Annotated in this window: 55 protein-coding genes and 1 pseudogene (1 of these 56 only partly in view); 24 read left to right on the forward strand and 32 right to left on the reverse strand. The window is 67.8% G+C overall.

The window, feature by feature from the left end; all coding sequences use genetic code 11:
- Positions 1 to 104: pseudogene (locus QAR72_RS07910) on the forward strand (IS5/IS1182 family transposase); the annotation flags it as partial.
- A gap of 19 nt (positions 105 to 123) precedes the next feature.
- Here QAR72_RS07910 and QAR72_RS07915 read toward each other — a convergent pair.
- Complete coding sequence (locus QAR72_RS07915; protein WP_304616826.1) at positions 124 to 1,230, reverse strand: patatin-like phospholipase family protein; 1,107 nt, start codon at positions 1,228 to 1,230, stop codon at positions 124 to 126.
- A 78-nt stretch (positions 1,231 to 1,308) separates the two neighbouring features.
- Complete coding sequence (prfB, locus tag QAR72_RS07920; protein WP_304616827.1) at positions 1,309 to 2,436, reverse strand: peptide chain release factor 2; 1,128 nt, start codon at positions 2,434 to 2,436, stop codon at positions 1,309 to 1,311.
- A gap of 136 nt (positions 2,437 to 2,572) precedes the next feature.
- Here prfB and QAR72_RS07925 point away from each other — a divergent pair, with 136 nt between their 5' ends.
- Positions 2,573 to 3,160 (forward strand): MgtC/SapB family protein, encoded by a 588-nt coding sequence (locus QAR72_RS07925; protein ID WP_304616828.1) that lies wholly within the window; start codon positions 2,573 to 2,575, stop codon positions 3,158 to 3,160.
- 8 nt (positions 3,161 to 3,168) lie between these two features.
- Here QAR72_RS07925 and QAR72_RS07930 read toward each other — a convergent pair whose 3' ends face one another.
- From QAR72_RS07930 to QAR72_RS07940, 3 genes are all read right to left on the reverse strand, one after another.
- Positions 3,169 to 5,721 carry a penicillin-binding protein 1A gene (locus tag QAR72_RS07930; RefSeq protein ID WP_304616829.1) on the reverse strand — a complete coding sequence of 851 codons (2,553 nt, stop codon included), beginning with the start codon at positions 5,719 to 5,721 and terminating at the stop codon, positions 3,169 to 3,171.
- Between the two features lie 86 nt (positions 5,722 to 5,807).
- Positions 5,808 to 7,049 carry an N-acetylmuramoyl-L-alanine amidase gene (locus QAR72_RS07935; protein WP_304616830.1) on the reverse strand — a complete coding sequence of 414 codons (1,242 nt, stop codon included), beginning with the start codon at positions 7,047 to 7,049 and terminating at the stop codon, positions 5,808 to 5,810.
- Positions 7,046 to 8,179 carry a pyridoxal phosphate-dependent aminotransferase gene (locus QAR72_RS07940; protein WP_304616831.1) on the reverse strand — a complete coding sequence of 378 codons (1,134 nt, stop codon included), beginning with the start codon at positions 8,177 to 8,179 and terminating at the stop codon, positions 7,046 to 7,048. Before QAR72_RS07940 ends, QAR72_RS07935 begins: the two co-directional genes overlap by 4 nt.
- Before the next feature lie 137 nt (positions 8,180 to 8,316).
- Between QAR72_RS07940 and QAR72_RS07945 the strand changes: the two genes are divergently transcribed.
- The gene (locus tag QAR72_RS07945; RefSeq protein WP_304616832.1) at positions 8,317 to 9,054 is read left to right on the forward strand and encodes a DsbA family protein; all 738 of its coding nucleotides are present in this window, start codon (positions 8,317 to 8,319) and stop codon (positions 9,052 to 9,054) included.
- A 39-nt stretch (positions 9,055 to 9,093) separates the two neighbouring features.
- Here QAR72_RS07945 and betA read toward each other — a convergent pair whose 3' ends face one another.
- The 3 genes from betA to betI are packed head-to-tail and all read right to left on the reverse strand — an operon-like array spanning position 9,094 to position 12,759.
- Complete coding sequence (betA, locus tag QAR72_RS07950; RefSeq protein ID WP_304616833.1) at positions 9,094 to 10,761, reverse strand: choline dehydrogenase; 1,668 nt, start codon at positions 10,759 to 10,761, stop codon at positions 9,094 to 9,096.
- Positions 10,748 to 12,196 (reverse strand): betaine-aldehyde dehydrogenase, encoded by a 1,449-nt coding sequence (betB, locus tag QAR72_RS07955; protein WP_304616834.1) that lies wholly within the window; start codon positions 12,194 to 12,196, stop codon positions 10,748 to 10,750. Before betB ends, betA begins: the two co-directional genes overlap by 14 nt.
- Positions 12,193 to 12,759, reverse strand: coding sequence for a choline-binding transcriptional repressor BetI (gene betI / locus QAR72_RS07960; RefSeq protein WP_304616835.1), 567 nt, complete (start codon positions 12,757 to 12,759; stop codon positions 12,193 to 12,195). Before betI ends, betB begins: the two co-directional genes overlap by 4 nt.
- A gap of 84 nt (positions 12,760 to 12,843) precedes the next feature.
- Between betI and choX the strand changes: the two genes are divergently transcribed.
- Genes choX through choV form a run of 3 tightly spaced genes read left to right on the forward strand, consistent with a single transcriptional unit; the run spans position 12,844 to position 15,708 of the window.
- Positions 12,844 to 13,785, forward strand: coding sequence for a choline ABC transporter substrate-binding protein (gene choX, locus QAR72_RS07965; RefSeq protein WP_304616836.1), 942 nt, complete (start codon positions 12,844 to 12,846; stop codon positions 13,783 to 13,785).
- A gap of 58 nt (positions 13,786 to 13,843) precedes the next feature.
- Complete coding sequence (gene choW / locus QAR72_RS07970; RefSeq protein ID WP_304616837.1) at positions 13,844 to 14,701, forward strand: choline ABC transporter permease subunit; 858 nt, start codon at positions 13,844 to 13,846, stop codon at positions 14,699 to 14,701.
- Positions 14,698 to 15,708, forward strand: coding sequence for a choline ABC transporter ATP-binding protein (choV, locus tag QAR72_RS07975; protein ID WP_304616838.1), 1,011 nt, complete (start codon positions 14,698 to 14,700; stop codon positions 15,706 to 15,708). The genes choW and choV overlap by 4 nt, the downstream gene beginning before the upstream one ends.
- Positions 15,709 to 15,715: 7 nt before the next feature.
- Here the strand turns inward: choV and QAR72_RS07980 are convergent, their stop codons facing one another.
- Positions 15,716 to 16,591, reverse strand: coding sequence for an ABC transporter permease (locus tag QAR72_RS07980; RefSeq protein WP_304616839.1), 876 nt, complete (start codon positions 16,589 to 16,591; stop codon positions 15,716 to 15,718).
- 130 nt (positions 16,592 to 16,721) lie between these two features.
- Here QAR72_RS07980 and QAR72_RS07985 point away from each other — a divergent pair, with 130 nt between their 5' ends.
- Together QAR72_RS07985 and QAR72_RS07990 are read left to right on the forward strand one after the other, a co-directional pair.
- Entirely contained in the window at positions 16,722 to 17,996 is a 1,275-nt protein-coding gene (locus QAR72_RS07985) for a sugar transporter (RefSeq protein WP_304616840.1), read from the forward strand.
- Positions 17,993 to 18,661 (forward strand): ABC transporter ATP-binding protein, encoded by a 669-nt coding sequence (locus tag QAR72_RS07990; protein ID WP_304616841.1) that lies wholly within the window; start codon positions 17,993 to 17,995, stop codon positions 18,659 to 18,661. Before QAR72_RS07985 ends, QAR72_RS07990 begins: the two co-directional genes overlap by 4 nt.
- Before the next feature lie 3 nt (positions 18,662 to 18,664).
- Here the strand turns inward: QAR72_RS07990 and QAR72_RS07995 are convergent, their stop codons facing one another.
- Positions 18,665 to 19,048 carry a DUF2147 domain-containing protein gene (locus QAR72_RS07995; protein ID WP_304616842.1) on the reverse strand — a complete coding sequence of 128 codons (384 nt, stop codon included), beginning with the start codon at positions 19,046 to 19,048 and terminating at the stop codon, positions 18,665 to 18,667.
- Between the two features lie 142 nt (positions 19,049 to 19,190).
- Here QAR72_RS07995 and hisA point away from each other — a divergent pair, with 142 nt between their 5' ends.
- The 6 genes from hisA to aat all read left to right on the forward strand — a co-directional run bounded on the left by hisA (position 19,191) and on the right by aat (position 23,750).
- The gene (hisA, locus tag QAR72_RS08000) at positions 19,191 to 19,907 is read left to right on the forward strand and encodes a 1-(5-phosphoribosyl)-5-[(5-phosphoribosylamino)methylideneamino]imidazole-4-carboxamide isomerase (protein ID WP_304616883.1); all 717 of its coding nucleotides are present in this window, start codon (positions 19,191 to 19,193) and stop codon (positions 19,905 to 19,907) included.
- A 136-nt stretch (positions 19,908 to 20,043) separates the two neighbouring features.
- On the forward strand, positions 20,044 to 20,805 hold the full coding sequence (gene hisF / locus QAR72_RS08005) for an imidazole glycerol phosphate synthase subunit HisF (protein ID WP_304616843.1): 762 nt from the start codon (positions 20,044 to 20,046) through the stop codon (positions 20,803 to 20,805).
- Positions 20,802 to 21,116 carry a phosphoribosyl-ATP diphosphatase gene (locus tag QAR72_RS08010; RefSeq protein WP_304616844.1) on the forward strand — a complete coding sequence of 105 codons (315 nt, stop codon included), beginning with the start codon at positions 20,802 to 20,804 and terminating at the stop codon, positions 21,114 to 21,116. The genes hisF and QAR72_RS08010 overlap by 4 nt, the downstream gene beginning before the upstream one ends.
- A 129-nt stretch (positions 21,117 to 21,245) precedes the next feature.
- Positions 21,246 to 21,764, forward strand: a complete 519-nt coding sequence (gene accB, locus QAR72_RS08015; protein WP_304616845.1) for an acetyl-CoA carboxylase biotin carboxyl carrier protein — start codon at positions 21,246 to 21,248, stop codon at positions 21,762 to 21,764.
- A gap of 5 nt (positions 21,765 to 21,769) precedes the next feature.
- Positions 21,770 to 23,116, forward strand: a complete 1,347-nt coding sequence (gene accC, locus QAR72_RS08020; RefSeq protein ID WP_304616846.1) for an acetyl-CoA carboxylase biotin carboxylase subunit — start codon at positions 21,770 to 21,772, stop codon at positions 23,114 to 23,116.
- 4 nt (positions 23,117 to 23,120) lie between these two features.
- A complete protein-coding gene (aat, locus tag QAR72_RS08025) occupies positions 23,121 to 23,750 on the forward strand; it encodes a leucyl/phenylalanyl-tRNA--protein transferase (RefSeq protein ID WP_304616847.1) in 630 nt (209 codons plus the stop codon).
- Here the strand turns inward: aat and QAR72_RS08030 are convergent.
- From QAR72_RS08030 to QAR72_RS08050, 5 genes are all read right to left on the reverse strand, one after another.
- Positions 23,717 to 24,079 carry a DUF2155 domain-containing protein gene (locus QAR72_RS08030; RefSeq protein ID WP_304616848.1) on the reverse strand — a complete coding sequence of 121 codons (363 nt, stop codon included), beginning with the start codon at positions 24,077 to 24,079 and terminating at the stop codon, positions 23,717 to 23,719. The genes aat and QAR72_RS08030 overlap by 34 nt on opposite strands.
- Positions 24,076 to 24,540, reverse strand: coding sequence for an outer membrane lipid asymmetry maintenance protein MlaD (gene mlaD, locus QAR72_RS08035; RefSeq protein WP_304616849.1), 465 nt, complete (start codon positions 24,538 to 24,540; stop codon positions 24,076 to 24,078). The genes QAR72_RS08030 and mlaD overlap by 4 nt, the downstream gene beginning before the upstream one ends.
- Positions 24,541 to 24,915 carry an NADH:ubiquinone oxidoreductase subunit NDUFA12 gene (locus QAR72_RS08040; protein WP_304616850.1) on the reverse strand — a complete coding sequence of 125 codons (375 nt, stop codon included), beginning with the start codon at positions 24,913 to 24,915 and terminating at the stop codon, positions 24,541 to 24,543.
- Between the two features lie 89 nt (positions 24,916 to 25,004).
- Complete coding sequence (gene clpX / locus QAR72_RS08045; protein WP_304616851.1) at positions 25,005 to 26,270, reverse strand: ATP-dependent Clp protease ATP-binding subunit ClpX; 1,266 nt, start codon at positions 26,268 to 26,270, stop codon at positions 25,005 to 25,007.
- Between the two features lie 159 nt (positions 26,271 to 26,429).
- Positions 26,430 to 27,062 (reverse strand): ATP-dependent Clp protease proteolytic subunit, encoded by a 633-nt coding sequence (locus QAR72_RS08050; RefSeq protein WP_304616852.1) that lies wholly within the window; start codon positions 27,060 to 27,062, stop codon positions 26,430 to 26,432.
- A 165-nt stretch (positions 27,063 to 27,227) separates the two neighbouring features.
- On the opposite strand from QAR72_RS08050, the gene pth reads away from it, so the two are divergent.
- The gene (pth, locus tag QAR72_RS08055) at positions 27,228 to 27,947 is read left to right on the forward strand and encodes an aminoacyl-tRNA hydrolase (protein WP_304616853.1); all 720 of its coding nucleotides are present in this window, start codon (positions 27,228 to 27,230) and stop codon (positions 27,945 to 27,947) included.
- Between the two features lie 12 nt (positions 27,948 to 27,959).
- On the opposite strand, the gene QAR72_RS08060 is transcribed toward pth, so the two are convergent.
- On the reverse strand, positions 27,960 to 28,703 hold the full coding sequence (locus QAR72_RS08060; protein WP_304616854.1) for a YebC/PmpR family DNA-binding transcriptional regulator: 744 nt from the start codon (positions 28,701 to 28,703) through the stop codon (positions 27,960 to 27,962).
- Positions 28,704 to 28,841: 138 nt separating this feature from the next.
- Between QAR72_RS08060 and QAR72_RS08065 the strand changes: the two genes are divergently transcribed.
- Positions 28,842 to 30,620, forward strand: a complete 1,779-nt coding sequence (locus tag QAR72_RS08065) for an SLC13 family permease (protein WP_304616855.1) — start codon at positions 28,842 to 28,844, stop codon at positions 30,618 to 30,620.
- A gap of 64 nt (positions 30,621 to 30,684) precedes the next feature.
- Here the strand turns inward: QAR72_RS08065 and QAR72_RS08070 are convergent, their stop codons facing one another.
- The 4 genes from QAR72_RS08070 to QAR72_RS08085 form a co-directional block, all read right to left on the reverse strand.
- A complete protein-coding gene (locus QAR72_RS08070; RefSeq protein WP_304616856.1) occupies positions 30,685 to 30,909 on the reverse strand; it encodes a DUF1127 domain-containing protein in 225 nt (74 codons plus the stop codon).
- Between the two features lie 117 nt (positions 30,910 to 31,026).
- Positions 31,027 to 32,811, reverse strand: a complete 1,785-nt coding sequence (locus QAR72_RS08075) for an SLC13 family permease (protein WP_304616857.1) — start codon at positions 32,809 to 32,811, stop codon at positions 31,027 to 31,029.
- 105 nt (positions 32,812 to 32,916) lie between these two features.
- On the reverse strand, positions 32,917 to 33,732 hold the full coding sequence (locus QAR72_RS08080) for a TIGR00282 family metallophosphoesterase (protein WP_304616858.1): 816 nt from the start codon (positions 33,730 to 33,732) through the stop codon (positions 32,917 to 32,919).
- Between the two features lie 43 nt (positions 33,733 to 33,775).
- The gene (locus QAR72_RS08085) at positions 33,776 to 34,066 is read right to left on the reverse strand and encodes a DUF3572 family protein (protein WP_304616859.1); all 291 of its coding nucleotides are present in this window, start codon (positions 34,064 to 34,066) and stop codon (positions 33,776 to 33,778) included.
- A gap of 112 nt (positions 34,067 to 34,178) precedes the next feature.
- Here QAR72_RS08085 and QAR72_RS08090 point away from each other — a divergent pair, with 112 nt between their 5' ends.
- The 3 genes from QAR72_RS08090 (at position 34,179) to QAR72_RS08100 (ending at position 36,764) form a co-directional block, all read left to right on the forward strand.
- Positions 34,179 to 35,570: a diguanylate cyclase gene (locus tag QAR72_RS08090; protein ID WP_304616860.1), complete on the forward strand. Its 1,392-nt coding sequence runs from the start codon at positions 34,179 to 34,181 to the stop codon at positions 35,568 to 35,570.
- Positions 35,571 to 35,649: 79 nt separating this feature from the next.
- Positions 35,650 to 36,084, forward strand: coding sequence for a DUF983 domain-containing protein (locus tag QAR72_RS08095; RefSeq protein ID WP_304616861.1), 435 nt, complete (start codon positions 35,650 to 35,652; stop codon positions 36,082 to 36,084).
- Positions 36,081 to 36,764 (forward strand): NUDIX domain-containing protein, encoded by a 684-nt coding sequence (locus QAR72_RS08100; RefSeq protein ID WP_304616862.1) that lies wholly within the window; start codon positions 36,081 to 36,083, stop codon positions 36,762 to 36,764. The genes QAR72_RS08095 and QAR72_RS08100 overlap by 4 nt, the downstream gene beginning before the upstream one ends.
- On the opposite strand, the gene QAR72_RS08105 is transcribed toward QAR72_RS08100, so the two are convergent.
- The 8 genes from QAR72_RS08105 to QAR72_RS08140 form a co-directional block, all read right to left on the reverse strand.
- Positions 36,765 to 37,535, reverse strand: a complete 771-nt coding sequence (locus tag QAR72_RS08105; RefSeq protein WP_304616863.1) for an enoyl-CoA hydratase-related protein — start codon at positions 37,533 to 37,535, stop codon at positions 36,765 to 36,767. It lies immediately after the preceding gene.
- 68 nt (positions 37,536 to 37,603) lie between these two features.
- Positions 37,604 to 38,083 carry a cytochrome c-type biogenesis protein gene (locus tag QAR72_RS08110; RefSeq protein WP_304616864.1) on the reverse strand — a complete coding sequence of 160 codons (480 nt, stop codon included), beginning with the start codon at positions 38,081 to 38,083 and terminating at the stop codon, positions 37,604 to 37,606.
- Positions 38,080 to 40,047 (reverse strand): heme lyase CcmF/NrfE family subunit, encoded by a 1,968-nt coding sequence (locus QAR72_RS08115; protein ID WP_304616865.1) that lies wholly within the window; start codon positions 40,045 to 40,047, stop codon positions 38,080 to 38,082. Before QAR72_RS08115 ends, QAR72_RS08110 begins: the two co-directional genes overlap by 4 nt.
- A 103-nt stretch (positions 40,048 to 40,150) precedes the next feature.
- On the reverse strand, positions 40,151 to 40,690 hold the full coding sequence (locus QAR72_RS08120) for a holin family protein (RefSeq protein WP_304616866.1): 540 nt from the start codon (positions 40,688 to 40,690) through the stop codon (positions 40,151 to 40,153).
- Complete coding sequence (locus QAR72_RS08125) at positions 40,681 to 41,292, reverse strand: holin-associated N-acetylmuramidase (RefSeq protein WP_304616867.1); 612 nt, start codon at positions 41,290 to 41,292, stop codon at positions 40,681 to 40,683. Before QAR72_RS08125 ends, QAR72_RS08120 begins: the two co-directional genes overlap by 10 nt.
- A 93-nt stretch (positions 41,293 to 41,385) precedes the next feature.
- Complete coding sequence (gene ccmE / locus QAR72_RS08130) at positions 41,386 to 41,835, reverse strand: cytochrome c maturation protein CcmE (protein WP_304616884.1); 450 nt, start codon at positions 41,833 to 41,835, stop codon at positions 41,386 to 41,388.
- Positions 41,836 to 41,860: 25 nt separating this feature from the next.
- Positions 41,861 to 42,673: a glutamate racemase gene (locus tag QAR72_RS08135; protein WP_304616868.1), complete on the reverse strand. Its 813-nt coding sequence runs from the start codon at positions 42,671 to 42,673 to the stop codon at positions 41,861 to 41,863.
- Between the two features lie 67 nt (positions 42,674 to 42,740).
- Positions 42,741 to 46,133: an indolepyruvate ferredoxin oxidoreductase family protein gene (locus QAR72_RS08140; protein ID WP_304616869.1), complete on the reverse strand. Its 3,393-nt coding sequence runs from the start codon at positions 46,131 to 46,133 to the stop codon at positions 42,741 to 42,743.
- Between the two features lie 161 nt (positions 46,134 to 46,294).
- On the opposite strand from QAR72_RS08140, the gene QAR72_RS08145 reads away from it, so the two are divergent.
- The 5 genes from QAR72_RS08145 to QAR72_RS08165 all read left to right on the forward strand — a co-directional run bounded on the left by QAR72_RS08145 (position 46,295) and on the right by QAR72_RS08165 (position 51,775).
- Complete coding sequence (locus tag QAR72_RS08145) at positions 46,295 to 47,200, forward strand: LysR family transcriptional regulator (protein ID WP_304616870.1); 906 nt, start codon at positions 46,295 to 46,297, stop codon at positions 47,198 to 47,200.
- 291 nt (positions 47,201 to 47,491) lie between these two features.
- Entirely contained in the window at positions 47,492 to 49,672 is a 2,181-nt protein-coding gene (gene purL / locus QAR72_RS08150) for a phosphoribosylformylglycinamidine synthase subunit PurL (protein WP_304616871.1), read from the forward strand.
- On the forward strand, positions 49,669 to 50,811 hold the full coding sequence (locus QAR72_RS08155) for a bifunctional 2-C-methyl-D-erythritol 4-phosphate cytidylyltransferase/2-C-methyl-D-erythritol 2,4-cyclodiphosphate synthase (protein WP_304616872.1): 1,143 nt from the start codon (positions 49,669 to 49,671) through the stop codon (positions 50,809 to 50,811). The genes purL and QAR72_RS08155 overlap by 4 nt, the downstream gene beginning before the upstream one ends.
- Complete coding sequence (locus QAR72_RS08160; protein ID WP_304616873.1) at positions 50,808 to 51,308, forward strand: phosphatidylglycerophosphatase A family protein; 501 nt, start codon at positions 50,808 to 50,810, stop codon at positions 51,306 to 51,308. The genes QAR72_RS08155 and QAR72_RS08160 overlap by 4 nt, the downstream gene beginning before the upstream one ends.
- Complete coding sequence (locus QAR72_RS08165; RefSeq protein ID WP_304616874.1) at positions 51,305 to 51,775, forward strand: CinA family protein; 471 nt, start codon at positions 51,305 to 51,307, stop codon at positions 51,773 to 51,775. Before QAR72_RS08160 ends, QAR72_RS08165 begins: the two co-directional genes overlap by 4 nt.
- Positions 51,776 to 51,850: 75 nt before the next feature.
- On the opposite strand, the gene QAR72_RS08170 is transcribed toward QAR72_RS08165, so the two are convergent.
- The 4 genes from QAR72_RS08170 to QAR72_RS08185 form a co-directional block, all read right to left on the reverse strand.
- Complete coding sequence (locus tag QAR72_RS08170) at positions 51,851 to 52,891, reverse strand: threonine aldolase family protein (protein ID WP_304616875.1); 1,041 nt, start codon at positions 52,889 to 52,891, stop codon at positions 51,851 to 51,853.
- Entirely contained in the window at positions 52,888 to 53,328 is a 441-nt protein-coding gene (locus tag QAR72_RS08175; RefSeq protein WP_304616876.1) for a YcgN family cysteine cluster protein, read from the reverse strand. The genes QAR72_RS08170 and QAR72_RS08175 overlap by 4 nt, the downstream gene beginning before the upstream one ends.
- Complete coding sequence (locus tag QAR72_RS08180) at positions 53,328 to 54,257, reverse strand: bifunctional riboflavin kinase/FAD synthetase (RefSeq protein ID WP_304616885.1); 930 nt, start codon at positions 54,255 to 54,257, stop codon at positions 53,328 to 53,330. The genes QAR72_RS08175 and QAR72_RS08180 overlap by 1 nt, the downstream gene beginning before the upstream one ends.
- Before the next feature lie 95 nt (positions 54,258 to 54,352).
- Positions 54,353 to 54,576, reverse strand: the 3' end of a protein-coding gene (locus tag QAR72_RS08185; RefSeq protein ID WP_304616877.1) for a TIGR01459 family HAD-type hydrolase. 646 nt of this gene lie beyond the right edge of the window; the window shows 224 of its 870 coding nt (coding positions 647–870); the start codon falls outside the window, past its right edge; its stop codon occupies positions 54,353 to 54,355.

The raw sequence follows: 54,576 nt of genomic DNA on the forward strand, positions 1-54,576 counted from the left end.
GCAGGCTGAAGGACTGGCGCCGCGTCGCGACCCGCTACGACAGATGTGCGAAAACCTTCCTCTCCGCCGTCGCCCTCGCCGCAACCGTCATCTTCTGGCTTTGACGATCAATGAGTCTGGAGCCTAACGCGCGATCATCCCGGCAAAAAGCTGCGACAGGTCGAAACTGTCGGTCTCGTTCAGCTTGTCGGCATGCTCGGTCAGGAAGGCATCGGCGGCGGCCTGTCCCGCCGCCTTCATCCGGTCCAGCATGCCGGGGCGCGGCATCAGCTTGGACCGGGCCGTCAGGTCGGTCATCAGCGCGTCGTCGATGATCATGTGGACCAGGACGTTCTTCATCGCCTTGTCGGTCAGGCGGTTCTCGGCGAACAATTCCTTGACGAAATTGATCGCGCGCAGCTGCGACAGAAGCGAGGCGTTGAAGCTGATCTCGTTCACGCGGTCCGAGATCTCGACCGGCGTGCGCGGCAGCGCGCAGCGAACCAGCGGATTGATCGCCACGATCACGATGTCGCGCGGAAAGCGCGCCTTGTAGAGCGGATAAAGCGCCGGGTTGCCCGCAAATCCGCCATCCCAATAGGCGTCGACCTGCCCGGTGACCGGGTCCGCGATCTCGATCGCCTGAAACAGGGTCGGCAGGCAGGCCGAGGCCAGGACGGCATCGACGCTGGCCTGTTCCCCGGTGAAGACACGGATCGCGCCCGTCCGGACATTCGTGGCCGAGACAAACAGTTCCGGCCCCTCGGTCGTGGCGAAATGCGGATAGGGCAGTTCGCGCAGCAGCGGCCCGAGCGGGTTGACGTAAAAGGGGCCGTAATCATAGGGGCTGATCAGCCGGGTCAGATTGTCCAGCCATGCGGCGGGCGAGACCATTTCGGTCCAGCGTTGCAGACCCTTGGTCATCGGCATCAGCGACTGCATCCAGCGGACCATCCGGTTGTCGCTCATGGCGCCGACCTCGGACCACAGGGCGTCAAGGTTCTCGCGTGCCGCCCGCCGGCCCGAGACGCCCGGATTGACCGCCAGCCCCGCCTTCAGCGCCGCCCCGTTCAGCGCCCCGGCCGAGGCCCCGGTAATGGCAGAGATGTGCAGCCAATGCTCGTCCAGCAGCCGGTCCAGAACGCCCCAAGTATAGGCGCCATGCGCGCCGCCACCCTGAAGGGCCAGGTTGATCTGCTTGTCCTTCATCGCCATCGCCGTGCCCTTTGCCTCATGTTGCAGTTGCAGCATTGTAGGAAGCGACGGGCATCCGGGCAAGTTCCACGGGTTTCCGCTGCGGCGCAGCGTCCCGTGGGGCAGTGCAGGGCCTCAGTCCTCGGCCTGAGCCTCGGCGCGGCTCTTGCCGGCGACGTCCAGCGCCAGCGTGGCGGCCATGAACCGGTCCAGATCGCCGTCCAGAACGCCCTGCGTGTCAGACGTCTCTTCCGAGGTCCGCAGGTCTTTCACCATCTGATAGGGATGCAGCACATAGGACCGGATCTGGTTGCCCCAGCCCGCCTCGCCCTTGGCGGCGTGCTGCGCATTGATCTCGGCATTGCGCTTGTCCAGCTCCATCTGATACAGCCGCGCCTTCAGCGCCGCCATGGCGTTCGCGCGGTTCTGGTGCTGCGACTTCTCGGAACTGGTCACGACGATGCCGGTGGGCAGGTGCGTGATCCGCACCGCCGAGTCGGTCGTGTTGACGTGCTGCCCGCCCGCCCCGGACGAGCGGTAGGTGTCGATGCGGATGTCGCGGTCGGGGACCTCGATCTCGATGTTGTCGTCGACGACCGGATAGACCCAGACGCTGCTGAACGAGGTGTGGCGCCGCGCCGCGCTGTCATAGGGGCTGATCCGCACCAGCCGGTGCACGCCCGATTCCGATTTCAGCCAGCCATAGGCGTTGTGCCCGGTGATCTTGTAGGCCGCGCTGCGGATGCCCGCCTCGTCGCCCGAGGTTTCCGACAGCAGCTCGACCTCGTAGCCCTTTTTCTCGGCCCAACGCACATACATGCGCGCCAGCATCGAGGCCCAGTCGCAGCTTTCCGTGCCGCCCGCGCCCGCGTTGATCTCGAGGAAGGTGTCGTTGCCGTCGGCCTCGCCGTTCAGCAGCGCCTCAAGCTCTTTCTGCGCGGCCAGCTTGGCCAGTTCCTTCAGGTTCGCCTCGGCCTCGGCGACCAGTTCGGCATCGCCCTCGGCCTCGGCCAGTTCGACCATCTCGGCATTGGCGGCCAGATCGCCCTCGATCCGGCGATAGGTCTCGATCGCGTCGGACAGCGACTGTCGCTCCCGCATCAGCTTCTGCGCGCGGGCCGGGTCGGACCACAGGTCGCCATCCTCGATCATGGCGTTCATCTCTTCCAGACGGTGCGGCGCGGTCGTCCAGTCAAGCCGCTGCCCCAGCAGCGCCAGCGAACGGCGGATGGCTTCGATCGTGGACTGCGTCTCGGCGCGCATGGGCAGGCTTCCTTCGGTCTGGCGTCAGGTCAGGGGTGATACCCCGGCCGCGCCGCATCGGCAAGGGCGGCGCAACCGCACGCGATCCTGCGGCGTTCAGCCACGCCATCACGGCCCACCCCAAGGGAACCCCATCATGCCCGCGATCCTCGACGACCTGTTCATGCCCCTGCAATCCACCAGCCTTGCCGTCGCCGCGGCCCGGCTGGCGCTGGCGATGGCCCTCGGCGCGGCCCTTGGCTGGGAACGCGAGCGCAGCGCCCATGCGGCGGGGTTGCGGACGCATATGCTGATTTCGCTGGCGGCGGCGCTCTTCACGCTGATCGCGATGGAGCTGACCTATCTGCGGGCTGACGAGGATGCCTCGATGCAGGTCGATCCCCTGCGCCTGATCGAGGCGGTGACGGCCGGCGTCGCCTTCCTGGCGGCGGGTTCGATCATCCTCAATGGCGGGACGGTGCGCGGCGTGACGACGGGCGCCTCGATGTGGCTTGCGGGTGCCATCGGTCTGGCGGCCGGCACGGGCCGGGGGACTCTGGCGGTGATCGCCGCGCTGATGGGGCTTCTGATCCTGTGGCTGGTCGGGATCCTGGCGGAACGCAGCACCCGCAGGCCGACCGACGAGGCCTCGCGCAACCTGGCCCACAGCGCCGGGCCGGGGGGTGCGGGGGGCAGCATGCCCCCCGCGCCAGCGCGGGACGCAAGCGACGGCCCGCCCCGCTGAAACCGGCCTCAGTAGAGCCCGCCCGAGGACATCGTTCCGAAATCGGTGCGGCTGGGAATCACGCGCCGTTCGCCGGTCGACGTGGTGATCGAGGTCGAGGCCCGCGAATCGGCGCCCGCCTCCCAGGGCAGGATGACCGGGCCGTCGCCGAAGCCGGTCACGACCAAGGGCGCGCCCCAGTTCGGGTCGGCGCCCTGGCGGAAATATTCCGCGATGACGTTCGGGCCCGTCGCGTCATCCGGCAGGCGCTGGCCTGTCACCCGGTCGATCTTGACCCAGTAGCCGCCCGGCGGCACGCGGAAGGCCGTGCCGCCATATTCCGCCACCGCCGCCCGCATGAAGGCGTTGAAGACCGGAACGCAGAGCGTGCCGCCGAAGGCGTTGCTGCCAAGCGTCCGTGGCTGGTCGAAGCCCAGATAGCAGCCCGCCACGATGTTGCTGGAATAGCCGATGAACCACACATCCTTGGCGTCGTTGGTGGTCCCGGTCTTGCCCGCGATGGGCACGGGCAGGTTCACCCCCGAACCGGAGCCGCGCGTCACCGCGCCCTCCAGCATCGAGGTCAGCTGATAGGCGGTGATCGCGTCCATCACCCGCTCGCGGTTGCTTTCGATCACCGGCGCGGCGCCTGCGGGCAAGGCCTGCATGCCGCAGGTCTGGCAGACGCGGCGGTCATGGCGATAGACGGTGCGCCCGCGCCGGTCCTGCACGCGGTCGACCAGCGTGGGCTCGACCCGCTCGCCGCCATTGGCGAACATCGCATAGGCCGCGACCATGCGGAACAAGGTCGTCTCCTGCGCGCCAAGCGCGTTGGCGAGGAAGGGTTGCAGCCGGTCATAGACGCCGAAACGCTCGGCATATTCGGCCACCTGCTCCATCCCGATATTGTCGGCGATGCGGATCGTCATCAGGTTGCGCGACTGCTCGATCCCGGTCCGCAGCGAGGTCGGCCCGTAATGCCGCCCCGAGGCGTTCTTGGGCTCCCACAGGCCCTGGGGCGTGTTGATGCGGATCGGCTCGTCCACGACGATCGTCGCGGGGGTGTAGTTGTTGTCCAGAGCCGCCGCATAGACGAAGGGCTTGAAGCTCGATCCCGGCTGGCGCTGCGCCTGTGTCGCCCGGTTGAAGACTGAGGATTGATAAGAGAACCCGCCCTGCATCGCGAGGACCCGGCCGGTATTGACGTCCATCGCCATGAAGCCGCCCTGGATCTCGGGGACCTGACGCAGCGACCAGCGGACGAAGCCGCCATCGCTGTCGCGCGTGACGGCGCGGACCAGCACGGCCTCGCCCACCCGGACCAGATCGCCCGCGCCCTGCGCGCGCGGCCCCAGACTGCCCGTCTCACGGTCCAGCCGGCGCGCCCAAGTCACGTCTTCGGCAGGGATCCAGTGGCCTTCGGGCTCTTCGGCGATGCCCTCGATGCCGATGCGGGCGCGGCTGCCCTCGATGGCCAGCACGACGGCCGGGCGCCAGCCGGGAATGTCGCGCGGCAGGCGCAATTCCCACAATGCCCCGCGCCACGACGCCTCGTCGCGCAGCAGGGACGGGTCGATCACCTCGCCCGTGCCGCGCCAGACGCCCCGGCCACGGTCATAATCCTCCAGCGCGCGCTGCAGTGCGGTCGCGGCCTCGGATTGCAGGTCGGGATCGACGGTGGCGCGGATCGTCAGGCCGCCGCCGAAGAATTCCTCGCGGCCGAATTCGCGGCTCAGCTGGCGGCGGATCTCGTCGGTGAAGTAGTCGCGCGCGGGAAGCTGGCTCTGAAAGCCGGGAAAGTCGCCGTTCTGGACGCTGCGCAGGGGCTGGGCGGCCTCGGCGCGAAAGGTCTCCTCGTCCAGATAGCCGTTATGCCACATCTCGCGCAGCACGTAATTGCGCCGGTCGGTCAGACGCTCCTTGGCGCGGACCGGATGCAGCCGTCCCGGCGCCTGCGGCAAAGCGGCCAGCATCGCGGCCTCGTGGGGCGCCAGTTCGGACAGGGACTTGTTGAAATAGGTCTGCGCCGCCGCCGCCACACCGAAGCTGTTCTGGCCCAGGAAGATCTCGTTCAGATAGAGTTCCAGGATCTGGTCCTTGGCCAGCGTGTTCTCCAGCCGCGCGGCCAGGATCAGCTCCTTCACCTTGCGTTCGATGCTGCGGTCGCTGGACAGAAGGAAGTTCTTCATCACCTGCTGCGTGATGGTCGAGGCGCCGCGCACGCTGCTGCCGCGCGAGGCGACCGCCTCGTAGGCCGCCGATAGGATGCCGCGCAGGTCATAGCCCGGATGATGGAAGAAGTTCTTGTCCTCGGCGCTGATGAAGGCCTGCACGATCAGGTCCGGCACCTCGTCGATGGGCACGAAGATGCGCCGTTCCTCGGCGAATTCGTCGATCAGCTGCCCTTCGGAGGAATAGATCCGGCTGATGGTCTTGGGCGTGTATTGCGCCAGCGTCTCGTGGCTGGGCAGGTCGCGGGAATAGATCCAGAAGACCGCGCCGAGGGTCAGCGCGACGAAGATGCCCGCGGTCACGAACCACGAAAAGATCGCGCCGAAAAAGGAAAGGATGCTGCGAAACACGACGGAGGGGGCCTTTCAGGAGATTGCCCCGTCTATAGACCCCGCCGGCGCGCCGGTCAAAACACGATTGCCGCGCTGCCGCAGGCTCAGCGGCGCAGAAGGCCCGCCCGCGCGGCCTCGTCCGCCCACCATCCGGTGACGGCATCGGCCACGGCCTCGACCATGCGCGCGCGCCACAAGGGATCGGTCAGGTTGGCACGGTCGGTCTCGTCCGACAGGAAGCCCAGTTCCAGCAGCGCCGAGGGAATGTCGGGCGATTTCAGCACCGAAAATGCGGCACCCTGAACCGGGCGGCCATGCAGCCCGATCCCCATCAGCGCCATGCGCGAGGTCAGGATGCGTGCGAAGGCCTCGGACCGGGGCTGCGTGTCGGTGCGGGCGAAATCCATCATCACGGCAGCAAGCTGGTCATCCTGTCCGGTCAGGTCCATGCCGCGCAGCATGTCGTGGCGTTCGTGACGCAGCGCCAGCTGCGCCGCCGCCCGGTCGTCGGCCGAGGGGTTCCAGACATAGACCGTCGCCCCCGCCGCATGGCCCTGCGGCAGCGCATCGGCATGAAGCGACAGGAACAGGTCCGCGCCCGCCTGACGCGCCATGGTCAGCCGGGCCTGCAGGCCGACATAGACATCCCGGTCCCGCGTCATCTGCACGTTCACGCCCCGCCGCTGCAGTTCTGCGCGCAGTTCCAGACCGAAGGCCAGGACCAGCGCCGCCTCGGATTCGCCGTCCACCTGCGCGCCGGGATCAAAGCCGCCATGGCCGGGATCCAGCATCACCGTCAGCGCTGCGGACCGCGACCCGGGGGGCGGCAGCTCGGCCGGGTCCGGCAGATCGCGCAATGCCGCCGCGGCCGAGGGACGGGGCGCGAAATCGGCCTCGGCGACGGGATGCAGGCGGATCGCGATGCGCGGCTGCGCGCCCCCCGAGGCCTTGCCCGCCTTGGCGATGCGGTAGGGGCCGGGCAGTTCCACCACGACCCGCGACCATCCCGGCTGAAAGACGCCCCATCGCACGGCCGGGACAAGGTCATGGCCGAACAGGTCCCCGGGCCTCTGGCCCGACAGATCGACGCCCTTCAGATCGACCACCAGCCGCGCGGGCTCGCCCACCAGAAAGACCCGATAGGGCACGGCCCGGTCCAGCGCCAGCGTCAGGTCCAGCGAGGGCTGGCCGAACAAGGTCTGCCACCAGCCGCGCTCGGTCCGGGTCAGCGAGGATGCGCCCAGATCCAGCCGCGCCGCCTCTTGCGCGGCCAGCGGCAGCGCCAAGACCAGCGCAAGCCCAAAGGCCATCAGCAGGGCGCGGATCTGCAACAGGGCGCGGATCATCGCGTGGCCATGAACCTTTCCAGCCGCGCCAGCCCTTCGGCGATGTCGGCGGTCGCGCGGGCATAGCTGAAGCGCAGCGTGCGCCGACCGCGCATCGGGTCGAAATCCAGACCCGGCGTCACGGCGACTCCGGCGCGCTCAAGGATCTCGGCGGCGAAGGCCACGGAATCCTGCGTGATATCCGTGACATCGGCATAGATGTAGAACGCGCCTTCCGGCAGGGCGATGCGGTGAAAGCCCGCGCCCGGCAGACCCTCCAGCATCAGGCGCCGATTTTCCGCGTAGACAGAAAGGTTTGCCTGCGCTTCCTCGATACAGTCCAGTGCCGCCAGCGCGGCCACCTGGCTGGCATGGGGCGGGCAGATGAACAGGTTCTGGGCCAGGCGCTCGACCGTGCGGATCATCGGCTCGGGGACGACCATCCAGCCGACCCGCCAGCCGGTCATCGAGAAATACTTGCTGAACGAGTTGATGACGAAGACCTCATCAGTCACCTCGAGCGCCGAGACGCAGCGCCCGCCATAGGAGAGGCCATGGTAGATCTCGTCCGAGATCAGGGCCATCCCGCGTCTCTGCGCCGCCTGCGACAGGGCGGCCAGTTCCGGCGCGGTCAGCACCGTGCCCGACGGATTGCCGGGCGAGGCCAGGATCAGCCCTTCGGCTTCGGGAAGATCCTCGGGGCGGGGCTGGTAGCGGTCCTCGGGGCGCGTCGGGATGCCGACCGGCTCCAGCGACATGGCCCGCAGGATCTGGCGATAGCTGGGATAGCCCGGAAAGCCCATCGCCACGCGGTCGCCCGCATCGAACAGCGCCGAGAAGGCCAGGATGAACGCACCGCTGCTGCCCGGCGTGACAACGACCCGCGCCGGGTCCAGATCGACCCCGTACCAGCGCCGGTAAAGGTCCGCGATCCCCTGCCGCAGGGCGGGCAGGCCAAGCGCGACCGTATAGCCCAAGGGCTGCTCAAGCGCCTGGGCCAGCGCGCGGCGGGCGCCTTCGGGGGCGGGGGTGCCGGGCTGGCCGACCTCCATGTGGATGATGTGGCGGCCCGCGGCCTCGGCGCGCGCGGCGGCCTCCATCACATCCATCACGATGAACGGGTCCACCTGACCCCGGTCCGATTGCCGCATCCGCCTGCCCCTTCGCCTTTTTCCTGCGGTTTAGCGCGCCCTAGCCCGCCAGACCAGTTCCTTTCCGCCGCGCCCGTCTTGCCTTTGCGCGCCCGAGCGCACAAGTTGCGGCCAGACGGAACAGGGAAAAGACCGCCATGAAACGCCTGATCGCCGCGCTGCTTCTGGCCGCGACCCCCGCCTCGGCTCTGGACCTCTCGGCCATGTCCGAGACCGAACGCGACGCCTTCGGCGAAGCCGTGCGCGCCTATCTGATGGAGAACCCGCAGGTCCTGGTCGAGGCGATCAACGTGCTCGAGGCGCGCCAGGCCGAGATGAGCGTCCAGAACGACCGCGCGCTGGTCGCCGCCAACCGCGCGGCGATCTTCGAGGACGGTCATAGCTGGGTCGGAGGCAATCCCGATGGCGACCTTACCGTGGTCGAATTCATCGATTATCGCTGCGGCGTCTGCCGCCAGGCCGCCGCCGACGTGATGGCCGCCGTCGAGCAGGATGGCAATACCCGGCTGATCCTGAAGGAATTTCCGATCCTCGGGCAGGAAAGCGAGCTTGCCTCGCGCTTTGCCATCGCGGTCCACCAGATCGCGGGCGACGACGCCTATCTCGCCGCCCATGATGCGCTGATGGAGATGCGTGGCACGATCACCGTCGACAGCCTTGCCGCGCTGGCCGGCCGGATCGGGGTCGAGGCCGAGCCCGTGCTGAACCGCATGAACACCGATCCGGTGACCGACGTGCTACGCGCCAACCGCCAGCTGGCCGAGACGATGGCGATCCAGGGCACGCCCACCTTCATCATCGGTGACGAGATGCTGCGCGGCCTGCCCCGCGCGGGCCTAGGCGCCACGATCCAGACGATCCGCCAGGATTCGTGACAGGCTTGGCGCGTCCGCGACCGGCGGGCGCGGACCGGCCTATTGCGCCGCCAGCGGCTGTTCGGGATCGGCCAGCGCGATCCGGCCCAGGATATGGTCGGCGGCCTTTTCGCCGGTCATGATCGAGGGCGCGTTCAGGTTGCCATTGGTGATGCGCGGAAAGATCGAACTGTCCGCGACCCGCAGATTGTCCACACCGATCACGCGCAATTCGGGATCGACCACCGCCATCGGATCGGTCGCCGCGCCCATCCGCGCGCTGCCGCAGGGGTGATAGGCCGATTCCGCATGCTCGCGGATGAAGGCGTCGATCTGCTCGTCGGTCTGGACCCCGTCGCCGGGCTGGATCTCGTCGCCGCGATATTCGGCAAAGGCAGGCTGGCCGAAGATCTTGCGGGTATGGCGCACGCAGGCCCGAAATTCGGCCCAGTCATCGGGATGGGACATGTAGTTGAAGCGGATCTCGGGCGCAGCGGCGGGATCGCCCGAGGCCAGCCGGATCGTGCCGCGCGATTTCGACCGCATCGGGCCGACATGGGCCTGAAAGCCGTGCCCCTTGGCGGCCGCCTTGCCGTCATAGCGCACGGCCAGCGGCAGGAAATGATACTGGATGTCGGGATAATCCACCGCATCCGAGGACCGGATGAAGCCGCAGCTCTCGAACTGGTTCGAGGCGCCCAGGCCCGTCTTCTGCAGCAGCCACTCCACGCCCACCCGGCTTTTGCCCAGCAGGTTGTAATAGGTATACAGCGTCACCGGCTTCAGTGACTTGTACTGCATGTAGATTTCGAGGTGATCCTGAAGGTTCGCGCCCACGCCGGGCCGGCCGGCGACAGGCGTGATACCGTGCTGGCGCAGGTGATCGGCGGGACCGATCCCCGACAGCATCAGGATCTTGGGCGTGTTGATCGAACTGGCCGAGACGATCACCTCGCGGCGCGCCACGACCGCCTGGACCTGCCCCCCGCGGTCAAGCTCGACCCCGATGGCGCGGCCATCGGCGATCAGCACGCGGCGGGCAAGGCCGCGCACGATCGTCAGAAGGCCGGTGCGCCTTGCGGGGCGCAGATAGGCATTGGCGGCGGACCAGCGGCGGCCCTTCCAGATCGTGGCCTCCATCGGGCCGAAGCCTTCCTGCTGCTCGCCGTTGTAATCGTCGGTGCGGGGCCAGCCGGCCTGCTGGCCGGCCTCGATGAAGGCGTTGAACAGCGGGTTCTTGCGCTTGCCGCGCGTGATGTGCAGCGGCCCGTCCGTCCCGCGCCAGGGCGAGGTCTGCGCCCCGGTCGGATCCCCGTGCCAGGTCTCCATCCGCTTGAAATAGGGCAGCACGCCAGCATAGTCCCAGCCGGTCGCACCCGTCTCGGCCCAATGGTCGAAATCGGCCGGATTGCCGCGCACGAAGACCATCCCGTTGATCGAGGACGACCCGCCCAGCACCTTGCCGCGCGGCGTGGCCAGACGGCGGCCGCCCAGATGGGGTTCGGGCTGGCTGGCGAAGCCCCAATCATAGCGGCTCATGTTCATCGGATAGGACAGCGCGCCCGGCATCTGGATGAAGGGGCCGATATCGCTGCCGCCGAACTCGATCAGCGTGACGCTGCGGCCCGCCTCGGTCAGACGGTAGGCCAGGGCGCAGCCGGCGCTGCCTGCGCCGATGATGACGTAATCGGCGTCTCCGGCGGCCTTCGGCAGATCAATAGGGTGCATCGACGCCTCCCATCCCGACATAGACGGATTTCAGTTGCGAATAATGCTCGATGGCGGCGGCGGAGTTCTCGCGGCCCAGGCCCGACAGCTTGACGCCGCCAAAGGGCATCTCGACCGGCGTCAGGTTGTAGGTGTTGATCCAGCAGGTCCCTGCCTCGAGCTGCGCGATGACCCGATGCGCGCGGGTCAGGTCCTGCGTGAAGACCCCGGCGGCCAGGCCGAAGCCCGTCCTGTTGGCGCGCGCGATCACTTCGGTTTCGTCATGGAAGGTCAGCGCGGTCAGGACCGGGCCGAAGATCTCGTCGCTGGCGATGGCCATGTCGTCGCTGGCATCGGCAAGAACGGTGGGCGGGATGAACGCCCCCTCGCCCGGCCCGCCGCAGACCAGCCGCGCGCCGGCAGCGATGCCGCCCGCGATGGCCTCGCGGATCTTGGCGGCCTGCGCGGGATTGATGATCGGGCCGTGGTTGGTCGCAGGGTCCAGCGGATCGCCCATCCGGGCCTGCCGCACGCGTTCGGCCAGACGGTCGAGGAACGCATCGCGGATGCCCTCTTGCAGGAAGACCCGCGTCCCGTTCGAGCAGATCTGCCCCGAGGAATAGAAATTCGCCAGGATCGCGGCACTGACGGCATGTTCCAGATTGGCGTCGTCGAAGACGATCAGCGGCGACTTGCCGCCCAGTTCCATCGTGACGTGACGCATCCCCTCGGCGGCGGCGGCATAGACGCGCCGCCCCGTGGGCACCGACCCGGTCAGCGAGACCTTGGCGACATTGGGGTCGGTGACCAGCGCCGCGCCGACCTCTCCGCGGCCCTGGACGACGTTGAAGATGCCGGGAGGCATACCGGCCTCGATGAAGATCTCTGCCAGTTTCAACGCGCCAAGGGGGGTTTCCTCGGAAGGCTTGAAGACCATCGCATTGCCCATGACCAGGGCGGGCGCGGCCTTCCAGCAGGCGATCTGGCTGGGATAGTTCCAGGCCCCGATCCCCGCGCAGACGCCAAGAGGTTCGCGCCGCGTATAGGCCCAGTCCTGGCCCAGGGGGATCATCTGCCCGGTCAGCGTCGCGGCAAGGCCCGCGAAGTATTCCAGCGCCGCCGCACCCGAAGGCCAGTCGGCCACCAGCGTCTCCTGCAGGGGCTTGCCGGTATCCAGCGTCTCGAGCCGCGCGAGTTCATCGTTGCGTTCAAGGATGATCGCCGCAGCACGGGCCAGAACCCGGCCCCTTTCCACCGGGGCCAGCGCAGCCCAGGCGGGCTGGGCGGCGCGCGCGGCGGCGCAGGCCGTGGCCACTTGCGCGGCGCTGGCCTCGCGCAGTTCGGCGATGGGCTGGCCGGTGAAGGGATAGCGCACCGTCAGCGCCGCGCCCTCGCCCTCGACGAACTGGCCGTCGATGAACAGGCTGGCTGCGGGCTGGGCTTGGGGATGGCTCATGCGAGGGCCTCGTTCAGATAGGTTTCGATGACCGCCTGCGCGGCGGCGGCGTCGGTCGGGCCGGGCGTCAGGACCGCGCGCAGATAGACGCCGTCGATCAGCGCGCCGAGCGTGTCCGCCACCCGGCCGGGGTCATCCGTCAGCCCCCTCAGCGCCACCAGCAGATTCGAGCGCAGGCGCCGGTGATAGACCCGCAGCAGGCGTGCGGCTTCGGGGCTGGTCAGCGCCAGCGCGTAGAAATTCAGCCAGGCGCTGACCGTCTCGCGCTGAAAGTTCACGGGCGCGAAGCTGGCATGGATGATCGCGTCCAGCCGGCCGCGCGTGCCGCGCCCGGGCAGCGCCTCTCGCACGGTGGTCACATAGACGCGCAGGATGTATCGCATCGCGGCCAGAAACATCTGGTCCTTGGATCCGAAGTAGTGATGCGCCAGCGCAGGCGACATGCCCGCCCGCCGCGCGATCTGGGCGACGGTGACGTCCAGCGACCCCGCGCGGCCCACCTCGAAGATGGTGGCGTTGATCAGCGCGGCTTTTCGGATAGGCTCGGCCCCAAGTTTCGGCATATCGTCCAGCGCTCATGTTTTTTGTTGCCTTGTCGGAACCATGTAGCGTTAATTGATCAACCAATCAAGAACAGGGAGCCATCCATGACGTATCGCCGCATCGCCCCAACCCTCGCCGCCCTTGCCCTGCTGGCCCAACCGACGATCGCGCTGGCCGACGACCATTGCAGCCGGGTCGTGTTCTCGGATGTCGGCTGGTCGGACATCACCGCGACGACGGCTTTGGCCACGACCGTTCTGGAGGCCCTGGGCTATCAGACCGAGACGCGAATCCTCTCGGTTCCGGTGACCTACACGGCGCTGTCGACGGGCGATGTGGACGTGTTCCTGGGCAACTGGATGCCCACGATGGAGGCCGACATCGCCCCCTATGCCGAAGCCGGCACCGTCGACACCGTCCGCACCAACCTGACCGGGGCGAAATACACGCTGGCCACGAACCGCGCGGGCGCCGATCTGGGGATCACCGATTTCGCCTCGATCGCGGAACACAAGGACGCGCTGGAAGGCCGCATCTACGGGATCGAACCGGGCAATGACGGCAACCGCCTGCTGCTTGAGATGATCGCGACGGACCAGTTCGGCCTCGGCACGTTCGAGGTGGTGGAATCCAGCGAACAGGGCATGCTGGCGCAGGTCCAGCGGGCCAGCAATGCGGGCCGCCCCGTCGTGTTCCTGGGCTGGGAGCCCCATCCGATGAACGCGCAGTTCGACATGACCTATCTGACCGGCGGCGACGACATCTTCGGCCCCGATCTGGGCGGCGCCGAGGTCCGCACCAACACCCGCGCGGGCTATGTCGAGGATTGCCCCAATGTCGGCCGTTTCCTGCAGAACCTCGAATTCACGCTGGAGATGGAGAACGAGGTGATGGGCATGATCCTCAATGACGGGCAGGACCCCTCGGCCGCGGCGCGCGCCTGGCTGGCGGCCAATCCCGAGGCCGCGCTGCCGTGGCTGGAGGGCGTGACCACCATCGAGGGCAACATGGCCGACGCCGCCCTGACCGAGGCGCTGGCCGGATAAGGCCCGCCGCCCGGCGCGCCAAAGGGGCGTCGGGCGGGCTGCAAGCAAGGACGCGCGCATGGATTTCCTGGACCCGCCTCTGGGCTGGATCACCGACAACAAGATCCCCGTCGGCCGGACGGCGCGTTCGGCCTTTGACTGGCTGAACGCGAATGGCGCGGCGGTCTTCGATGCGATCTCGAACGCGATGAACGCGCTGATCGCGGGCGTCCTGGCCGCGCTTCAGGCGCCTCATCCGCTGGTCTTCACCGCGCTGGCCATGGCGCTGACCTACGGGCTGCAGCGCCGGATCGCGCCGGTCCTGTTGGTCGGGGCGGGGCTGTTGTTCATCCTCAACCAGGGCTACTGGACCGAGACGCTGCAATCGCTGACGCTGGTCCTGTCGGCCTGCATCGTCTGCATGGCGATCGGCGTGCCGATCGGCATCGCCGCCGCGCACCGGCCCCGGCTTTATGCCTGGATGCGGCCGGTGCTAGACCTGATGCAGACGCTGCCGACCTTCGTCTATCTGATCCCGGCCATCGTCTTTTTCGGCATCGGCATGGTGCCCGGCCTTCTGGCCACGGTGATCTTCGTGCTGCCCGCCCCGATCCGGCTGACGCAGCTGGGCATCGCCTCGACCCCGCCCGCGCTGATCGAGGCCGCGACCGCCTTCGGCGCGACCCGCCGTCAGCTTCTGTGGAAGGTCGAGCTGCCAAGCGCCCTGCCCCAGATCATGGCCGGGCTGAACCAGACGATCATGCTGTCGCTGTCGATGGTGGTGATCGCGGCGCTGGTCGGCGCCTCGGGGCTTGGCGTGCCGGTCGTGCGCGCGCTGAACAGCGTGAACACCGCGCTCGGCTTCGAGGCCGGGTTCGTCATCGTCGTCGTGGCGATCCTTCTGGACAGGATGCTGCGCATGGAGAACCGCAAATGAGCCGCATCGCCGTCGAGTTCGACCGCGTGAACATCGTCTTCGGCGATCATCCCGAACGCGCCCTGCCCCTGATGGACGAGGGGCTGGACCGCGGCCCGATCAAGGCCGAGACCGGGCAGGTCCTCGGCGTGCACGATTGCAGCCTGACCGTGGCCGAGGGCGAGATCCTTGTCCTGATGGGTCTGTCAGGTTCGGGCAAATCCACGCTGCTGCGGGCGGTGAATGCGCTGAACCCGGTCTGCCGGGGCGAGGTGCGGCTGCGCGTGGGCGACGAGATGGTCAGCGTGACCGCCGCCCGCCGCCGCGCCCTGCGCGAGATCCGGCTGCGTCAGGTGGCGATGGTCTTTCAGCAATTCGGCCTGCTGCCTTGGCGCAGCGTGCGCGACAATGTGGGGCTGGGGCTTGAACTGGCGGGCGTTGCCGCGGCGGAACGGCGGGCGGTGGTGGACCGGCATCTGGCGGTCGTCAACCTGACCGACTGGGCCGACCGCAAGGTGGGCGATCTGTCGGGGGGCATGCAGCAGCGCGTGGGTCTTGCCCGTGCCTTTGCGACCGAGGCGCCGATCCTCTTGATGGACGAGCCCTTCAGCGCGCTGGACCCGCTGATCCGCGCCCGCCTGCAGGACGAATTGCTGGAGCTTCAGGCGCGGACCAAGCGCACGATCATCTTTGTCAGCCACGATCTGGACGAGGCCTTCAAGCTGGGCAACCGCATCGCCCTGATGGAGGGCGGGCGCATCGTGCAGGTCGGCACGGCGCGCCAGATCATCGCCGCGCCGGTGAACGGCTACGTGGCGGATTTCGTGGCTCACATGAACCCCTTGGGCGTGCTGACCGCCGAGGATGTCGCCGAAGAGGGCGCGCTTGCCGACGGACAGAGCCTGCCCCGCGACCTGCCCCTGCGCGAGGTGATGCGCCATCTGGCCGAACGCCCCGCGCTCGCGCTGGAAGGCGGCGGCGTGGTGCGGCGCGAAGCGGTTCTGGCCCGGCTGGCCGGGCGGGGATGATCCCCGCTCAGGCCTGCTGCAGGTCGCGGTGATAGCGCAGCAGCAGCGCCAGCCCAAGCGCGAACAGCCCGAGCCCCAGACCGAACACATAGGCATAGCTGACGTAATCGCCGTTGTAGTTGGGATAGAAGGCCTTGCGCATCTGGCCGACGACATGAACCAGCGGGTTCCACCACAGCCAGTCGCGATAGGGCTGCGGGATCGTGTCGAACAGGAAGAAGATGCAGGACACCAGGAACAGCGGCCGCATCAGGATGCTCCAGACCGATTGCCACCAGGTGAAGGCCTCGAAGAGGAAGCAGTTCATCACCCCCACCGCCGAGGCGATCAGGATCGTCATCGCGAAGGCCAGCGCGATCTGCAGGATCTGCGGATCGGTCCGCGTGTCCAGCATCAGCACGATGCCCGTGAAGATCAGCACCGCCACCACCGCCTGGGTGATGGTGTTGAACAGGATGCGCGCGATCAGCGCGTCCATGAACGTCACCGCCGGATAGGTCAGCAGCGACTTGGAATAGCGGATCGACCCCGCGACCTTGTTCGACAGGTCCAGATAGGCCATGAACGGCACCACCCCCGTCGCGTAGAAGATCGCGAAATTGGTCCCGAGCGGGGGCGCCCGGAACCCGACCGAGAAGATCAGCGTCAAGAGGACAATCCCGCCCACCGGTTCGGCGATCGCCCAGAGATAACCGCCCGCCGACCGACCGTGGCTGGTCGCCATCTCGCGCAGCATCAACGCCCCGATCGACCGCAGCGACGCAAAGCGGCGGTGCTTGCGCACGTCCTGAAGCGGCCCCTTCGCACCCTGCCCGCCCTTGCGCTGCGGCAGGGGCGCTGCCGGGCGCTGCGCGTCGGTCTGGGGTGCGGAGAGATCTGACATCGCGGCATGCTCCGGGCTTCTCCGGCTCACGTTCCTTTGCCCGGGCCGGGCGGGGAACGCGCTGGAACTGTCCATCGGGCTTATGTATGAGGGCCGGGCAGAGATCAACAAGCCAAGGCGGCCCAAGCGCATGTCGGTTCCCTCGAACAGCCCCGCACAGGTCGCGCCCCCGGCCCAGCAGCCCGCATCCTCGCAGCCGCAACCTGCAGCTTCGCAACCGGCCGCCGCGAAGCCCGCAGCCGCGAAGCCCGGCGCGCCCAAGGGCGGCCCCGGCAAGCAGCCGATCCGGCCGCCCGCCAGCCCCGCCTCGATGAAGCCCCGTCATTACGGGCTGGCGATCAGCTTTGCGCTGGCCGTGATCCTGCCGCTGCTGGTCAGCGCATGGTATCTGCATTTCCGCGCGGCCGATCAGTACGCTTCCTATGTCGGCTTCTCGGTCCGCAGCGAAAGCGCGCCGGGCGCCTCGGACATCCTTGGGGGGCTGGGCTCTCTGGTCGGGGTGACGAGCAGTTCGACCAGCGATACCGACATCCTCTACAAGTTCATCCAGAGCCGCGATCTGGTCGAGCGGGTGAATGCCCGCATCGACCTGCGCGAGGTCTGGTCGAAGGCGCCCGACGATCCGGTCTTCCGCTTCCGCGGCGGCCAGAGCCTCGAGGATCTGTCGCGCGAATGGGACCGCAAGGTCCGCATCCATTTCGACACCGGCATGATCGACCTGCGGATCCTGGCCTTCACCCCCGAAGATGCCCAGGCCATCGCGAAGGCCATCCTCGACGAGGGCGGCATCCTCATCAACGAACTGAACGACGTCGCGCGCGAGGATGCGCTGCGCTATGCCCGCCAGGAACTGGACCGCGCCGAATCCCGCCTGCGCGAGGCGCGCACCCAGATGACCGAGTTCCGCAACCGCTATCAGCTGGTCGATCCGGCAGCGGATGTGCAGGGGCAGGTCGGCGTGGTCAGCTCACTTCAGCAGCAGCTTGCCGAACAGCTTGTCGCGCTTGGCCTCTTGCGCGCGAATGCCCAGGACAACGACCCGCGCATCGCCCAGACCGAATTGCGCATCTCGGTGATCCGCGAACAGATCGAGGCCGAGCGGCTGAAGATCGGCAGCGTCAACGGCGAACGCGCCCTGTCCGATCTGGTCGGTGAATTCGAGACCCTCGCCGTCGAACGTCAATTCGCGGAAACCAGCTACACGACGGCACTGGCCAGCTACGAGGCCGCCCGCGCCGAGGCCGCCCGCCAGTCCCGCTATCTGGCGCCCTATATCCGCCCCACTCTGGCGCAGGACGCCGAATTCCCCGAACGCGGCACTTTGCTGGCGATGATCTTCGGGTTCCTCTCGCTGATCTGGATCATCGGCACGCTGGTCTTCTACAGCCTGCGCGACCGGCGATGATCCATCTCGACGACCTCTGCAAGACCTACACCCTGAACGGCCGCCACAAGGTCGTGGCCGACCACATCACCACGACCTTTCCAAGCGGCACCTCGGTGGCGCTGCTGGGGCGCAACGGCGCGGGCAAGTCCTCGCTGCTCAAGATGATCTCGGGGGCGATGCTGCCCAGTTCGGGGCGCATCCTCTCGACCGGCACGATCAGCTGGCCGGTGGGCTTTTCGGGCAATTTCAGCGGAGAACTGACGGGCGAGCAGAACACCCGCTTCGTCGCGCGCATCTACGGGATCGACACCGACGAGATGGTCGATTTCGTGGCCGATTTCGCCGAGCTGGGGCAGCATTTCAAGATGCCGATCCGGACCTATTCCTCGGGGATGAAATCGCGCCTGGCCTTCGGCATCTCGATGGCGGTGCCCTTCGACACCTATCTGGTCGACGAGGTCTCGGCGGTGGGCGACGCGGCCTTCAAGGCGAAATCCAACCGCGTCTTCAACGACCGCCTGGCCCAGGCCGGGGCGGTCGTCGTCAGTCACTCGATGAGCCTTCTGCGCGAGATCTGCGATTGCGGCGCCGTGCTCGAGGCGGGGCGGCTGACGTGGTATGACGACATCAACGAGGCGATCGAGGTCCACCTGGCCAACATGAAGCGGCCCCGCCCGGCGTGATGCCTACTGCACCTTGACCCAGGTCTGGCTCTTGCACAAAAGCCCGCCCGCAACGCAGCCCGACAGGCTCATCCGGTCGCCCGAGACGCTGGCCTTGCCGGCATAGATGCGGTCATTGGCCGGACGCCAGACGCGTCCCTGATAATTGCCGCCGCCCTGGGGCGCCATGTCGATGACGATCTGCCGCCCGACATTGGGCGAGGCATATTCCGCCTGATCCTTGAACGCCCGGGTGATCGTGCCGCAATAGGCATTGCCGCAGGGCGCGATCGTGACATGAGCAAAGGCGCCCTCGTCGGGCTGGGTCTGCCAGACCCCCTCGATCGGGTCGGCCGCAGCCGCGCCCGCGGCAAGCGCCAGCCCGGCGGCCAGAATGATGTGACGCATGGTCCCTCCTCCTCAGGAATGGAACCAGATTGTCGCGGTGGCCTCGCATCTGGCAAGCATGACGTGAGGTCCGCCCCTTGCCGCCGGACCTTGCGTCATGCCAAAGACGCGCCAGACCGACACCATCACGGAAGGGCGCGCCATGATCCTCTATCCCGCCATCGACCTGAAAGACGGCAATTGCGTGCGCCTCCTGCGCGGCGAGATGGAGGCCGCGACGATCTTCGGCACCGACCCCGCAGCCCAGGCCCGCGCCTTCCAGGATGCGGGCGCGCGCTATCTGCATCTGGTGGACCTGAACGGCGCCTTCGCGGGCCACCCTGTCAACGCCGCTGCGGTCGAGGCGATCCTCGCCGCCATCGACATCCCCGCCCAGCTTGGCGGCGGCATCCGCGACATGGCGACGATCGAGACCTGGCTTTCGCGCGGGCTCGACCGGGTGATCCTCGGCACGGTCGCGGTCGAGAACCCGGATCTGGTGCGCGAGGCCGCAGCCGCCTTTCCGGGTCATATTGCGGTCGGTATCGACGCGCGGGCGGGCCGCGTCGCCACGCGCGGCTGGGCGACCGAGACCGATATCGACGCCACCGACCTCGCCCGCCAGTTCCAGGATGCCGGCGTCGCCGCGATCATCTACACCGATATCGACCGCGACGGCGCGATGGGCGGCCCCAACATCGCGGCGACCGAGGCTTTGGCCCGCGCCGTCCAGATCCCCGTCATCGCCTCGGGCGGCGTCTCCTCGCTGGATGACCTCAAGGCGCTGGCCGCGACGGGCGTGATCGCCGGCGCGATCTCGGGCCGGGCCCTCTATGACGGCGCGCTGGATCTGGGCGAAGCTCTGGCCGCGCTCGGCTGATCCTTTGCCTTGGCCCCAATATCCCGGGGGGACTCGCGCTTGCGCGGTGGGGGGCAGCGCCCCCCTGCCCGCTCTGGCCCCGCGGGCCGGCCTGCGCTAGAAGCAGCCTGACCGATCCCGACAAAGGCCCTGCCCGATGCTCAAGACCCGCATCATCCCCTGCCTCGACGTGGCCGATGGCCGCGTGGTCAAGGGCGTCAATTTCGTCGACCTGGTCGATGCCGGAGACCCGGTCGAGGCCGCCCGCGCCTATGACGCCGCCGGCGCTGACGAGATATGCTTTCTCGACATCCACGCAACGCATGAAAACCGCGGCACGATGTTCGATCTGGTCACGCGCACGGCAGAACAATGCTTCGTGCCGCTGACGGTGGGCGGGGGCGTGCGGACCCACCACGATGTGCGCGCGCTGCTGCTGGCGGGGGCCGACAAGGTCAGCTTCAACTCGGCCGCCGTGGCTGATCCCGATGTGGTGGCCCAGGCCGCAGACCGATTCGGCAGCCAGTGCATCGTCGTGGCCATCGACGCCAAGACCGTCGCGCCGGGCGAATGGCAGATCTTCACCCATGGCGGCCGGAAACCGACCGGCATCGACGCCGTCGAATTCGCGCGGCTGGTGGAATCCAGGGGCGCGGGTGAGATTCTTCTGACCTCGATGGACCGTGACGGCACGCGGGCGGGCTTCAACCTGCCCCTGACCCGCGCCATCGCCGATGCGGTGAACATCCCCGTCATCGCCTCGGGCGGTGTCGGCACGCTGGATCACCTGGTCGAGGGCGTGACAGAGGGCCGCGCCAGTGCGGTCCTGGCCGCCTCGATCTTCCATTTCGGCACCCACACCATCGCCGAGGCCAAGGCCCACATGGCCGCGGCCGGCATCCCGATGAGGCTGACATGAGCGCGCTTCACCGCCTTGCCGCCACGATCGAGGCCCGCAAGGGCGCCGATCCCGACAGCAGCTGGACCGCCAAGCTTCTGTCCAAAGGCCCCGAGAAATGCGCCGAGAAATTCGGCGAAGAGGCCGTCGAGGCGATCATCGAGGCCGTCAGGGGCGACCGCGACCGCCTGACCGCCGAGGCCGCCGACGTGATCTTTCACCTGCTGGTCATGCTGGCCGCGCGCGACATCAGCCTGGCCGAGGTCGAGGCCGAACTGACCCGGCGCGAAGGTCTCTCGGGTCTGGCCGAAAAGGCGGCACGGCAGGGCTGAAGGCATTGAATTCCGGCCCTGCCGCCCCTGATGGGCGCCAGACCCTTCCCCTCGGGCAGGCAGAAAGGCTATAAGCCCCGCAATCGCCGCGCAGGAACGCGGCCCGACCAGAACATGGCAGAGGATGGCATGAGCAACGATTCCAAAACGGGCAAGCATCACGAGGGCGATGTTGCCTTCATCCGGTCGCTGGCCGAACTGCTGAATTCGAGCGAGCTGAACGAGATCTCGGTCAAGCGGGAATATGGCGAACATGACCGCCTGACCGTCAGCCTGACCAAGCAGGGCAAACAGGTCGTCTATGCGCAGGCGCCCGCCGCGGCCCCGGCCGCAGCATCCGCCCCCGCTTCCTCTGCCCCCGCCGCGCCCGCGGCCCTGGCCGCCCCCGCCGCCAGCGAGGACCCGGCCAGCCATCCCGGCGCCGTCGCCTCGCCCATGGTCGGCACCGCCTATCTGGCGGCCGAGCCGGGCGCCGCGCCCTTCGTTACCGTCGGCCAGACCGTGGCCGAGGGCGACACGCTGATGATCGTCGAGGCGATGAAGACGATGAACCACATCCCCTCGCCCCGCGCTGGCACCGTCAAGCGCATCCTGGTCGATGACGGCACCCCGGTCGAGTTCGGCACGCCCCTGATGATCGTCGAGTGACGCGCATGTTCGACAAGATCCTCATCGCCAACCGGGGCGAGATCGCGCTGCGCGTGATCCGCGCCTGCCGCGAGATGGGCATTGCCTCGGTCGCGGTCCATTCCACCGCCGATGCGGATGCCATGCATGTCCGCATGGCCGACGAATCGGTCTGCATCGGCCCGCCCCCCTCGGGGCAAAGCTACCTGTCGATGCCCGCCCTGATCTCGGCCTGCGAGATCACCGGCGCCCAGGCGATCCATCCGGGCTACGGCTTCCTGTCGGAAAATGCCGGCTTCGTGCAGATGGTCGAGGATCACGACCTGGTCTTCATCGGCCCGCGCGCGGAACATATCCGCATCATGGGCGACAAGATCACCGCCAAGGACACGATGAAGGCGCTCGGCGTGCCTTGCGTTCCGGGCAGCGATGGCGGCGTGGGCGACGTGGACGAGGCCAAGCGCGTCGCGGCCCAGATCGGCTATCCGGTCATCATCAAGGCCACGGCAGGCGGCGGCGGTCGCGGCATGAAGGTCGCCCAGGACGAGACGGGTCTGGAAGTCGCCTTCCGCACCGCCCGGTCCGAGGCCAAGGCCGCCTTCGGCAATCCCGACGTCTATATCGAGAAATACCTCCAGAAGCCGCGCCATATCGAGATCCAGGTCTTCGGCGACGGCAAGGGCCGAGCGGTCCATCTGGGCGAACGCGACTGCTCGCTGCAACGCCGCCACCAGAAGGTGCTGGAGGAAGCCCCCGGCCCCGCCATCACCCCCGAGGAACGCGCCCGGATCGGCAAGATCTGCGCCGATGCCGTGGCCAAGATCGGCTATTCCGGCGCGGGCACGATCGAGTTCCTCTACGAGGACGGCGAGTTCTACTTCATCGAGATGAACACCCGCCTTCAGGTCGAGCATCCCGTCACCGAGGCGATCTTCGGCGTGGACCTCGTGCGTCAGCAGATCCGCGTCGCCGCCGGCCTGCCGATGGAGTTCGAACAGGACGATCTGGTCATCAACGGCCATTCGATCGAGGTGCGGATCAACGCCGAAAGGGTGCCGGGCTTCACGCCTTGCCCCGGCCGCATCACCCAGTATCACGCCCCCGGCGGGCTGGGCGTTCGGATGGATTCGGCGCTGTATCAGGGCTATTCGATCCCGCCCTATTACGACAGCCTGATCGGCAAGCTGATCGTGCATGGCCGCGATCGTGAAGAGGCGCTGGCGCGCCTGTCGCGCGCCCTGGGCGAGCTGATCGTGGACGGGGTCGACACGACCGTGCCGCTGTTCCGCGCCCTTCTGGCCGAGCCTGACATCCAATCCGGCAATTACTCGATCCACTGGCTCGAGCGCTGGCTGGAACAGCATTACGGCTGAGCCGATGATCGGCCCCGCGCGTCTCTTGGACAGCTATGCGCGGGGCATCTTTCCCATGGCCGACAGCGCCGAGGATGACCGCCTGTTCTGGGTCGATCCTCCGATGCGCGGGGTGCTGCCGGTTGGCGGCGTCCATGCCTCGCGCTCGCTCAGGCGCGACCTGCTCCGGGGCCGTTGGTCGGCGCATCTCGATGGCGATTTCGACGCCATCGTCGCAGGTTGTGCCGCGCGCGAGACCACCTGGATCAACGAGCCGCTGAGGCTGCTCTATCGCCGCCTGCACGATGCGGGCCATGCCCATGCCATCGAGATCCGGCAGGACGGCGCGCTGGCAGGCGGCATTTTCGGCGTCACGATCGGCGCGGCGTTCTTTGGTGAATCGATGTTCTCGACGCGGCGGAACGGGTCGCGGATGGCGCTGCTCTGGGCGTCGGCGCATCTGAAGCACTGCGGCTTCCGGCTCTTCGACACGCAGTTCCTGACCCCGCATCTGGCCAGCATGGGCGGCTACGAGATCCCGCGCGCCCGCTATCAGGCGCTTCTGCGCGAAGCGATCGCCATGCCCGCCGATTTCCGCCTGCATCCGCTGCCCGAAGCCGCTCAGCTCTGGCAGGAGATCACCCAGACATCATAGCGCGCATCGTCCAGCGCCGACAGGGCCGGCGCGCTCGCCAGCATCCAGCCCGCGAAGACCTGCGCGTTCTGGCGCAGGTCGATGATCGTTAACTGGGCGAAGGCGTCCGAACTGGGATCGGCGGCGGGGTAGCGGCACTCGCCCAGCCGGATCTCGAGCCGGCCGTAGCGGATCGCCTCGCCCACCTCGACCGGCAGGTCGGTGACGCGACCCGACACCTTGTCCAGCCCCCGCAGCATGGCGCCGCCGGCACGCTGCGTCTCGACCTGATCCTGCGCGAGGGCACCGGTGGCGAGCGACAGGGCCAGCACCGCGGCCAGGCGCTTCATGGCGCGGCCTCGCCGGATTGGCTGTCCACGAACTTCATCATCAGCTGCAACAGGCTGACCGCGCCCTGGACATCCTCGATCTCGTCGCCGGGGGCCAGATTGTCCATGCTGCCGCCGGGCTGGATCTGGATATACGCGCCGCCCAGAAGCCCGTCGGACTGGATGATCGCGGCGCTGTCCGAGGGCAGCAGCACGTCCTGCGGCAGCCGCAGCACCGCATCCGCCATATAGGTCTGCCGGTTGAGCGAGATCGCGGCGACGCGGCCGACCGGCACCCCGGCCAGCCGGACCTCGGTGCCCACCGTCACCCCATCGACATCGGGAAAGGAGGCCGTCACCTCATAGCCGCTGCCGGGCATCATCCGCCCGCTGGCGGCCCAGCCCAGAAAGCCCAGGGCCAGCGCAAGGACCAGCCCCCCGGCGACCAGCTCGGCCCGTGCCTCGGACGCGCTTCCGCTCATCTATTCCGGCTGCCAGGCGTCGTAATCGCGGCGCTGAGCGGGCTGGGCGCGCATCAGGGAACCCTCGGGAACATAGGCGGCCGGGGTGCCGGTCAGGTTCGGCTTGTGAGGCTGTTCCCAGGTCTTGCGCGGCAGGGGCTGTTCGGTCGGCGCCTCGTTCCAGGTGTGATGCAGCCAGCCATGCCATTCGGGGCTGATGCGGCTGGCTTCGGATTCGCCGTTGTAGATGACCCAACGACGCTTTCCGTCGCGGCTCTTGTAGAAGACGTTCCCCTCGGCATCCTCGCCGACCTTGACCCCGTTGCGCCAGGTCCAGAACTGGGTGTTGAGCGTCTGGCTGTTCCACCAGGTCAGGAAACGCAGCAGAAAGGACATCGGGTCCACCGTGTTGAAGGTCTATCGAAGGTCATATGCCGCAGATCGGCGGCAAGGTCCAGCGTGACGGAATGCCGAAAGGGCGCGCCTCAGCCGGCCGAGGCGCTTTCCTTCTTGGAATCGGTGTGGATCAGCAGGGGCTTCACGCTCGGATTCTCGACCGCGTCCTCATTGACGACCACCTCGACCACGCTGTCCATGCCGGGCAGCTCGAACATCGTGTCCAGCAGGATCTCTTCCATGATGGAGCGCAGGCCGCGCGCGCCGGTCTTGCGCTTGATGGCGCGCTTGGCGATGGCCGTCAGCGCATCGTCGGTGAAGGTCAGCTGCACGCCTTCCAGATCGAACAGGCGCTGATACTGCTTGACCAGCGCGTTCTTGGGCTTGGTCAGGATGATGATCAGCGCTTCCTCGTCCAGATCGGTCAGGGTCGCGATGACCGGCAGACGGCCGACGAATTCGGGGATCAGGCCGAATTTCAGCAGGTCCTCGGGCTCGAGCTCCTTGAACAGCTCGCCCACGCCCCGATCATCGTTTTCCTTGACCGAGGCGCCGAAGCCCATCGCCGTGCCCTTGTTGCGCTGCGCGATGATCCGGTCGAGCCCCGCAAAGGCCCCGCCGCAGATGAAGAGGATGTTCGTCGTGTCCACCTGCAGGAATTCCTGTTGGGGATGCTTGCGCCCGCCCTGCGGCGGCACGCTGGCGACGGTGCCCTCCATGATCTTCAGCAGGGCCTGCTGCACGCCCTCGCCCGAGACGTCGCGGGTGATCGAGGGATTGTCGGACTTGCGGGTGATCTTGTCGACCTCGTCGATATAGACGATGCCGCGCTGCGCGCGTTCGACATTGTATTCGCTGGCCTGCAGCAGCTTGAGGATGATGTTCTCGACATCCTCGCCCACATAGCCGGCCTCGGTCAGCGTGGTCGCGTCCGCCATGGTGAAGGGCACGTCCAGGATGCGGGCCAGCGTCTGCGCCAGAAGCGTCTTGCCGCAGCCCGTCGGGCCGATCAGCAGGATGTTCGACTTGGCCAGTTCGATATCGCCCTTGCCGCCATGATTGAGCCGCTTGTAGTGGTTGTGCACCGCCACCGACAGGACGCGCTTGGCATGTTCCTGGCCGATCACGTAATCGTCCAGAACGCCGCAGATCTCGCGCGGGGTCGGCACGCCGTTGCCGGTCTTCAGCCCGGTCGATTTCGTCTCTTCGCGGATGATGTCCATGCACAGCTCGACGCATTCATCGCAGATGAACACGGTCGGCCCCGCGATGAGCTTTCGCACCTCGTGCTGGCTCTTGCCGCAGAAGCTGCAATAGAGCGTGTTCTTGCTGTCGCCGCCGGACTGGTTCGCCATCGTCCACTTCCTTCAATTCCGCAGCCGGTCAGGCGGTCTGCGGGCGGCCCGGGCTGTCGCCTTCGGCCGCATGTCCTGATTTCCCGCCCCGCCCAGAGGGCAAAGCGGGCTTGTCTTCATGTTACGGACGGACCGAGCCCGTCACAATCCCCAACGCGGCTATTTCTTGTCCGGATCCACTTTGCCGCGCGGTGCGACGACCTCGTCGATCAGGCCCCATTCCTTTGCCTCTTCGGGCGACATGAAACGGTCGCGCTCCAGCGCTTCCTCGACTTCGGCGAGGGTCTTGCCGGTATGCCTCACATAGATCTCGTTCAGGCGGCGCTTCAGCTTCTCGGTCTCACGCGCATGGATCAGGATGTCGGTCGCCTGCCCCTGGAACCCGCCCGAGGGCTGGTGGACCATCACGCGGCTGTTGGGCAGCGAATAGCGCAGGCCCGGTTCGCCCGCGGCGAGCAGCAGCGAGCCCATCGAGGCCGCCTGCCCCACGACCAGCGTCGAGACGCGCGGGCGGATGTATTGCATCGTGTCATAGATCGACAGGCCCGAGGTCACGACGCCGCCGGGGCTGTTGATATACATGCTGATGTCCTTCGAGGGGTTTTCCGCCTCGAGGAACAGAAGCTGCGCGCAGATCAGCGTGGACATGCCGTCATGGACCGGGCCCGAGACGAAGATGATCCGTTCCTTGAGCAGGCGCGAGAAGATGTCATAGGCCCGTTCGCCGCGCGAGGTCTGTTCGACCACCATGGGAACGAGGGTGTTCATGTAGAATTCTGCCGGATCGCTCATCTTCTGTCCTTGCTGTTCTTCCCTGTTCCCGCGATTCGTGAGGGCATTCCACCCCGTCTTAGCCGCGAAAGGTTGACAGAGTCTTAGTAACCGGCAAGGTCCGCCGCAAGGGACGCAAATCAGAAATGCCCTCTGCCGGGGCAGCACCAAGGACGGGGGCGCCTGATGAAACTGATCGTCGGTCTGGGCAATCCGGGCGCGAAATATGCCGCAAACCGCCACAATATCGGCTTCATGGCGCTGGACCGCATGGCCGGGGATCACGGGCTGGGGCCGTGGAAGGCCCGCTTTCAGGGCCTGACCGCCGAGGGTCGGATCGGCGCCGCGCGGGTCGTTCTGCTGAAACCGCAGACATTCATGAACCTGTCGGGGCAGTCCGTCGGCGAGGCGATGCGCTATCTGAAGCTCACCCCCGCCGAGGTGATCGTCCTTCATGACGAACTGGATCTGGCGCCGGGCAAGTGCCGCCTGAAGGAGGGCGGCGGCCATGCGGGCCATAACGGGCTGCGCTCGATCCACCAGCATATCGGCGAGGCTTACGGCCGTGTCCGGCTGGGAATCGGCCATCCGGGGCACAAGGACAAGGTCGCCCCCTATGTGCTGTCGGATTTCGCCAAGGCCGATCAGGACTGGCTCGAGGACCTGCTGCGCGGGGTCTCGGACGGGGCCGAGGCTTTGGCCTCGGGCGACGGGCCGCGCTTTCTGAACGCCGTCGCCGCGCGGACCGCGCCGCCGCGGAATGCGGGGCGTGCGGGCGCCACCCGCGACGAGGCCGCGCCTTCGCCCCGCCCCGCCAAGCCCGACACGACGGCCGACACGAAGCCTGCGGACCAGCCGCAGAGCCTGTCGGACCGGCTGCGCGCCCTGACGGAACGGTTCCGCTAGGGCGCGGATGCGTCACATCTGGGCGGCCAGCTCGCCCGACAGGTCGAAATTGCCGGTGACGTTCTGCACGTCATCGTCATCTTCCAGCATGTCGATCAGCTTCATCAGCTTCTGCGCGGTCTCGATATCGGTGATCTCGGTCGGCGATTGCGGCTTCCAGATCAGCTTGGCCATCTCGGATTCGCCAAGCGTGCCCTCGAGCGCGGTCGAGACCTCGTTCAGCGCGGTGTCGGCGCAATAGATCCAGTGCCCCTCGTCGTCGGTCGAGACATCGTCCGCGCCCGCCTCGATCGCGGCCATCATCACGGTGTCGGCGTCACCGACCGACAGCGGATACATGATCTCGCCCACCCGGTCGAACATGAAGCTGACGGAACCCGTCTGGCCCAGATCGCCGCCCGCCTTGGTGAAGTAGCTGCGCACGTTCGAGGCGGTGCGGTTGCGGTTGTCGGTCATCGCCTCGACGACCAGCGCGATGCCGTTGGGGCCATAGCCCTCGTAGCGGATTTCCTCGTAATTCTCGGCGTCGCCGCCTTGCGACTTCTTGATCGCGCGGTCGATCACGTCCTTTGGGACGGATTTCGACTTGGCCTCCTTGACGGCCAGACGCAGGCGGGGGTTCTTTTCAGGGTCGGGGTCGCCCATCTTCGCCGCCACGGTGATCTCCTTGGCGAGCTTGGAAAACAGCTTCGACCGCGCGGCGTCCTGACGGCCCTTGCGGTGCTGGATATTGGCCCATTTGGAATGACCTGCCATGTGGGGTCGTCCTTCGCAGTTCGGATGAAAACTGTGCCGCTTCTAGTCCAGCCCGAGGCGCGCCCGCAAGACGAACCCGAAACCGGTTGATACGTTAGCATCGGCAAGCCCGGCGAAACCGGGTCATGGGGGACAAGGATGACCTATCCGCAACTGGTGCTGTTCACGCTGCTGGCGGTGATGATGGTGCTGATGTTCTGGGGCCGCTGGCGGTATGATCTGGTGGCCTTCGGCGGCCTGATGGCCGCGGTGCTGCTGGGCGTGGTCCCGGCCGAGCGCGCCTTCGACGGCTTCGGCAACCCCACCACGCTGATCGTGGCGCTGGTGCTGATCGCCACGGCCGGGCTGGTGCGCAGCGGAGCGGTGGCGCGGCTGACGCGGCTGATCGCGGGGCGCGAGCGGGGAACGACAGGGCACATCCTGACCTTCGGCATGGTGGGCGGCATCCTGTCGGGCTTCATGAACAACATCGCGGCGCTGGCCATGCTGATGCCGGTCGATCTGCAAGCCGCACGCAAGGCCAAGCGCGCGGCGGGGCTGACGCTGATGCCCCTGGCCTTTGCGACGATCCTGGGCGGGATGCTGACGCTGATCGGCACACCGCCCAACCTGATCGTGTCCGGCTTTCGCGCGGATGTCCTGGGCGAGCCCTACCGGATGTTCGACTTCCTGCCGGTGGGAGGCGCGGTGGCGGCGGCGGGGATCGCCTTCATCGCGCTGATCGGCTGGCGGCTTCTGCCCGCGCGTCTGGCCGAGACGGGGCCGGGACAGGACGGGCCGCAGCGGCGCTATCTGGCCACGCTGGTCGTCACGCCGGCCAGTCTTGACGGCCGGCGCGTGCTGGCCGATGCGCGGGCCGAGGCGCTGAAGCAGGGCGTCCGCATCATCGCCATCCGGCGGCGCGGGCAGGACGTGCCGGGCAAGCTGGACGACCAGCAGATCGAGGATGGCGACGCGCTGGTCCTGCGCGCGGACCCCGCGGCGCTGGACGCGTTCCGCTCGACCCAGAACCTGGCCTTTCCGGACGGGCGCAGCGAGCCGCGCGCCCGCCCCGATGCCGAGGAACAGCATCTGGTCGAATGCCTCGTGCCTGCCGCCTCGGAACTGATCGGGCGCAGCGTGCAATCCTTCGGCGTGATGAACCGCCATGACAGCGTGCTGATCGGTCTGCGGCGCAGGGGTGTCGCGCTGCGCGACGCGCTGCCACGCCAGGTGCTGGAATCGGGGGACATGGTGCTGATGCTGGTCCCCGACAGCCGGGCCGAGGAATTGCTGCAGGCGACCGGCCTTCTTCGCATCGATGGCGGCATCCTGCCGGTGAACCGCGAACGCCACATGCGCCGGGCCATCGCGCTGTTCGCGCTGGCGGTGCTGGCGACCAGCCTTGGCTGGACCTCGATGCCGATCGCGCTTGGCTGCGTGATCGTGGCCTATGTCCTGTCGGGCGTGCTGTCGGTGAACGAGCTCTACAACCATGTGGACTGGCCGGTCATCGTGCTGCTGGGCGCGATGATCCCGCTTGGCCTGGCGCTGGACCAGACCGGGGGAACCGCGCTGATCTCCTCGGGGCTGGCGACGCTGACGCAGGGCTATCCGGCTTGGCTGGCGCTGATCCTGCTGATGGGGGCCACGATGATGCTGTCGGACGTGCTGAACAACAATGCGACGACGATCATCGCGGCACCGGTCAGCATCCGCTTGGCCGAGCAGCTTCAGGTCCAGCCCGATGCGTTCCTGATGGGGGTAGCGGTCGCGGCCTCCTGCGCGTTCCTGACGCCGATCGGGCACCAGAACAACACCGTGATCCTTGGGCCGGGAAACTACCGCTTTTCCGATTACTGGCGGATGGGCCTGCCGCTCGAGCTGATCGTGCTGGCCGTATCGGTGCCGCTGCTGCTGACCGTATGGCCGCTCTGAGGGCCGAAACGCAAAACGCGGCCCGGAACCGGACCGCGGATGCGTGCTGGCGGATGCTGCGCGATCAGAGCGCGGCGGTGCCGCCCAGGATGCGGCGGATCTCGCCGTCGCGGGTCAGGCCCTTGGCGGCCAGTTCCTCGTCAGAGACCTCGCTGAGACGGCTCAGCGCGCGCATCTGCGGGCTGGCTTCGGCCAGCATGACCATGAAGCGGCCGACAGCGCGAAGCGGCGCCAGAAGAACCGAGGCCGAGAAACCCTGCCCGCGGGCATTGGTGGTGATGGTTGCCATTTCGGAAACTCCTTGCAGGTGACAAGCCGTTTCCTCCCCTGCGACCTAGATCGTGCGTCGCAGGTGGAATCACAACCGCCGATGCTGCATGGCAGCATTGACCGAAATGCAAGCCGATCAGGGCGTCAGCGGCCAGATGACAGGGATCAGCACCGCCGCGACCACCGCCATGATCAGGTTCAGCGGCACGCCCACGCGCAGGAAGTCGGCAAAGCGGTAGCCGCCCGGGCCATAGACCAGCGTGTTCGTCTGATAGCCGATCGGGGTGGCGAAACTGGCCGAAGCGCCCAGCATCACCGCCACGACCAGCGGTCGCGGATCAAGGCCGAGCGTATGGCCAAGCGTGATCGCCAGCGGCGTCAGGATCACCGCGACGGCGTTGTTCGTCACCGTCTCGGTCAGGATCGAGGCCAGCAGATAGACCGCCAGCACAAGCGCCCAGGGCGGCAGAGTCTGCAGCCAGGGCGCGACGCCCTCGACGATCAGCGTGACGGCGCCGCTGTTCTCCAGCCCCGCCCCCACGGCCAGCATGGCAAAGATCAGCGCCATCAGACGGCCATCGACGAAGGACAGGGCCTCGTCGGCATCGATGCAGCGCGTGCCCAGCACGACCCCCACCCCGATGAAGGCCAGAAGCAGGATCGGCGCGACCTCAAGCGCCGAAAGCAGCACCACACCCAGCAGCACCGCCACCACGATGGGCGCGTGCTTGCGGCGATAGGCCCGGTCCGAGGGCGCGTTCACCTCGACCATGTCCATGTCGGCGGCCAGGCGCTGGATGTCGGCGGGCGCCCCCTCCAGCAGCAGCGTGTCGCCCACGCGCACGACCAGATCGTCAAGCTGGCGGCCGATATTCTGGTTCTTGCGATGCGCGGCCAGCACATAGACGCCGTAGCGGCGGCGCAGGCGCATCGAGCCGAGGCTGCGTCCGACCATCCGGCAGCCCGGCGTGATCAGCACCTCCACCGTCGAGGTCTGGACCGAGCTGAGCTTATCCACCATGCGCAACTCCTTGTGCGCCTGAAGGCCCAGAACCTCGGACATGGGGGTGCGCAGGACGACGCGGTCGCCCTCTTCCAGCCGGACGCCCGCCAGGTCGCGCCTGAGCGAGGCGTCGCCGCGCAGAACGTCGATCACCCGGGCGCTGTCGCGGCTGAAGATGTCCACCTCGTCGATCCCCTTGCCGATCAGGCTGGACCCTTCAGGAATGGCGACCTCGGTGAAGAACTTCATCTTGCTGCGGCCCGACAGAAGCTGCGACATGGAATCGCGGTCGGGCAGCAGGCGGGGCGCGAAGATCATCAGGTAGAGCACGCCCACGATGGCCATGGGCAGCCCGACCCACGTGATCTCGAAGATCGAGAAATGCTGCATCCCCTGCGCGCGCGCCACGCCGTCCACCAGCAGGTTCGTCGAGGTGCCGATCAGCGTCATCGTGCCGCCGAGGATCGACAGATAGGACAGCGGGATCAGCAGCTTCGAGGGCGATTTGCCCATTTCCTTGGCAAGCTGCATGAAGATCGGCATCATCACGACGACCAGCGGCGTGTTGTTCACGAAGGCCGACATCAGGCAGACCACGCACGAGACCAGCGCCAGCGTCATGACGGGATGATCGCCCGCATGGGCGGCGGCACGCTGGCCGATCCAGTCCAGCGCGCCGGTCCGGACCAGCCCGCCCACGATGATGAACATAAAGGCAATGGTCCAAGGCGCGGAATTCGACAGGACTCCGGCGATCTGAGAGGGTTGCAGGATGCCCAGACCCAGCAGCACGACAGCGCCGATGATGGCGGTGACTTCGGGCGGATAGGTTTCCCGGATGAAGAGGACGAGCATCGCGATGATGATGGCGATGGTCAGCAGCGCACCGGAGGTTCCGGCCAATTCAAATCCGAACATTCACAACCCGTTCTTGCGGACGCGGCGCAGGGGCCGGCCCATTCGGCGGCATCCTGCGCCAAGTGACCGGCCTGCCGCAAGCACAGTTATCGCAGGCGCAAGTCTTTATGCCGGCAGGCTGGGGGCAAGGCGCCCGCCCTCGCGGATTGGCAGGATGCTGCGGGCCGGGCCGCCGCGATCATCGGTCTCGACCAGCAGGCCCGACAGGGTGGCCTCGCCCTCGGCCGGGGTGAAGCGGTCGCGCGCCATGCCGGTGATGAAGCGGCGCAGCGGCTCGGCCTTGTCCATGCCGATGACGCTGTCGTAATCACCGCACATGCCCGCATCGGACAGATAGGCCGTGCCGCGCGGCAGGATCTGCGCGTCGGCGGTGGGCACATGGGTATGGGTGCCGACCACGATGCTGGCGCGGCCGTCGCAGAAATGGCCGACGGCCATCTTCTCGCTGGTGGCCTCGGCATGGATGTCGACCAGCGCCGCCTGCACCATCCCGCCCGGCGGGTGGGCGCGCAGCACCCCGTCCAGCGCCGAGAACGGATCGTCATAGGGCCGCGACATGAAGACCTGTCCAAGCGCCTGCACGATCAGCGCCTTGCGCCCGCGCGCATCGCTGATGATCGTATGGCCGCGTCCCGGCGCCTCGCGCGCCAGGTTCAGGGGCCGCACGATGCGCGGCTCGCGGTCGATGAAGGCAATCATGTCCTTCTGGTCGAAGGCGTGATCCCCAAGCGTCAGGCAGTCGGCACCCGATTCCAGCAGAAGTTGCGCGTGACCGGCCGTCACGCCGCGCCCGCCGCTGGCATTCTCGGCATTCACCACCACCAGATCGGCCTTCAGCCGCGCCCGCAGACCGGCCAGCCGATCGGTGATCGCCCGGCGGCCGGACCGGCCCATCACATCGCCAAGAAAGAGAATACGCATCCCGCCCTGCTAAGCCAAAGAGCGCGTCGCCTCAAGGCTGCTTCTAGTCCGCCGTCCAGCCATGGCTTCCGGGGCCGGACAGGCAGATCTGAGCCTCCATGATGTGCTGGGGGGTCAGTCCCGCGCTTTGGGCGACGTCCAGAAGGCGCGCATCCTCCTCGGCGAGGAAATCAAGAAGCGCAAGCTGCGCCGACCCGTCCCGCGCCATCGCCCGCAGATCGCCCGGCTGCAGCCCGCTGGAGGCGAGGAAGGCCGAGAGGATCTCGGGGCGCTCGGTGATGTGCAGCAGCAGCGCGGTCGCCCTCTCGCGGGCCTGGGATGCAGAAATCGCCATGATCTTTCCAATTTTTCGTGAGGCCGCCGGCAAGGCGTCCGTCCGGAAACACTTTGTTAAGGATTTCGCCGGAAAATGACAGTCACAAGCCATGCCGGGCGAGGCCAACAGGATGACCGCACGAATTCTGGTCGCAGACGGAGTCGCGACGACACGCATCACCCTCAAGGTGCGGCTGTCGGCGGCCTGCTATGACGTGATCACGGCCACCGCGATCGACCAGATCGCGGGGCTTGTCGACGAGATGCGCCCCGATCTGGTGATTTTGGGCAACGGCTTCCCCGAGGGCGAGGCGCTGCATCTGTGCGAGACGCTGTCGGTCACGGGGCCCCGCGGCCCGGTTCCGGTCCTGATGCTGGTGCCGACCCAGACGCGACTGGCCGCGCTGCAGGCGGGCGCCGCCGCCGCGCTGGATCCCGAGATCAACGACCAGATGCTGCTGGCGCGCGTGCGCGGCCTTCTGCGCGACAGCGAACCCGCCCTGCCGGTCGGCCTCGGGATGAGCGAGGGCGCCGCGCCCTTCGACGGCCCGCACCTGCCGCGCATCGCGCTTGTCACCGACAATCCTTCGCGCTCGCAGCGCTGGCGGCAATTGCTCTCCGACCGGATCGAGGCGCGATTCGACATCCGCAATCCCGAAGAGGCCCTGTCCGGCGTCCGTCAGGGGCGTCCGGCGGATCTGTATCTGATCTGCGCCGATCTGGAACAGCGCGGCGACGGGCTGCAATTGCTGTCGGAACTGCGCTCGCGCCAAGGATCGCGCAATGCGGGCTTTGTGATCGCCATCGCCCCCGACCGGGGCGAGATGGCGGCGATCGCGCTGGATCTGGGGGCGGGCGACGTGCTGCCCGACACGCTGGCCGGCCCGGACGAGATCGATGCCGCCGCCATGGCGCTGCGCATGCAGCTTGCGCGCAAATCGCGCGGAGACCGCCAGCGCGCCGAGGTGCGCCGCCACATGGTCTGGGCGATGACCGATCCCCTGACGGGCCTCTACAACCGCCGCTACGCCCTGCCCCGCCTGTCCGAGATCGCGCGCGACGCGATCATCGGCGATCATCCCTTTTCGGTTCTGGCGATGGATCTGGATCATTTCAAGTCGATCAACGATCGCTTCGGCCATGCGGCGGGCGATGCCGTGCTGACGGCGGTGGCGCAGCGCATCAATCGCGCCCTCGGCGGCGAGGGGATGGCCGCGCGCATGGGCGGAGAGGAGTTTCTGGCCGTTCTCTGCCCCTGCAACGGCGCGACCGCCGAGACGATGGCCGAGCGGCTGCGGCTGGACATGCAGGACACGCCGATCCCCCTGCCCAGCCTGTCGGGCGGCGGGCAGACGCGGGTGACGGTCTCGGTCGGGGTGGTGACGGCGATGCCCTGCGACCGCAGCGCCTGGCCCGAGCAGCTTGCCCGCGAGACGCTGGAACGGGCCGACCGCGCGCTGATGGCCGCCAAGGCAGGCGGGCGCAACCGGATCGTCGTCTTCGAACCCGCCCGCGCCGCCTGAGGGGCTGCGACATGACGGGGCTGACATCGCCGCCACGCAGCGCCTAACCTTCGCGCCATGACATCAGGGGACGCATCGAATGGCTGACCGGGCTGCACAGGGAATGACGATGGCCGCACAGGGGGCGGCCGAGGGCGACCGCCCGACCGGGCTTGCGATGCGTCGCGGCGCGTTTGGCCGCTGCCCGGCCTGCGGCGAGGGGCGGCTGTTCAGCGCCTTCCTGAAGGTCGCGGACCATTGCCCGTCCTGCAACGAGGCGCTGCACCATCAGCGCGCCGATGACGGCCCGGCCTATCTGACCATCCTGATCGTCTCGCATATCGGGGCGCCGATCCTGCTGGCGTCCTACATGGCGTGGCGGCCGAGCGCGATGACGATGATCCTGGCCTTCGGCGCGGGCGCGATCATCCTGTCGCTGGCCATGCTGCCGCTGATCAAGGGCGGCATGGTTGGTCTGCAATGGGCGCGCCGGATGCACGGGTTCGGCGCCGAACCCGGCCGCGCCGTCCCATGACCGAGGCCGATCCCCCGATCCGCGATGCGGCCAGCATCATGGTCCTGCGGCGCGGCCCCCAAGGCGCGCATGTGCTGATGGGGATGCGCGGCAGGGCCGCCGTCTTCATGCCGTCGAAATTCGTCTTTCCCGGCGGCGCGGTGGACCAAGCCGACGAGGCGATCCCCTTGGCCCGCCCGCTGCCCCAGGCGCATCGCGCGCGCCTGATGGCCGAACCCCGCGTGGGGACACCTGCACCGGACGCCATCGCCGCCGCCGCCCTGCGCGAACTGGCCGAAGAAACGGGGCTGCTGATCGGACGACCGGGCAGCGGCGGCCCCGCAGGGTTTGCCGAGGCGGGTCTGGTGCCGGATGCGGGCGCCCTGACCTATCTCTTCCGCGCGATCACGCCGCCCGGCCGGCCGCGCCGCTTCGACGCGCATTTCTTCGTGGCCGACGCCGCCGACATCGCGGGCGATCCCGACGATTTCAGCGCCGCCTGCGACGAGCTTTCGCATCTGCACTGGGTCGCCCTGGCCGAAGCCCGGTCGCTGGACCTGCCCTTCATCACCGAGGTCGTTCTGGCGGAACTGGCCGAACTGGCCGGTCGGGCGCGGTGGGACGAGCCCCTGCCCCTGCCCGCCAGCGTTCCGTTCTTCGACAATCGCGGCCACGCGCCGCGCTTTGTCCAGATCGCCTGATCAGCGGCCCTGAAAACGCGGCGCCCGCTTTTCCAGAAAGGCGGTCACGCCCTCGACGAAATCGGCGCTGCGGCCCGCCTGGCCCTGCAGCCGCGCCTCAAGCTCAAGCTGGGCCGACAGCTCGTTCTGGGTCGAGGCCGCCAGCGCCTCGCGGATCGCGCGATAGGCACCGGTCGGCCCCGAGGCCAGATGCCGCGCCCGCGCCGTCACCCCGGCCTCGAAATCCGCATCCGGCAGGCATTCCCAGATCATGCCCCAATCGGCGGCCTGACGGGCCGTGATCGTCTCGGCGAAAAGCATCGCCCCTGCCGCGCGTGCCAGACCGATCAGGCGCGGCATCATCCAAGTGCCGCCCGCATCGGGAACCAGCCCGATCCGCGTGAAGGCCTGCACGAAAGAGGCGCTTTCGCTGGCGATGACCACATCAGCGACCAGCGCCAGATTGGCCCCCGCCCCCGCCGCAACCCCGTTCACCGCCGCGATCACCGGCACCGGGCAGGCCCGGACCGCGTGCAGCATCGGTTCGTATTCGCGCCGCAGCGTCGCTTCCAGATCGCGCGCCGCCGAGGCGTCCGTCAGATCCTGACCCGAGCAGAAGCCCCGCCCCGCGCCGGTCATCACGACGCAGCGCGTGCCTTCGGGCAGGTCGGTCAGGGCGGCGGTGATCTCGGCCCGCATGGCGCTGTTCAGCGCGTTCATCACCTGCGGCCGGTTCAGCACCAGCCGGGTCACGCCCGCATCGTGGCTCAGCGCGATGGTCTCTTGGGTCATGCGGTCCTCCGTTCGCCATGTCGGGCGATCATGCGCGAAACGGGCGCCGGGAAAAGCGCGACCCCGCGTCAGTTGCCGCGCATGATCTCGTCAAGGCGGCGACGCTCGGCCTCGGAGAGGCGGGCATCCTCTTCGGGTCGGGCCTGGGCGCGGCCGACCAGAAAGCGCCAAGCAACGATCATTGCGATCATCCCCATCAGCGGCGCCGACAGCCAGAGCAGCCAGTTGATCCCCTCGGCGCGCGGCTCGAACAGGACATATTCGCCGAACCGGTCCGCGACGTTGTCCAGAACCTCGGTATCGCTGTCGCCGGCGACCAGCCTTTCGCGCACGTAAATGCGCAGGTCGCGGCTGATCGGCGCGTTCGATTCGTCGATGTTCTCGCCCGCGCAGACCGGGCAGCGCAGCTTCTGCGACAGCGCGCGGGCGCGGCTTTCCAGGCCGGCATCCTCCAGCACCTCGTCGGGCTGGACCGCCATGACGGGCGCGGCGGGCGACAGCGCCAAGGCCAGCGCCAGGGCCAGCGCGTGAAGGACCGCGCGCCTCATTCGGCAGGCACCGCGCCACGGGCGCGCGCATCGCGCGCCGCCCCCGCCGCGACCCGATAGCGGCGGTCGGTCAGGCTGATCAATCCGCCAAGCGCCATCAGGATCGATCCGCCCCAGATCCAGTTGGCGAAGGGCCGGATATAGCCGCGCACCGCCCAGCCGCCATCGGGCTGCTGGTCGCCCAGGACCAGATAGACGTCGCGGAAGAAGCCGTAATCGATCGAGGCCTCGGTCGTCGGCATGTTCTGCACCGTATAGACGCGCTTTTCCGGGGTCAGCGTGGCGACCGGGCGGCCGTCGCGCGTGACCTCCAGCGTGCCCATGGCCGAGATATAGTTCGGCCCGTCCACGCGGTCGACCGAGCGCAGCACGATCTCGTAGGGGCCAAGCGGATAGGGTTCGTCGATCTGGGCGACGCGGATATCCTCGACCTGCCAGGCGGTGATCAGGGCGATGGCGATGAAGGTGATGCCCAGACCCGCATGCGACACGGCCTTGCCCCAATCGGCGCGCGGCAGGCGCGTCAGCCGCGACAGGCCGGAATTGCCGGTGCGGTGGACCAGTTCGGCGATCGCGCCGAAGACCAGCCACGCGCCCAGGCCCGCCCCGATCACCGCCAGCGCCGAGCGCCCGGTCGAGACCGCGAATACCAGCGCCATCACTGCCGCCGTCAGCACCAGCGCGCCGCGCAGCGGCCGCAGGCTGCGGCCGAGGCTGCCGCGTTTCCACGGCATGATCGAGCCGAGAGGCAGCACCAGCGCCAGCACCACCATGAAGGGCGTGAAGGCCTGATTGAAGAAGGGCGGCCCCACCGACAGGATGCGCCCCCAGACCATTTCCGCAATCAAGGGCCACATCGTGCCGACAAAGACCACGAAGGCCGACACTGCCAGCAGCACGTTGTTCAGAACCAGCGCCCCCTCTCGTGAGACGGGGGCGAAGACGCCTTTGGCGGTCATGACCGGCGCCCGGACGGCATAGAGCGTCAGCGCACCGCCCACGAAGAAGACCAGGATCGCAAGGATCACGATGCCACGCTCGGGATCGTTGGCGAAGCTGTGGACCGAGGTGATCAGCCCCGACCGCACGATGAACGTGCCGATCAGCGAAAAGCCGAAGGCCATGATCGCCAGAAGGATCGTCCAGCTTTTCAGCGCCTCGCGCTTCTCGACGACGATGGCGGAGTGAAGCAGCGCGGCGGCCAGCAGCCAGGGCATGAAGCTGGCATTCTCGACCGGGTCCCAGAACCAGAAGCCGCCCCAGCCCAGTTCGTAATAGGCCCACCAAGACCCGAGCGCGATGCCGATGGTCAGGAAGACCCAGGCCGCCAGCGTCCAGGGCCGCACCCACCGCGCCCAGGCCGCATCAACGCGGCCCTCGATCAGGGCGGCGACGGCAAAGCTGAACGCCATCGAGAGGCCGACATAGCCGAGGTAGAGAAACGGCGGGTGAAACGCGAGGCCCGGATCCTGCAGCAGCGGGTTCAGGTCGCGCCCGTCAAAGGGCGGGTTGCCCATCCGCCAGAACGGGTTCGAGGTGAAGATGATGAAGCCGTAGAAGGCCGCCGTGACCGAGGCCTGCACCGCCAGGACCCGCGCCCGCAAGGTAGGCGGCAGGTTGTTCCCGAACACCGCCGCCGCCGCGCCGAACAGCGCAAGGATCAGCACCCACAGCAGCAGGCTGCCCTCGTGATTGCCCCAGACGCCGCTGATCTTGTAGATCAACGGCTTCGAGGTGTGCGAATTGTCATGGACCAGCTTGACCGAGAAATCGGACGTGACGAAGGCCACAGTCAGCGCGCCGAACGAGATCAGCATCAGCATCAGCTGCGCCAAGGCGGCGGGACGGGCGCTGTCCATCCAGCCGTGCCAGCCTTTCGCCGCCCCGACCATCGGCACCGTCATCTGGAACAGCGACAGCATGAAGGCCAGGATCAGGGCCAGGTGGCCGAATTCAGCAATCATCGGGGCTACCTCTGTAATTGCCGGACAGCATAACCGTCCGGCAAGGGGGGCGAAAGGCCTCCCATGGTCGCCCTGTCGCGGAAGTGAGGCGCGGGGCTGCGTCCTAACGGCGCAGCGTGGCCGCCCAGTCCCGCAGGGCGGCATTGTCGGCGAAATCGTCCGCGGGACGCCCCGCGACCGCCTGATCCGGCGCCGGAACGCCACCGGCGGGCGGCTCGGCCGGGTCGGGTTGGCGGACCGGCCAGACACGGTTTCGCAGGTAATGCGCCTCGCGCGCGCCGAAGTAGAAGCCCACGATCGCCCCCAACAGCCACCAGAGCGGCTCGGGCACCATCTGCAGGCCCTGCATCCGCAGGCCAAAGCCTCCGGGCTCGACCATCGCATAGATGAACAGCCCCATCGTGCCGAGCGCCAGCAGCGGACGCGGCAGGCGGTTCAGGCCGTTCACGAAGGCATCGAAACGTCCTTGGCGCTGGATCAGGAATTCCTGCCCGTGCTGCGTCAGCGCGCGGGCATGGGCTTCCTCGTCCAGCTCCATCCGGCGGGTGGCGTTCTGGGTGAAGATCTCGGCCATGCCGGTGGCGGCGTGGCCAAGGGCGGTGACGGTGGGCGCGACGCCCAGGATGCGACCCATCACGCCCATGCGGCAACCCTCGCGCGGTGCTGCGCTTCCGTCAGGTGATAGCGGGGCGCGATGAATTCCTCGGCGCGGGTGATCCAGCCGCCCTTGCCCCCGGCCTTGGTGCGCGCGAATTTGCGGCTGGCCGGGCGCTGGTCGGCCAGCGCGTAATAGTAGTTGCGCCGCGCGATCCCGTAGGCATCCGCCAGATGGCTCGGCGCGGCCTCGGCGGCGGCGCGGGCGGCGGCGATGGTGCGCGGACCGACGATCCCGTCATCGGTCGCGCCAAAGCCCATCCGGGTGATCAGGCGCTGCAGGATCTTCACCGCATTGGTTCCCGCATTCACATACATGTCGAACAGGCTCGGCTGCAGGGCGACCGGCAGTTCGGCAAGCCTGGGGCGGCGGAAGTAATGTTCGACAAAGATCTGCTCGGCCTGGGCGCGGGTGAGCGCGCGCACATCCTGCACGTCGATGCGGCCGTCCCTGTTCAGGTCCATCCCGAGCGAGCGCATCGTGCCGATGGTGACACCGAAATTCGTGGCCCCGCCCGGATCATCCGGATCGTTGACGAAGCCCCCCTCGCGCCGCACAATCTCTCGTGCGATGTCTTCCACGCTTTTCATGGCAATCCCCGTGAAACCCGCCGCGCGTTCTCGCGGCATCGGGGGATGCTGCCGGGAAGGGCTTAACCCTTTCTTAACCCGGCGCGCGTTGCCTCAGCTTTCGGGGTCCTTGTAGTGGCCCGTCGCCTTGAGGGTCTCGATCACCTCGCGGGGCATGTAGGTCTCATCATGCTTGGCCAGGATCTCGCGCGCCTCGAAGCGGCCCTCGCGATACCAGCCCTTGGCGATGGTGCCCTGCCCCTCGCCGAAGAGGTCCGGGCGCGGCGTCTGCCCGACATAAGAGACGGGGATCTCGACCGCACCATCGGTCAGCACGAAGTCGAAGGCGACGCCGGTGCCGTTGACGATCGAACCCTCGACCACCAGCCCGCCAAGCTGGAAGAACTCGTCCGGATCGGGCGGCGCCTCGCTGACCTCGGTGGGCGAGCGGTAGAGATTGATGCCGTCGCTGAACCCGTATCCGATCAGGCCCGTCGCGATGATCAACGCGGCGGTCGCCGCGAAGATCACCTGAACACGGCGCTGTTTCTTCAGGGATTTCATGCCAGCCATGCGGCCCTCCGTTCCGTCACGCCGCCTCGAAGCGGATCGGGCGGCGCATGAATTGCGTGGCCTTGCCCGACACGCGCACCGGGTCGCCGGTCGTCAGATATTTGCTCTCGCGCCCCTCGCCCAGGAATTCGGGGCGGCGCTGAAGGTAATCGGCCAGGCTCTCGGCCACCAGCCCGGCCTGGCTGTAAACGGTCACGTTTTCGCCAAGAGCGCGCTGAAAGGCGTTTTCCATCAGCGGGTAGTGGGTGCAGCCCAGAATGGCGGCCTGCGGATGGGGCATGCGGCGCAACAGCGATTCGACATGGCTGGTGACCAGCGCCTCGGCCAGGATCTCGTCGCCCAGCTCGATCGCGTCAACGATCCCGGCGCAGGGCTGGGCCTCGACATCGACGCCCACCGCGCGGAAGGCCAGTTCGCGCTGGAACGCGCGGCTGGCCACCGTCGCAGGCGTGGCGAACAGGGCCACATGCTTGACGGCAACCTCACGCGGGGGGGAATTGTCGCCCCAACGACGCTCGGTCAGGGCCTCGATCATCGGCACGAAGACGCCCAGAACGCGCTTGTCCTCGGGCAGCCAGGTCTCCTGCATGCGCTTCAGGGCAGCGGCGCTGGCCGTGTTGCAGGCCAGGATCACCAGATCGCAGCCCTCGGCCCAGAGACGCTCGACGCCGCGGCAGGTCAGGTCGAAGATGTCGTCCGCCGTCCGCACGCCATAGGGCGCATGGGCGTTGTCACCCAGATAGACCAGCGGCAGGTCCGGCAGACGCGCGGCGATGGCCTGATGGACCGTCAGCCCGCCCAGACCGCTGTCGAAAACCCCCACCGCCATGTTCCGCCCCCTTGCTGTCGCGTGGCGCCTTCATAAGCCGCCACGCGCGCTTTGCAAATGATCTGGATCATTCGGCGGCCTGACGAAGCGGCGCCCCCCCTGCCCTGAACTGCGCCAGCAGCGCCTCGCGCCGGGCCGAGGCCTCATGCGCGGCCTTCTCCTTGACCGGACCATAGCCGCGCACCGACAAGGGCAGTTCCGCCAGTTCCAGCGCGACGGGCGTCGTCGCCTCGGTCACATGGGCGAAGATCTCGGCCATGTCGGCCTCGTATTCATGGATCATCCGGCGCTCCATCCGCCGCTCGGCCGTGTAGCCGAACGGGTCAAGAGGCGTGCCGCGCAGCCCCTTCATGGCCGCCAGAACGCGGAAGGCGCGCAGCATCCAGGGCCCGAATTCGCGCTTCTTCGGCCGCCCCTCGGCATCCTTGCCGCCCAGCATCGGAGGGGCCAGATGGAAGGACAGGCGCAGATCGCCCTCCCACTGGCGGGCGACGGCGTCGGCGGTGCTCAGATGCAGGCGGGCGACCTCGTATTCGTCCTTGTAGGCCAGAAGCTTGTAATAGGCCTTGGCCACAGGCTCGCGCAGGGGCGCGGGGGCGGCATCGACCAGCTTCAGGAACCGCCGCTTCAGCCGCTTGCCCTGATAGGCGACCAGCCGCTCGGCGCGGTAGGCGACCGGATCGACGGGCAAGGTCGCCACCTCGGCCGGGCGCTGCGCCTGATCGGGAAAGGCCATCGCCCAACGCCCGATCTGGAAGGCGCGCTGGTTCGCGGCGACCTTGGCGCCGTTCAGCTCGATCGCCTTCAGGATCGCCGCTTCGGTCAGCGGGATCAGTCCCTGCTGCCAGGCCGCGCCCAGGACCAGCATGTTGGAATAGATCGAGTCCCCAAGCATCCGCAGCGCCAGATCGCTGGCATCGAAGAACGCCACCCGCTCGCGCAGGCGCGCCTCGAGCGACAGTTTCAGCCGGTCGGACGGCACCTGGAAATCGCGGTTGCGGGTGAAATCTCCGGTGATGATCTCGTGATCGTTCACCACGGCGCCGGTGCGCCCCTCGGTCATCAGGCCGACGGTCTTGGCGCCCGCCGTCACGACCAGATCGCCGCCGATGACGCAGTCAGCCTCGCCGGTGGCCACGCGGATGGCGCTGATATCTTCGGGCCGGTTGGCCAGACGCAGGTGGATATGCACCGCGCCACCCTTCTGGGCAAGGCCCGCCATCTCCATCATCCCCGCACCCTTGCCGTCAATATGCGCCGCCTGCGCCAGCACCGCGCCGATTGTCACAACACCCGTGCCGCCCACGCCGGTGATGACGATATTGTGCGTGCCGCTGATCGCAGGCAGCGCGGGGGCGGGCAGCGGCGGCAGGTCCAGCGCCTCCGCCTTGGGCCGGCGCAGCTTGCCGCCCCTGACGGAGACAAAGCTGGGGCAGAAGCCCTTGACGCAGCTGAAATCCTTGTTGCAGCTGGACTGGTCGATCTGGCGCTTGCGGCCCAGCTCAGTGTCCAGCGGCACGACCGAGACGCAATTCGACTGGACCGAGCAATCGCCGCAGCCCTCGCAGACTTCGGGGTTGATCCAGACGCGGCGGTCGGGGTCTGGGAACTGCCCCTTCTTGCGGCGGCGGCGTTTTTCGGCGGCGCAGGTCTGGATGTAGAGGATCGCGCTGACGCCCTTGGCGCCCTCCAGCTCGCGCTGGACGGCCATCATCTGGGCGCGTTCCTCGAAACGCAGGCCCTGCGGGAACTGTGCCCGGTCGATGTCTTCCTTGTCGTCATAGACGACGACCAGCGGGTTGACCCCCATCGCCACGAGTTCGCGCGCGATCTGGGGCGCAGACAGCCCGCCCTCGTTCGGCTGGCCGCCGGTCATCGCCACCGCGTCATTATAGAGGATCTTGTAGGTGATGTTCGTCCCGGCAGCCAAAGCCGCCCGGATCGCCAATATCCCCGAATGGTTGTAGGTTCCGTCGCCAAGGTTCTGGAACACATGGTTTCTTGTGCTGAAAGGCGCCTCTCCGATCCAGTTCGCGCCCTCGCCGCCCATATGGGTGAAGCCCTCGGTGTCGCGGCCCATCCACTGCACCATGTAGTGACAGCCGATCCCGGCATAGGCGCGGCTTCCCTCGGGCAGGCGGGTCGAGCTGTTATGCGGACAACCCGAGCAGAACCAAGGGGTTCTGGTCGCAATCTCGGGCGCATTGTCGGCGCGGCGCACGGCGTCCAGCCGCGCGAGACCCGCCCGGATCGCCTCGGTTCCGCGACCTTCCTCGACAAGGATCGCGCCGATCTTCTGCGCGATCATCACAGGGTCCAGCGCATATCGGGTCGGGAACAGTTCCTCGCCGGTGCGGTCGTGACGCCAGCCGTGGACGCGGCGTCCGCGGCGATTGTCGAAGATCGCCTCTTTCAGCTGCACCTCGATCAGCTTCCGCTTCTCCTCGACGCAGACGATAAGTTCAAGGTTTTCAGACCATTCCTGGATGGACTTCATGTCCATGGGCCAGGTCTGCCCGACCTTGTAGGTGGTGAGGCCCAGACGCTCGGCCTCGGCCTCGTCGATGCCCAGCAGCGACAGGGCATGGACCAGATCCAGCCAGTTCTTGCCCGCCGCGACAAAGCCGATCCGCGCGCCCGGCTTGCCCCAGACGCGGCGGTCCAGACGGTTAGCGCGGCTGAATGCCTCGGCGGCGCGGCGCTTGTAATCGATCATCCGCGCCTCTTGCGCGACGGGCGTGTCGCCCAGGCGGATGTTCAGCCCGCCCTCGGGCATGGCGAAATCCTCGGGGGTGACAAAGCGCATCCGCTGCGGGTCGCCATTGACCACGGCCGTCGCCTCGACCGTGTCCTTCATGGTCTTGAGCCCGGTCCAGACGCCCGCATAGCGCGACAGCGCGAAACCGTAGAGCCCGAAATCCAGGATCTCCTGCACGCCGGCCGGCGACAGGACGGGGATATAGGCATCCACCATCGCCCAGTCGGATTGGTGCAGCACGGTCGAGCTTTCGCCCGTATGATCGTCGCCCATCGCCATGACGACCCCGCCATGACGCGACGAACCAGCCATGTTGGCATGGCGCATCACGTCGCCCGAGCGGTCCACGCCCGGCCCCTTGCCATACCACAGCGCAAAGACGCCATCATGGCGCCCCTCGCCGCGCAGTTCTGCCTGTTGGCTGCCCCAGATCGCGGTCGCGGCCAGATCCTCGTTCAGGCCCGGCTGAAAGCGCAGCCCGGCCTCGGCCAGCCGCTTGCCTTCGCGCATCATGGCCAGATCGACGCCGCCAAGCGGACTGCCGCGATAGCCCGTGACCAGCCCCGCCGTGTTCAGCCCCGCCGCCTTGTCGCGTGCCGCCTGCATCAGCATCAGCCGCACCAGAGCCTGCGTGCCGTTCAGCAGAACCAGGTCCTTGGTCAGGTCGAAACGATCGGCTAGCGAAAATTCCTGCTTGCTCATCCTGCACTCCTCCAATGCCTGATGCCTCTTCCGTAAGTATAGGTCAGAAACGCTGACCGACAAAGACATAAATTCTTGACTTGACGCGAGGGGGTTCCAACTTCAGTGAGAAGCAAGACCTGCAAAGAACGCATGGCAGGCATGACGGGATTGTAACGCGCATGGATTGGGACAAGCTAAGAATATTTCACGCGGTGGCCGATGCCGGCAGCCTGACCCATGCGGGAGATGTGCTGCATCTGTCGCAATCGGCAGTCAGCCGGCAGATCCGCGCGCTGGAAGATTCGATCGGCACGACCCTGTTCCACCGCCATGCGCGCGGCCTGATCCTGACCGAGCAGGGAGAGCTGCTGTTCGAGGCGACCTCGGCCATGGCGCGCAAGCTGGACGGCGCGGCCGCGCGCATCCGCGACAGCGAACAGAACGTCCTTGGCGAGCTGAAGGTGACGACGACGGTCGGCTTCGGCACGCTGTGGCTGGCGCCGCGTCTGGTCAAGCTCTACGAGAAGTATCCCGATCTGCGCATCGATCTTATGCTCGAGGAGCGCGTGCTGGACCTGCCCATGCGCGAGGCCGACGTGGCCATCCGCATGAAGGAGCCCAGCCAGTCCGACCTGATCCGACGCCGGCTGTTGAACATCCAGATGCGTCTTTATGCCAGCCCGGAATATCTGGCCGCGCGCGGCATGCCCGCCACTCTGGACGAACTGGCCCAGCACCGGCTGATCAGCCAGAAGCCCGATCAGCCTCAGGTCGCGGCGGGCGCGCGTCTGGTCCAGCAGCTTCTGTCGCAGAATGTCGGCTCGACCCTGACGGTGAACAATTACTTCGGCGTGCTTCAGGCGGTGCTGGCCAATCTGGGCATCGGCGTGCTGCCCGATTACCTCACGGCGGACCATGACCGTCTGGTCCGGGTCTTTCCCGATCTCGAATCCGGCGAGGTGCCGGTCTTCCTAGCCTATCCCGAGGAATTGCGCCAGACGCGCCGCGTGGCGGTCTTCCGCGATTTCGTGCTGGAAGAGATCCAGGCCTATCGCCGCCACCAATCCGAGGCCGGCCTCGAATAACCGCGCCCCGCGACGGTCCATCCGACTTTTGTCTGTAGCTATTCGGTAACTGCATGGCGGCTATGTCGCATCCGCAGCATGTTAAAACTTGAACCGTTCACATCCTGCACATAAATCGGGCTCAGAAGGCGATGCCTAGCGTATTCGCTCATCACCTTCTACCTCCCTGTTGGACTTGGGCCGGGCCTCGTGCCCGGCTTTTTTTTATGCCGCAACCCGCGCGGGTGGCCTTCCCCTGTCTGCGATCTGGCCCTAAAAGGCGCGAGAATTCACGCGCAGGAAGGGCAGGACATGCAGGAACCGACGATCACCCCGGAACTGATCGCCGCGCACGGGCTCAAGCCCGACGAATATGACCGCATCCTGCAGATCATCGGGCGCGAGCCGACCTTCACCGAGCTGGGCATCTTCAGCGCGATGTGGAACGAGCATTGCTCCTACAAGTCCTCGAAGAAATGGCTGCGCACGCTGCATACCGAGGGGCCGCAGGTCATCTGCGGGCCGGGCGAGAACGCGGGCGTCGTCGACATCGGCGACGGCCAGGCGGTGGTCTTCAAGATGGAGAGCCACAACCACCCCTCCTATATCGAGCCGCATCAGGGCGCCGCGACCGGCGTCGGCGGCATCCTGCGTGACGTCTTCACCATGGGCGCCCGCCCGATCGCCGCGATGGACGCGCTGTCCTTCGGCCTGCCCTCGCACCCCAAGACCGCGCATCTGGTCAAAGGCGTTGTCGAGGGGATCGGCGCCTACGGCAACGCCTTCGGCGTGCCGAACGTGGGCGGCGAGGTGCGCTTTCACGAAAGCTACAATGGCAACTGCCTGGTGAACGCCTTCGCGGCGGGGCTCGCGGATGCCGACAAGATCTTCTACTCGGCCGCCTCGGGCGTCGGGATGCCGGTCGTCTATCTGGGTGCAAAGACCGGCCGCGACGGCGTCGGCGGCGCGACCATGGCCAGCGCCGAGTTCGACGACACGATCGAGGAGAAGCGCCCCACCGTCCAGGTCGGCGATCCCTTCACCGAGAAGAAGCTGCTGGAAGCCTGTCTCGAGCTGATGGCCTCGGGTTCGGTTATCTCGATCCAGGACATGGGCGCGGCGGGTCTGACCTGCTCGGCCGTCGAGATGGGCGACAAGGGCGGCCTGGGGATCAAGCTGGTCCTCGACCACGTCCCGCAGCGCGAGACGAACATGAGCGCCTACGAGATGATGCTGTCGGAATCCCAGGAGCGGATGCTGATGGTCCTCAAGCCCGAGAAGGAGGCCGAGGCCCGCGCCATCTTCGAGAAATGGGACCTTGACTTCGCCATCGTGGGCGAGACGATCCCCGAGGACCGCTTCCTGATCCTGCACGGCAATGAGGTGATGGCCGACCTGCCGCTGTCCAAGCTCTCCTCCTCGGCCCCCGAATACGACCGGCCGTGGGTGGAAACGCCCGCCGCCGGCCCCGCGCCCGAGCTGCCGCAGATCGCCCCCATCGCCGCGCTCCGCGCCCTGATCGGCAGCCCCAACCACGCCCACAAGGCCTGGGTCTGGGAGCAGTACGACACCCAGGTCGGCGCCGACACGATCCGCCGGCCCGGCATGGGCGCCGGCGTCGTCCGCGTCCACGGCACCCGCAAGGCGCTCGCCTTCACCAGCGACGTCACCCCGCGCTATGTCAAGGCGAACCCCTACGAGGGCGGCAAGCAGGCCGTGGCCGAGGCTTACCGCAACCTGACCGCCGTCGGCGCCACCCCGCTGGCCACCACCGACAACCTCAACTTCGGCAACCCGGAAAAGCCCGAGATCATGGGCCAGTTCGTCGGCGCGATCAAAGGCATCGGCGAGGCCTGCCGCGCGCTCGACTTCCCCATCGTCTCGGGCAACGTCTCGCTCTACAACGAGACGGATGGCAAGGGCATCCTGCCGACCCCCACCATCGGCGGCGTCGGCCTGATCGCGGATCTGGACGAGCTGATCGCCGGCCTGCCGGCGGAGGGCGATCTGGCGCTGGTCATCGGCGAGACGCGCGGTCATCTGGGCCAGTCGGCGCTCGCCTACGAGGCCTTCGGCATCGAGGCCGGCGACGCCCCCCACGTGGACCTGACCGCCGAGCGCAAGCATGGCGAGTTCCTGCGCGCGAACCGCAAGGCCCTGCGCGCCGCGAACGACCTCTCCGATGGCGGCCTCGCACTCGCCGCCTTCGAGATGGCCGAGGCGGCCGGCCTCGGCGTCACGGTGGAGGCCGCCGACATCGCGCAGCTCTTCGGCGAGGACCAGGCTCGCTACCTCGTCGCCTGCGACAAAGCCGGGGCCGAGGCTATGCTGTCAGCCGCTCAGGCGGCCGGCATCCCCGTGGCGCAGGTCGGCCGCTTCGGCGGCAGCGACGTGACCTTCGGCGGCGACAGCGCCCCGCTGGCGGATCTCTCGGCCCTCTACCGCACCGCCTTCGCCAAGGCGATCCGGGGCGACATGCCCGACCACGCATGATCCGCGCGACGCGGGGCTTCGCCGCGATCGTCACCGCCGCCGGCCGGGGCACCCGCGCCGGCGGCGGGCAACCCAAGCAATGGCGCACCCTCGGGGGACTCCCCGTCCTCGACCGCGCCCTCGCCGCCTTCGCGGGTTTCGAGCGCGTGGTGCTGGTCGTCCACCCGGACGATCTGGCCGAGGCGATGGCCCGCTACGCCGGCCCCGTCACCATCCTCACCGGCGGCGAGACCCGCGCCGCCAGCGTCCGCGCCGGCCTCGAGGCGCTGGAGGGCCAGGCCAGCCACGTCCTCATCCACGATGGCGCGCGCCCCCTCGTCTCCGACGCCGTGATCCAAGGCGTGATAAACGCACTGGAAGCCGGCGCCCCTGCCGCCGCCCCCGCCCTGCCGGTTTCGGACGCCCTCTGGCGCGGGACGCAGGCACGCGTCATCGCCACGGCATCGCGTGAGGGGCTCTTTCGCGCGCAGACGCCGCAGGGCTTCATCCTCGACCGCATCCTCGCCGCCCATCGCGCCCATCCCGGGGACGCGGCCGACGATGTCGAACTGGCTCTGAAATCGGGGATCGAGGTTGCGATCACCCCCGGTTCCGAGGACAATCTCAAGATCACCTTTCCCGCCGATTTCGAGCGGGCCGAACGCATCCTGGGAGGTGCCATGGATATCCGCCTCGGCAACGGCTACGACGTCCACGCCTTCGGACCGGGCGATCACGTGACGCTCTGCGGCATCCGCGTACCGCACGATGCGGGGCTGCTGGGCCATTCGGATGCCGATGTCGGCATGCACGCGCTCACCGACGCCATCTATGGCGCGCTGGCGCAGGGCGATATCGGCCGCCACTTCCCCCCCTCGGACCCGCAGTGGAAGGGTGCCGACAGCGCGATCTTCCTGGCCCATGCGGCCAGCTTGGCCCGCGACAAGGGGTTTCGTATCGGCAATGCCGACGTCACCCTCATCTGCGAGGCGCCCAGGATCGGGCCACATGCGCTGGACATGGCCCATCGCCTGGCCGAGATCATGGGCGTGGATGCGGCCCGCATCAGCGTCAAGGCGACAACCAGCGAAAGGCTGGGCTTCACCGGCCGCCGCGAGGGCATCGCGGCCCTTGCCACAGCCACGCTGATCAAGGCATGAGCATGGCACGCATCGTCTGCATCTGGTTCGGGGCGGGCCTCCTGCGACCCGCGCCCGGAACCTGGGGTTCGGCCGTCGCCGTCGGCCTCGGCCTCCTGATCCACCGGATCGGGCATTTCCCGCTGCTGGCCCTCGCTACCATCGCGGTGACGCTCATCGGCTTCTGGGCGATCCGCGTCCACACGGCCGGCATGGCCGACCCGGACCGTTCCGAGATCGTGATCGACGAGGTCGCCGGCCAGTGGCTCGCCCTCCTCTTCCCCTCCTTCGGCTTCTGGATGATGGGCCTTCCGGCGGACAACTTCCCCTGGCCCGGCTGGCTCGCCGCCTTCCTCTTCTTCCGTCTCTTCGACATCTGGAAGCCTTGGCTCGTCGGCCGCGCCGACCGACGCCACGACGCCCGCGGTGTGATGGAGGACGACCTCTGGGCCGGCCTTTTCGCCGGCATCGCGACCATGATCGCCGCCGCCGCCTTCCACATTCCGATGATGCTATGACCCTCGCCGCCGATGTCCTCGACGCCGCCCGCGCCCGCGGCGTCATGATCGCCACCGCCGAAAGCTGCACCGGCGGCCTGATCGCGGGCGCCCTGACCGAAACCCCGGGCTCCTCAGATGCCTTCGACCGTGGCTTCGTGACCTACTCAAACGCCGCCAAGCAGCAGATGTTGGGCGTGCGCCCCGACACGCTCGACGCCCACGGAGCCGTCAGCGAAGAGGTTGCCGCCGAGATGGCCGCAGGCGCGCTCCGGCAATCGGCGGCGGGCATCGCCGTCTCGGTCACGGGCATTGCAGGACCGGGCGGGTCCGAACACAAGCCCGAAGGCCGCGTGTGCTTCGGCATCGCCCAGGCCTTCGGCACCCGCACCGAAACCGTCGAATTCGGCGCGGTCGGCCGCCACCGCGTCCGCGCGGCGACCGTCGAACACGCGCTGCGCCTGCTTCTCGACGCCCTGCGCGCCTGACGCTTCTTCGTTGCCGAAATACCCCGGGGGGGCCGCGCGGCACGCGCGGCGGGGGCAGCGCCCCCCTCCGCCCCCTCAACCCGCCAAAAGGCCCGCCATCCGCGCGACTTCGGCCTCGGGCGTATCCCAGGCGGTGACCAGCCGCAGCGGCACCAGATCAAGCCCCTCGACCGGCCGATCCGTCCACAGGTGATACAACGCCCCAGCCGCGCGGGCCCGTTCATGGGCTTCGGCGGGAATCTCGGCAAAGACCGCGTTCGACTGGACCGGCGCCAGCAGCCGGCCGCCGCCCGCCGTCACCGCCTCGGCCAATGCCTGTGCCTTGGCATTGGCGCAGGCCGCCAGTTGCAGCCACAACCCGTCCTCGATCAGCGCCAGCATCTGCGCGGCAAGGAAACGCTGCTTGGAAAACACATGGCCCGCCTGCTTGCAACGATAATCGAAGCCCTCGGCATGGGCCGGATCGAAGAACAGGACGGCCTCGGCCGCCATCGCGCCGTTCTTGGTCCCGCCCAGGCACAGCGCATCCACCCCGGCCCGCCAGGTCATCTCCGCCGCGCTGCACCCGGCCGAGGCGACGGCGTTGGCAAAGCGCGCCCCGTCCATATGCAGGGGCAGCCCGGCCTCATGCGCGACCCGGGCCAGCGCCGCGACCTCGTCCGGCGCATAGACTGTGCCCCATTCGGTCGCGTTGGTGATCGAGACCATTGCGTTCCGGCCGCCATTCAGCCCCGCGCCCGCCCCGGCCTCCAGCGCTTTCCGCAGCGTCTCGGGCGTCAGCTTGCCGTCCGCACCCGGCAGCGTCACCAGCTTGGCGCCATGGGCGTAGAATTCCGGCGCGCCGCATTCGCTCGTCTCGATATGCGCGTCCTCGTGGCAATAGATCCGCCCGAAGGACGGCGCCAGCTGCGCGCAGACCAGCGCATTGGCCGCCGTGCCGGTCGCCACGAAGCGCACCACCGCATCGGGCGCCTCCAGCGCGTCGCGGATCACGGCCTCGGCGCGCGCCGTGACGGGATCGGCGCCGTAACCCATGACCGCACCCTCATTCGCGCGCGCCAGAGCCGCCAGAACCGCCGGATGCGCGCCCCAGGAATTGTCCGAGGCGAAGTTCACGACAGGTCCTCGATGATGTAATCCTCCCAGTCATCCTCGGTGACGGTCACCTCGCTGACGGTCCAGCCGCGCACGCTGGCGCCTGCGCGATGCACCGCCTCGGGATCGCCCGAGACCAGATGATGCCAGTCATAGAGCGGCTTGCCCTCGGCCCGCAGGCGATAGGCGCAGGTCGCGGGCAGCCACCAAGCGATCTGGCCCAGCTTCTCGGGGGTCAGGACGACGCAATCGGGCACGAATTGGTGGCGGTTCGGATAGCTGGTGCAGCGGCAGGTCTGGCCGTCCAGCAGCTTGCAGGCGACGCGGGTAAAGGCCAGCTCGTCCGTATCCTCGAACTCGATCTTGTTCAGGCAGCATTTGCCGCAGCCGTCGCACAACGCCTCCCATTCAGGGCGGGTCAGCTCGTCCAGCGGCAATTCCCAGAAACGCGGCGGCATCAGCCGCCTGCCAGCACGCGCCGCGCCTGATCGGCATCGCGTGCGATCTGGTCGATCAGCGCGGGCAGGCCGTCAAAGCGCAGCTCGTCGCGCAGGAACTCGACCAGCGCGACCGACAGGTGCTGCCCATAAAGATCGCCCGAAAAGTCGAACAGATGCACCTCGAGGTTGGGGGCGTTCTCGCCGAACATCGGGCGCACCCCGAGCGAGGCGACCCCCTGGCAGGACAGCCGGTCCGGCCCGGTCAGCACATCGACCAGAACCGCATAGACGCCCAGACGCGGCAGGTGCAGCCCCTCCATCGCCATATTGGCGGTGGGCCAGCCCAGTTCGCGCCCGCGCTTGGCGCCGTGGACGACCTCGCCCTCGATCCGGTGCCAATGGCCCAGCATCCGCTCGGCATCGCGGGTGCGTCCCTCGGTCAGCGCCTGCCGGATCGCGGTCGAGCTGTATTCAGCGCCCGCGTCCCCGACCAGGGGCAGGATCGTGACCCCGAAGCCAAGCGTGCGCCCCAGATCGGCCAGTGTCTGCGCAGTCCCGGCGCGATCCTTGCCGAAGCAGAAATCCGCGCCCACCGTGACATGGGCCGCGCCCAGCCCCTCGGCCAGGACATCGCGGGCAAAGGCTTCGGGCGTCAGGCCCGCAAGAACCGCGCTGAAGGGCAATTCGTAAAGATGCTCGACCCCCAGGCGGGCCAGCCGGTTCGCGCGTGCCTCGGCATTCATCAGCCGGAAGGCAGGCGCGTCGGGGGCAAAGAACTGACGCGGATGGGGCTCGAATGTCAGCACGCCCAGAGGCGCGTCCGAGGCCGCCCGTGCCGCCTCGATCACCGCCCGGTGGCCGCGATGGACGCCATCGAAATTGCCCATGGCCAGACTGGCCCCACGGGCCGAAGCGGTCAATCCGGTCCAGTCACGATGGATCTGCAAGGCCAGCCCTCTAGTCATGGCCGCATGCGGCCCGTTCCGGCATTGCATATCGCGCAGGGCGGGCCGGGTTGCAAGAGAGCGGCCCGCCGCAGCCCTCAGCGCAGCCGTCCGATGGCGTAGCGCGGCGCCAGTTCCTGCACCGACAGCCATTCCTGCAAGGCGACGGGATCGGGATTCTCGACATCGGGCCCGAAGGCCTCGGCCGCCAGACCGCCGGTCACGAACAGGGCGTCGATCCCTTCCTGAGCCGCGCCCTTGATGTCGGTGGCGATCCCGTCGCCCACCGCCAGGATGCGCGCATCCTCGCCCAGATCCATCA

The organism is Paracoccus sp. (in: a-proteobacteria) (assembly GCF_030604785.1).
GTDB lineage: Bacteria > Pseudomonadota > Alphaproteobacteria > Rhodobacterales > Rhodobacteraceae > Paracoccus.

Excerpts from the sequence above, each read along its gene's own strand:
- QAR72_RS07915 (WP_304616826.1), bottom strand. The coding sequence starts at position 1,230 with ATGCTGCAACTGCAACATGAGGCAAAGGGCACGGCGATGGCGATGAAG.
- prfB (WP_304616827.1), bottom strand. The coding sequence starts at position 2,436 with ATGCGCGCCGAGACGCAGTCCACGATCGAAGCCATCCGCCGTTCGCTG.
- QAR72_RS07925 (WP_304616828.1), top strand. The coding sequence starts at position 2,573 with ATGCCCGCGATCCTCGACGACCTGTTCATGCCCCTGCAATCCACCAGC.
- QAR72_RS07935 (WP_304616830.1), bottom strand. The coding sequence starts at position 7,049 with ATGATCCGCGCCCTGTTGCAGATCCGCGCCCTGCTGATGGCCTTTGGG.
- QAR72_RS07940 (WP_304616831.1), bottom strand. The coding sequence starts at position 8,179 with ATGCGGCAATCGGACCGGGGTCAGGTGGACCCGTTCATCGTGATGGAT.
- QAR72_RS07945 (WP_304616832.1), top strand. The coding sequence starts at position 8,317 with ATGAAACGCCTGATCGCCGCGCTGCTTCTGGCCGCGACCCCCGCCTCG.
- betA (WP_304616833.1), bottom strand. The coding sequence starts at position 10,761 with ATGCACCCTATTGATCTGCCGAAGGCCGCCGGAGACGCCGATTACGTC.
- betB (WP_304616834.1), bottom strand. The coding sequence starts at position 12,196 with ATGAGCCATCCCCAAGCCCAGCCCGCAGCCAGCCTGTTCATCGACGGC.
- betI (WP_304616835.1), bottom strand. The coding sequence starts at position 12,759 with ATGCCGAAACTTGGGGCCGAGCCTATCCGAAAAGCCGCGCTGATCAAC.
- choX (WP_304616836.1), top strand. The coding sequence starts at position 12,844 with ATGACGTATCGCCGCATCGCCCCAACCCTCGCCGCCCTTGCCCTGCTG.
- choW (WP_304616837.1), top strand. The coding sequence starts at position 13,844 with ATGGATTTCCTGGACCCGCCTCTGGGCTGGATCACCGACAACAAGATC.
- choV (WP_304616838.1), top strand. The coding sequence starts at position 14,698 with ATGAGCCGCATCGCCGTCGAGTTCGACCGCGTGAACATCGTCTTCGGC.
- QAR72_RS07980 (WP_304616839.1), bottom strand. The coding sequence starts at position 16,591 with ATGTCAGATCTCTCCGCACCCCAGACCGACGCGCAGCGCCCGGCAGCG.
- QAR72_RS07985 (WP_304616840.1), top strand. The coding sequence starts at position 16,722 with ATGTCGGTTCCCTCGAACAGCCCCGCACAGGTCGCGCCCCCGGCCCAG.
- QAR72_RS07990 (WP_304616841.1), top strand. The coding sequence starts at position 17,993 with ATGATCCATCTCGACGACCTCTGCAAGACCTACACCCTGAACGGCCGC.
- QAR72_RS07995 (WP_304616842.1), bottom strand. The coding sequence starts at position 19,048 with ATGCGTCACATCATTCTGGCCGCCGGGCTGGCGCTTGCCGCGGGCGCG.
- hisA (WP_304616883.1), top strand. The coding sequence starts at position 19,191 with ATGATCCTCTATCCCGCCATCGACCTGAAAGACGGCAATTGCGTGCGC.
- hisF (WP_304616843.1), top strand. The coding sequence starts at position 20,044 with ATGCTCAAGACCCGCATCATCCCCTGCCTCGACGTGGCCGATGGCCGC.
- QAR72_RS08010 (WP_304616844.1), top strand. The coding sequence starts at position 20,802 with ATGAGCGCGCTTCACCGCCTTGCCGCCACGATCGAGGCCCGCAAGGGC.
- accB (WP_304616845.1), top strand. The coding sequence starts at position 21,246 with ATGAGCAACGATTCCAAAACGGGCAAGCATCACGAGGGCGATGTTGCC.
- accC (WP_304616846.1), top strand. The coding sequence starts at position 21,770 with ATGTTCGACAAGATCCTCATCGCCAACCGGGGCGAGATCGCGCTGCGC.
- aat (WP_304616847.1), top strand. The coding sequence starts at position 23,121 with ATGATCGGCCCCGCGCGTCTCTTGGACAGCTATGCGCGGGGCATCTTT.
- QAR72_RS08030 (WP_304616848.1), bottom strand. The coding sequence starts at position 24,079 with ATGAAGCGCCTGGCCGCGGTGCTGGCCCTGTCGCTCGCCACCGGTGCC.
- mlaD (WP_304616849.1), bottom strand. The coding sequence starts at position 24,540 with ATGAGCGGAAGCGCGTCCGAGGCACGGGCCGAGCTGGTCGCCGGGGGG.
- QAR72_RS08040 (WP_304616850.1), bottom strand. The coding sequence starts at position 24,915 with ATGTCCTTTCTGCTGCGTTTCCTGACCTGGTGGAACAGCCAGACGCTC.
- clpX (WP_304616851.1), bottom strand. The coding sequence starts at position 26,270 with ATGGCGAACCAGTCCGGCGGCGACAGCAAGAACACGCTCTATTGCAGC.
- QAR72_RS08050 (WP_304616852.1), bottom strand. The coding sequence starts at position 27,062 with ATGAGCGATCCGGCAGAATTCTACATGAACACCCTCGTTCCCATGGTG.
- pth (WP_304616853.1), top strand. The coding sequence starts at position 27,228 with ATGAAACTGATCGTCGGTCTGGGCAATCCGGGCGCGAAATATGCCGCA.
- QAR72_RS08060 (WP_304616854.1), bottom strand. The coding sequence starts at position 28,703 with ATGGCAGGTCATTCCAAATGGGCCAATATCCAGCACCGCAAGGGCCGT.
- QAR72_RS08065 (WP_304616855.1), top strand. The coding sequence starts at position 28,842 with ATGACCTATCCGCAACTGGTGCTGTTCACGCTGCTGGCGGTGATGATG.
- QAR72_RS08070 (WP_304616856.1), bottom strand. The coding sequence starts at position 30,909 with ATGGCAACCATCACCACCAATGCCCGCGGGCAGGGTTTCTCGGCCTCG.
- QAR72_RS08075 (WP_304616857.1), bottom strand. The coding sequence starts at position 32,811 with ATGTTCGGATTTGAATTGGCCGGAACCTCCGGTGCGCTGCTGACCATC.
- QAR72_RS08080 (WP_304616858.1), bottom strand. The coding sequence starts at position 33,732 with ATGCGTATTCTCTTTCTTGGCGATGTGATGGGCCGGTCCGGCCGCCGG.
- QAR72_RS08085 (WP_304616859.1), bottom strand. The coding sequence starts at position 34,066 with ATGGCGATTTCTGCATCCCAGGCCCGCGAGAGGGCGACCGCGCTGCTG.
- QAR72_RS08090 (WP_304616860.1), top strand. The coding sequence starts at position 34,179 with ATGACCGCACGAATTCTGGTCGCAGACGGAGTCGCGACGACACGCATC.
- QAR72_RS08095 (WP_304616861.1), top strand. The coding sequence starts at position 35,650 with ATGGCTGACCGGGCTGCACAGGGAATGACGATGGCCGCACAGGGGGCG.
- QAR72_RS08100 (WP_304616862.1), top strand. The coding sequence starts at position 36,081 with ATGACCGAGGCCGATCCCCCGATCCGCGATGCGGCCAGCATCATGGTC.
- QAR72_RS08105 (WP_304616863.1), bottom strand. The coding sequence starts at position 37,535 with ATGACCCAAGAGACCATCGCGCTGAGCCACGATGCGGGCGTGACCCGG.
- QAR72_RS08110 (WP_304616864.1), bottom strand. The coding sequence starts at position 38,083 with ATGAGGCGCGCGGTCCTTCACGCGCTGGCCCTGGCGCTGGCCTTGGCG.
- QAR72_RS08115 (WP_304616865.1), bottom strand. The coding sequence starts at position 40,047 with ATGATTGCTGAATTCGGCCACCTGGCCCTGATCCTGGCCTTCATGCTG.
- QAR72_RS08120 (WP_304616866.1), bottom strand. The coding sequence starts at position 40,690 with ATGGGCGTGATGGGTCGCATCCTGGGCGTCGCGCCCACCGTCACCGCC.
- QAR72_RS08125 (WP_304616867.1), bottom strand. The coding sequence starts at position 41,292 with ATGAAAAGCGTGGAAGACATCGCACGAGAGATTGTGCGGCGCGAGGGG.
- ccmE (WP_304616884.1), bottom strand. The coding sequence starts at position 41,835 with ATGAAATCCCTGAAGAAACAGCGCCGTGTTCAGGTGATCTTCGCGGCG.
- QAR72_RS08135 (WP_304616868.1), bottom strand. The coding sequence starts at position 42,673 with ATGGCGGTGGGGGTTTTCGACAGCGGTCTGGGCGGGCTGACGGTCCAT.
- QAR72_RS08140 (WP_304616869.1), bottom strand. The coding sequence starts at position 46,133 with ATGAGCAAGCAGGAATTTTCGCTAGCCGATCGTTTCGACCTGACCAAG.
- QAR72_RS08145 (WP_304616870.1), top strand. The coding sequence starts at position 46,295 with ATGGATTGGGACAAGCTAAGAATATTTCACGCGGTGGCCGATGCCGGC.
- purL (WP_304616871.1), top strand. The coding sequence starts at position 47,492 with ATGCAGGAACCGACGATCACCCCGGAACTGATCGCCGCGCACGGGCTC.
- QAR72_RS08155 (WP_304616872.1), top strand. The coding sequence starts at position 49,669 with ATGATCCGCGCGACGCGGGGCTTCGCCGCGATCGTCACCGCCGCCGGC.
- QAR72_RS08160 (WP_304616873.1), top strand. The coding sequence starts at position 50,808 with ATGAGCATGGCACGCATCGTCTGCATCTGGTTCGGGGCGGGCCTCCTG.
- QAR72_RS08165 (WP_304616874.1), top strand. The coding sequence starts at position 51,305 with ATGACCCTCGCCGCCGATGTCCTCGACGCCGCCCGCGCCCGCGGCGTC.
- QAR72_RS08175 (WP_304616876.1), bottom strand. The coding sequence starts at position 53,328 with ATGCCGCCGCGTTTCTGGGAATTGCCGCTGGACGAGCTGACCCGCCCT.